We start from the raw sequence: 46,628 nt of genomic DNA, 5'->3' as shown, positions 1-46,628 counted from the left end.
GATCATCACCTACCCTTGCGTCGCCGGCATGGCGCAAGGAAGCCTCAATCAGATCACCAAGGCACAGCTCGCCTGCATCATCCGGCCGCGCATCGAGGAGATCCTCGATCTCATGCGCCGCCGTCTGGCGGCCAGCGGTTTTGCCGCCGAAGTCGCCCAGCACCTGGTGTTGACCGGCGGCGGCAGCCAGCTCACCGGCCTGCCGGAGCTTGCCTCGAACATGTTTGGACGCCCGGCGCGGCTTGGCCGCCCTCGCGCCATGAATGGTTTGCCGCCAGCGGCCGCCGCGCCGGATTTCTCCGCCGCGATCGGTCTTCTCCTGCACTGGGCGCGCGGCGACGAAAAACTCGGTGCCCGCACCGAGCAACGGTTCTTGCGTACGGGGACAGGCTACTTCGCCAAGGTCGGCGAGTGGTTCATGGACAATTTTTAGAAAGACGGATGGCTCGGCCGGCGCCTGTGCGGGGTAGCGCCGGAAAGAGCTTCAGCAAGGGACAATCGCAAGGATTGGAAGGCCGCCATGACTATCAACCTTAGAGTTCCAGATCTGACCGAACTCAAGCCGCGCATCACCGTGTTCGGTGTGGGCGGCGCCGGCGGCAACGCCGTCAACAACATGATCGAGTCCGGGCTCGACGGGGTGGACTTCGTCGTTGCCAATACCGACGCGCAGGCCCTGGCGCTCAGCAAGGCGCAGCGGATCATCCAACTCGGCGTGGGCGTTACCGAGGGTCTCGGTGCCGGCTCGCATCCGGAAGTCGGCCGTGCGGCGGCCGAGGAAAGCTGGGACGAGATCAATGATCACCTCAGCGGTTCGCACATGGTGTTCATCACCGCCGGCATGGGTGGTGGCACCGGTACCGGTGCGGCGCCCGTCGTGGCGCGCGCGGCCCGGGAGCAGGGTATCCTGACTGTCGGCGTCGTCACCAAGCCGTTCAATTTCGAAGGCAATCGCCGGGCTCGCCTGGCCGAGGACGGCATCGACGAACTGCATCGCCATGTCGATACGCTGATCGTCATTCCCAACCAGAACCTGTTCCGCGTCGCCAACGAGAAGACCACCTTCGCCGATGCCTTCGCCATGGCCGACCAGGTGCTGTTCTCGGGCGTTGCCTGCATCACCGACCTGATGGTCAAGGAAGGCCTGATCAACCTCGACTTCGCCGACGTGCGCGCCGTGATGCGTGGCATGGGCAAGGCGATGATGGGTACCGGCGAAGCCTCGGGCGAAGATCGCGCCCGTCACGCCGCCGAAGCCGCCATTGCCAATCCGCTGCTCGACGACGTCTCGATGCATGGCGCAAGGGGTCTGCTGATCTCCATCACCGGTGGTCCGGACCTGACGCTGTACGAAGTCGACGAAGCGGCCAGCCGCGTCCGTGAGGAAGTCGACGTGGACTGCAACATCATTCTTGGCGCGACCTTTGATCCGAGCCTGACCGGCACGATCCGCGTTGCCGTCGTGGCAACCGGCACCGACGCAACCATGGTGCAGGCGCTGGAGCCGGCCAAGCCGCATGCCTCGCGCACGCCGCTGGAAGTGCGCCGCCATGTGCCGGTTGAACCGACCCGCGCCCAGATCGAACGCGCCGCTGCCACGACGCCCGTCGCTCCGCCGCAGCAGGCCATCGAGCATCAGTTTGAGGCAGCTGTCGCCGAGGCCTTCAGCATGGCCGCGCCGACCCCGGCGCGCCACGATGTCGAAGACGACGGGGTGTTCGTCGAGCCCTATATCCCGGCCGCCGAAAGCATGCATGAAGCCGATGAGCCCTCCATGGCCGACGAACAGCCGGTTCCGAGCGCCTATGTGCCGTCCCATGCCGTTCGCCCGGAAGGCCAACGCCGCATGCCGCGCACCGAGGAGCTGCCGATTGTTGCGAGGCGGTCACAGGAGACGCAGGAACGTCATGAGGCAGAGCCGCGCAACGCGCGTGCGCTGTTCAAGAAACTGGCCTCCAATGTCGGCCTCAATCTGGGGCAGCCGCAGCCTGTTTCGCGGGATGAAACCGCCTATTCCGCAGCCGACGATGCGGCAGCGCGCAGCGCCATTGAAGCCGGTGGTGCAAGGACTTCGCGCGTCGCGCCGCCCGTCGAGGGTGCCCGCGGCAACCTGGATCCACATGGTCGCCAGCCGGCCCCGGCACCGCAGAAAGATAGCCTCGAAATCCCGGCTTTCCTGCGCAAGCACGGTTAACAAACTGCGGGTAGATTCACGAGAAGATTGCTCGGCGCGGCTTTCGCGCCGAGTTTTTTTTGGCTAACACAGTCTCGGACGTCCGGGGCCTGGGGTCGGAGTTATTTCGAGTATGCAAAAACTGTCCACGCGCCAGCGTACCCTCGCTGCCGCGATCAGCTTCGCCGGCTACGGCGTTCACAGCGCCCAGCCAGTCACCCTGACCATCGCTCCGGGTGCAGTCGATTCAGGCATCACCATCTGCCGCCAGAAAGGCGATGGTGTCACCACCGCGCCCGTTTCCGTGCATTTTTCCCGCGTCACCCGCACGACCCTGTGCACCACGCTCGATCTCGGCGACAGCATCAGCGTCGCCACCGTCGAGCATGTGATGTCCGCCCTGTCAGGCATGGGCGTGGACAATGCGGTCATCACCCTTGATGGTGGCGAATGTCCGATCCTGGACGGCAGCGCCCGGCCCTTTGCCGAAGCGATTCTCGCGGTCGGTCTCGAAATCCAGCCAGCGCAGCGCAAGTTCCTCAAGGTCATGCGCGCCGTCACTGTCCGCAATAATGACGCCTTTGCTGCCCTGGAGCCATATAATGGCCGGGCGCTCGACCTCGAGATCGATTTTGACAGCAAGGTCATCGGCCGCCAGCGCATGATCTTCGACTGGACGCCGCGCCGCTACTATGAGGATGTATCGCGGGCGCGCACATTCGGCTTCGTGCGCGACGCCAAGATCCTGCGCCAGGCCGGCTATGCGCTCGGTTCCAGCCTCGACAATTCCATTACTGTGCACGAGGATCGCATCCTCAATCCGGGCGGGCTGCGCTACGAGGACGAGTTCGTCCGCCACAAGCTACTCGATGCCATCGGCGACCTGTCGCTGGGCGGACTGCCCATCTGGGGCCGGTTCCGGTCCTACAAAGGCGGGCATGCGCTCAACGCGCATGTGCTGACCGGTCTCTTTTCCAGCGAAGCCAACTATGAGATAGTTGGCGCCGAAGACTTGCCGCTCGAATTCGAGGCGTTCGACGATCAGCCGACGGGTTTAGCGGTCAACCACTATCTGCGGTCCGTGCGCTGATACCAAAGGGCGCGCGGCGCCACAGTTTTGATCCATTTTCTGACTACGCCGCAGCCAGAGCGGTTTTCGTTATAAGGACGGGGCACTTCGTGACAGTTGACGCTATTGGTGGTCTCACCAGCCGGGCCGCCCGGTTTTTCACGCTTGCCCTGGTTGTTGCCGTGCTTGCCGGTTGCAGCATGTTCGGGCCCCAGAAGCTCAAGGAAGAGCCGATCATTCCGGCCGCCACGCTGTATCAGAAGGCACTGGACGACATGGATCGCCAGTATTACGCCACGGCGGTAAAGTCGCTGGAACAACTCGACCGGCAGCATCCGCGCGATCCGCTGCTGGAAAAATCCAAGCTGATGCAGGTCTATGCGAACTATCGCGGCGGCAAGCTGGATGAAGCCATCCTGGCTGCGGACCGCTATATGGCGCTTTACGCCAACAAGCCTGACGCTGCCTATGTGCTGTATCTCAAGGCGAATTCCTACTTCGCCCAGATCAAGGACATTACCCGCGACCAGCAGCTGTCGGCCGACGCGATCGAGACCTACAACCTCGTCATCTCGAACTTCCCGCAATCGGAATATGCCGAGGACGCCAAGGACAAACTGCTGGTGGCCTATGACCAGCTTGCCGGCAAGGAAATGTCGGTGGGCCGATATTATCTCGGCAATGGCCAGCATACCGCCGCCATCAACCGCTTCCGCGTCGTGGTCGAAACCTGGCAGACGTCCACCCATGTGGAAGAAGCCCTGTTCCGCCTGACCGAGGCCTACCTGCTGTTGGGCCTCACCAACGAGGCTTCGACCGCTGCGGCCGTGCTGGGTCACAATTACCCGTCGAGCACCTGGTACAAGCAGGCCTTCGACCTCCTCGCCAAGCAGGGTCTTGCGCCCGTCGTCAATGACGGCAGCTGGATGGCTGGCCTCAGGAACTGAAAGTTCCGGGGAACTAGCGGTTCCGAAGTAATCTGTTGCTAGTTTGTTCCGGGGCGCTAATATGCGCCCCGGTTCGTTTTGTTGTGGTGCACGGTAAACTGTCGAATCGGGAGGAGTGCGTGGTCGCTTGCCATGTCTTCCCGCCGACAGGTCAAAGTGGGGCCCGGCGGGCGAGGCTAGGAGCCGCTCTTCCTGTGCGTAAGGGGAATCGCGCTTTCGCGGGAATGGGCCGGTGATGGTAAGACAATGCTGGGTATGCGCCGCTTGTCGGCACGAAGTCTGGGAATAGTCCGCGCATGCTGAACGCGCTTTCGGTTCGCAACATCGTTCTCATCGACCAGCTCGACCTGGCGCTCGACGGCGGCATGACGGTGCTGACCGGCGAAACCGGGGCGGGCAAGTCCATTCTGCTCGATGCATTGACCTTGGCCCTGGGTGGGCGGGGCGATGCATCGCTGGTGCGCAGTGGCCAGGATAGCGGGCAGGTAGTGGCCGTGCTGCAGCTGGCAGCTGACCATCCGGCGCGTACTGTCCTGCGCGACAATGCCATTCCCGACGATGAAGATGTCATCCTGCGCCGCGTGCAGTTCGCCGATGGGCGCACCCGCGCCTTCATCAACGATCAGCCGGTTTCTGCCGCGCTGCTGCAGCGGGTCGGCAGCCAGATCGTGGAAATCCACGGCCAGCATGACGATCGCGCCCTGGTCGATGTCGCCACCCACCGCGCCGCACTCGATGCCTTTGGCGAACTCGATGCTGCGGCGATCAAGGTTCACGAAGCCTGGCAGGCGCTGAGCGACGCCCAGGACGCCGTGGCGGCGCAGAAGACGCTCGTGGAACAGGCACTGGCCGCCGAAGACTATGCCCGCCACACGGTGGACGAACTTTCCAAGCTCAAGCCGGTGGCCGGCGAGGAGGAGGAACTGGCCGAACGCCGCCAGCACCTCCAGCAGGTCGAGCGCTCGGCCTCCGACGTCATCGAGATCGATGAGATGCTCAATGGCCCATCGGCCCCTGCACCGGCGCTGGCGAGCCTGATGCGACGTCTGATGCGCAAGATCGACGGGGGCCAGACGCTGTTCCAGCCGCTGGTGGATACGCTCGACGCGTCGCTCGTGGCGCTCGATCGCACCGGCGATGCGCTTGAAGAGCTCAAGCGCGAGATGGCCTATGACCCGGCCGAACTGGAAAGCGTGGAGGAGCGGCTGTTTGCCCTGCGCGCCGCGGCCCGCAAGCACCAGACCACCTGCGACGAGCTGGCCGAAGTGCTGGCCAAATACAGCGCCGACCTCGATACTCTGCAAAGCGGCGAGGCGCGCCTGGGTGCCCTCAGGATCGCCGAGGCAAAGGCGATGGAAAGCTACCGCAAGGCCGCCGAGGCGCTGAGCAGTGGCCGGGCCAAGGCTGCCGCCGCGCTCGGCAAGGCGGTGGGCGCGGAACTGCCCGATCTCAAGCTCGGCTCGGCCAAGTTCATCGTGGATCATCAGGTCGACGCGTCCCGCGTGGCGGCTTCGGGGTTCGACCAGATCGCCTTTCACGTGCAGACCAATCCGGGGACGGCGGCCGGCCCGCTGCTCAAGGTCGCCTCGGGTGGTGAACTCAGCCGCTTCCTCTTGGCGCTCAAGGTGGTGCTGGCCGATCGTGGTTCGGCACCCGTGCTGATCTTTGACGAAATCGACACCGGGGTTGGCGGTGCCGTCGCCGATGCCATCGGCCGGCGCCTGGCGCGACTGGCCGGCAAGGTGCAGGTGCTGGCAGTGACGCATGCGCCGCAGGTTGCCGCGCGGGCGCAGCGGCATCTGCTGATCGAGAAGCAGGCGGTCAAGGAAGGCGCCTTCATGCGCACGCATGTCAAACCGCTCGGGGTGGAGGCGCGGCAGGAGGAAGTGGCCCGCATGCTGGCGGGCGCCACGGTGACCGACGAAGCCCGGGCGGCCGCGAGCAAGCTGCTGAGCGAGGTCGGGTGACCTGCCCGCATCTGGTTCACAGTGTCATTCCCGCGAAGGCGGGAATCTCTGTTATCGGATGCTGCAGCAAACGGAGATTCCCGCCTTCCCGCGAGTGACTCCGGACTACACTTCGACACGAGTATATGCCGAGTGATCCAATGACCGACCTGTCCAAAAAGCCCGTCGACGACCTTACCGAGCAGGAAGCCGATATCGAACTGGCGCGCCTCGCCAAGGCCATTGCCGCCGCCGATATCGCCTATCACCAGAAGGACGCGCCCGAGATCACCGATGCGGCCTATGACGAGATGCGCCGCCGCAACGACGCTATCGAGGAGGCCTTCCCCAATCTGGTGCGCGAGGACAGCCCCTCGCTCAATGTTGGCGCGCCGCCCGCCGAGGGCTTCGCCAAGGTCCGCCATGCCGTGCCGATGCTGAGCCTGGCCAAAGCCTATACGGACGAGGATGTGGTCGACTTCATCACCCGCGGCAAGCGCTTCTTCGAGCGCGACAAGGACCTCGACATCGCCTTTACCGCCGAGCCGAAGATCGATGGCCTTTCGGCCTCGCTGCTCTATGAGAATGGCGTCTTCGTGCGCGGCGCCACCCGTGGCGATGGTGCTGTTGGAGAGGACATCACGGCCAATCTCAGGACCATCAAGGACATCCCGGAAAAGCTCGCGGGCTCGGGCTGGCCAGACAGCATCGAAATCCGCGGCGAGGTCTACATGACCTATGCCGAATTCCAGGCCCTGAAGGCACGTTCGGCGGCATCCGGCGGGCAGGACTATGTCAATCCGCGCAATACTGCGGCGGGTTCGCTGCGCCAGAAGGATGCTTCGGTCACTGCCAGCCGCAACCTCAAATTCTTCGCCTATGCCTGGGGCGCCACGTCCGAGGATCCGGCGCCGACGCAGTATGAGGCGGTGCAGAAGTTCAAGGAATGGGGCTTCCAGGTTTCCCCGCTGATGGTGCGGGCGAAGTCGGTCGACGAGCTGATCGCGCAATACAAGCTCATCGAGGAGCAGCGCTCATCGCTGGGCTATGACATTGACGGCGTGGTCTACAAGGTCGACCAGCTCGAATTGCAGCGGCGCTGGGGTTTCGTGACCGGCGAGCCGCGCTGGGCCATTGCCCACAAGTTCCCGGCCGAGCAGGCGACGACCACGGTCAAGCGCATCGATATCCAGGTCGGACGCACCGGCACGCTGGCCCCGGTGGCCCGGCTGGAGCCGGTGACCGTGGGCGGCGTGGTGGTGGAGAATGTCACCCTCCACAACGAAGACTACATCAAGGGCTTCGACAGCAACGGACTGCCGATCCGCGAGGGCGTGGACATCCGCATCGGCGATACGGTGGTTATCCAGCGGGCCGGGGATGTCATCCCCCAGATCGTCCGCGTGGTGCTGGAAAAGCGCCCTGATAATGCGGTGCCCTATGAGTTCCCCCATACCTGCCCGGTCTGCGGCTCGCCGGCGACGCGCGAGATCAATGAAAAGACCGGCAAGGAGGATTCCCGCCGCCGCTGCACGGGCGAACTGATCTGCCCCGCCCAGGCGGTGGAAGGCCTGCGCCATTTCGTGTCGCGCGGGGCGATGGATATTGAGGGGCTCGGCGCGGAGAATATCGAGCTGTTCTTCAGCAAGGGGCTGGTCAAGACCGCTGCCGATCTTTTCACCCTCAGGGATCGCCGCCCGGCGGTGCAGCAGGCTTTGGCCGAGCGCCGCGAGGAGCAGGCCAGGATGCGCGAGGCCGCTTCGGGCAAGACGCGCAAGAATGTACGCGCCGTCGAGGACCGCAACTACGAGGGCCTCGACAAGCTCTTTGCCGCCATCGATGCGCGCCGCGAGCCGGAGCTGGATCGTTTCATCTTCGCCCTGGGCATCCGCCATATCGGGGAAACCACGGCTGCGGTGCTGGCCCGAACCTTCTCGACGATGGAAGAGCTGATCCGCGTCGGCAAGGAGACTGCGGCCGCAGCGGACCCGCATAGCGTCTTCCCGTCGGTCGATGGCATTGGCGGCACGGTGATCGAGGCCCTGGTCGATTTCTTCGGCAATGAGCGCAATGACGTGGTGCTGAACGCCCTGTTGTCCCAGGTTCATCCCAAGCCCTATATCGTCAATGTCTCGGCCGACAGTGTGGTTGCCGGCAAGACGGTGGTGTTCACCGGCTCGCTCGAAAAAATGTCACGATCGGAAGCCAAGGCTATGGCCGAACGGCTGGGGGCGAAGGTGGCAGGCTCGGTATCGGCGAAAACCGATATTCTGATTGCCGGACCCGGGGCGGGGTCCAAGCTCAAGTCCGCCGAAGCGCTTGGCGTCGAGGTCATCACCGAAGACGAATGGTTCGAGCGGGTCGGCAAATAAGCAGGTAAGTGTAAGCAGACGATCGCGAAGCGTCACGAGGGAGAGCGCGATGAGGGTATTGACGGCGGTGGCCATGGCCACCCTGATGCTGCCGGGTGCCGCAATGGCAAGCGATGTGGGCGAGCAACTCGCCCAGCGGCTTTATGATGGCACGTTGGCCGAGGCCCGTGACGCCAGCATCGAGCGCTGCGCCCAACTCAATGCCGATGCCTGCTTTGCCGCCGGGCTGACCGATCTTATCGGGGGCGTCGAGGGCCTGTCACAGGCGCTCTACCGACACGGCGCGACCACGCCGGGCACCCCGGCGGCCGCCATGCTGCTGGGCCTCGATGGTGGCGCCACTGCGGCACCCGCCAATCCAAATCCGGAGCCGCTGAGCTACGAACAGCTCCGCAGCATTCTCAGTGACTATGTGACCGCGATGGACAGCGCCCGCGACTATTTCAAGCTGGCCGATGCGGGCAGCTTTGTGGTGACCATCGACCCGCTTCGGGTGCGGGTCGACCTCGATGGCGATGGCACGGCCCGCGAGGGCGAGACGCTTGGCGCCATGGTCGGGGGCGAGTTCGCCGATGTCCCGTCGCCCGATGGTCCGCCACCTGGCGGCAAGAGCAAGACCAAGGGCGCCGAGCCCGTCGTGGACACGAGCATCGGCTTCGACAATGCCGACGCGATCTGGTTCGCCGGCTATAGCCAGGTTGCCGCCGCGCCGGTCGACCTGCTGCTCGCGCATGACTTTTCCGAGTTCTTCAATGCCTATCTGCACCGGGTCTTCCCGGCGGCGGGCCTGCCGATGCAGGATTATTCGACTGGCAGCACGCTGTTCATGGATCCGGACAGCGATGCATTCATCGCCGACATTATCGCGGCCATTCACACGGCTGATTTTCCGGTGACCGATAGCGAACGGCTTGCCGGCGTCCTCGCGCGCCTCCAGTCCATCGTGGCGTTCTCCCGCAGGAACTGGGAACTGATCCTTGCCGAGACCGACGACAACCGCGAACTGGTGCCCGGCCCGCACCAGACGTCGCTGGCGCCGGAAATGCCAGTGACCTCGGAGGCGCCGGAAGCCTGGATGGCCACCCTCGACACGGTCGACCAGATCCTTGCCGGGGAACTGCTGGTGCCGCATTGGCGCTTCAAGCAGGGCTTCGACCTCAAGGCCTACTTCGAAACGGCCACCGAGACCGACATCGTCATGCTCATTGCCGGCCAGGGGGCGCTGCCCTTTATCAAGGCTGGCCCGATCGCCGATGCGCAGAGCTTTGCCGAAGCCAACCGGGTGTTTGGCACCGACTGGCTCAACTACGCCTTCTGGTTCAATTGATGCGCAGATACCTCCCGGCCTTTGGGCTTGCACTGTTGGCGGCGCCGGCTCTTGCCGCGCCGATTCCCAGCTTCGACGATCCGCGCGCCTTGCTCGTGGCAGTCTATGAGCAGATCGAGGCATCCGAGAACTGGGAGACCTTCGACTCGGACGCGGCTTTCGACGAGGTGGACACGTTTTCGAGCGAGCTATACGCCAGCTTCGCCGCAGCGGATGCGGCACTGAAGGCTGAGGGCAACGAGATCGGCGTGCTGGATTTCTCGCCCTTCATCAATGGCCAGGATTCGGGCGGCATGGATTTCGCGGTCGGCCAGCCCAAGATCAAGGGCGACCGGGCCGTGATAGTCGTCGACATCACGGGCTATCAGCACCAGCAGATCACCTTCGAGCTCGTCGATGAGGGCGCCAGGGGCTGGAAAGTCGACGACATCATCCTGCCCGGCTATGACGGTTCCTCGCCCGAGCGGATATCGAGCTTCTTCGCCAACCCGTTCTGACCTATTCCGGAGACTTCAATGCGTCTTGTTACCCTCGCTGCCGGCCTTGTCCTGGCACTGACGAGCCTTGCTGCCGCCCAGTCCTATGATACGCCCGAGGCGCTGATCGAGGCCTTCTACCAGCCCTATTTCGATGGCAGTTTTCCGGAAGACGAGAGCCAGTTCCGCTCGGCGGCGCTGCAGGCGCTCTACGACAACGATGCCCAGATCACGCCCGAAGGCGAAATGGGTGCCATCAGCTTCGATCCCTATATCGATGGTCAGGACTACGACATCACCGATCTCGAGATCGGGGCGGCTGGCATTGCCGGCGACTATGCCTCGGTCGATGTCACCTTCAGCAATTTCGGCGAACCGCGGTCCCTGACATATGAACTGGTGCTGGAGGATGGCGGCTGGAAAGTCGATGACGTGGTCTCCACCAATCCGGACAATCCCTATCGCCTGAGCGAAATTTTCGCCGAAGCGGCCGCGCTGTATCAGTAGGGGACCCATCGAGGGTTCCCTTCCTTTCCAAACTTTCACGTTCCGCCCCAAATCCGCCATCAGGCGATCACAGTGGCGCCGTGCCCTCCCGTTAGCCAATCGGCAGTATGTGAGGGCAGACGATGCGAATGATTGCGGTGGTGGCGGCGGCGCTGATGGTGACGCCGGCGGTGGATGCGGCCGAGATATTCAGCAGCCCCAAGGAACTGGTCGCTGCCATATATGACGATTACAATCTCGGGCGGACGGTCGCCGATCCGTCCGTTTATTATTCAGCGCGTCTCAAGGCCGTTCTCGACCAGGCCATAGAGAATGACGTGTTCGCCAGTGATGCGGCGATGAGCGGATCGGAGTTCACCCTTAACGCGGTGTTCAATCCGTTCCTGCCTGACGTCAACGCGCTGCTGTTCGATGTCGCCATCGGCGAGGCCTCCGTCATCGACGACCGGGCGGTGGTCAATGTGAGCTACCACAATTTCGACCAGCCGCGGCTGCTCAGTATTTCCATGATCCGCGAAGATGGCGGCTGGCGCGTCGATGACGTCGCCTCCATGGGCAATGAGGACCATTGGCTGCTGAGCTGGGCGCTGACCTACGATCCGCTGGGGTTTTAGCGGGCGCAGGGTCGCTCACCTCTCCCCCCAAAGGGAGAGGTGAAGCAGCTCACAGCTCCGCCGTGGCGTCCTTGAGCCAGTCCTTGACCTTGCCCTTGACCAGCGGGCCGATCTCCTTCCACACGCGGTGGTGATAGGCGTCCAGCCAGGCTCGTTCGGCCTCCGTCAGCAGCGACTTGCGGATCAGCCGTTTGTCGATGGGCGCCAGCGTCAGGGTCTCGAACTCCATATAGCCCGGGAATTCGGCGCTCTCGACCACGGTGATCAGGTTCTCGATGCGGATGCCATAGGCGCCGGTCTTGTAGTAGCCCGGCTCGTTGGAGATGATATTGCCCACCTCGAATGGCGTCGAATAGCGCGACGAGATTCCCACCGGGCCTTCGTGGACGCCGAGATAGGCGCCGACGCCGTGGCCGGTGCCGTGATTGTAAGTGACCCCAGCCTGCCAGAGGAACTGCCGCGCCAGGATGTCGATCTGTGCACCGGTCGTGCCCTTGGGAAAGCGCGCCATCGAGATGGCGATCATGCCCTTGAGCACCCGCGTATAGCGATCGCGCTCCTCGTCGTTGGGCTTGGTAGTGGACAGTGTCCGCGTGATGTCGGTCGTGCCGGAGAGGTATTGCGCACCGCTATCGACGAGCATGATCTCGCCGGGATTGAGGGTTCGATCGGTCTTGTCGGTTACCCGGTAGTGGACGATGGCGCCATTGGGTCCGGCGCCGGAAATGGTGTCGAAGCTGGCATCGACGCAGGTCTCCTCCTCGCGGCGGAAGGCTTCAAGCGCGGTGACGATGCCGATCTCGGTCAGGCCGCCTTTGGGTGCAGTATCGTCGAACCAGGCGAGAAACTTGGCCATGGCCACACCGTCGAGCACATGCGCCTCACGCATGCCCGAGAGCTCGGCTGCATTCTTGCGCGATTTGGGCAGCAGCACCGGATCGCGCCTTTCCACCAGGCTGGCGCCGCCTTCCTTGAGCGCAGCAACCACGGCTTCAGGCGCGCTCGCCGGATCGACCAGTACCGTCCTGCCGGACTTGCCCAGGCGCGAGAGCGCTATCGCGAAGGCCTTGCGCGTTGCGACCTTCGCCACGCCAGCCAGCGCCGCTTTCAGCTCGTCGGTGATCTTGGCGGGATCGAGATAAAGCGTCGGCAGGCCCTTTCTGGGCACGATGGCGAAGCCGAGGACGAACGGCGTATTGGGCACGTCGCGCCCGCGCATATTGAGCAGCCAGCAGATCGACTCGGGCAGGGTCAGCACGGTGGCGTCGGCATGGTCGGCGGCGATGGACTTCTGGATTTCGCCGATCTTGTCGGCCGCTGTCCGCCCGGCGCGGTTATGGCCGAGGAATTCGATGGTGGAAACCGGCGGAGCAGGGCGGTCGGACCAGATGGCGTCGACGAGGTTGGGTCCAGGAACCAGCGTCGCGTGATCGGCCAGTAGCGTCGTCATCTCGCGCACTTCGCCGGGCGTGTGCAGCCAGGGGTCATAGGCGAGCTTGCCGCCTTTGGGGATGACGGACGTGACCGCTTCGTTCATGCCGCCGCGGTCGGTCTGCACCACGGCGACTTTTCGCGTGTCGGTCTGGGCGGGCGCCTGCAGCGTGTAGCGGCTGTCGACGAACAGGGCGGCTTTCCTGGGGCCGACCACGGCCAGCCCGGCCGAGCCAGTGAAGCCGGTGATATAGGCCAGCCGAGCGTCACTTGCCGGCACCGACTCGCCGCGATGGGCGTCGGCACGTGGCACGAGAAAGCCATCAACCCCGGCCTTGGCCATGGCGCCACGCAAGGCGGCAAGGCGGGGCGCCACCGTCTTCTTGTCAGACTTTTCCTCAAAGCTCTGGAACACGGCTGGGGGGAAGTTCTGGGCGGTCATGGCTTGCGGTCCTCGGTGCCGGCTTGCGTCCCGGTCATGGCTGGGGTGTCGGATCGGCCCATAGCAAATCGCCGGGCAGGGCTTACCTTAGTGACACAAGCAAGGAGAGCGAAGATGGGACAGGACAAGAATTTCCTCGCGCGGGCCTTTGACGCGCTGGTCGCCGGCCGTGAACGCCAGGCACGGGCCTATGTCGAGCGCTATGAGCGCGACTACGGCAAGCTGAACGGCAAATTAACGAAGCGGTAACGGGGCTTGCGGCTGTTGCAGGGCTGGTGTGACCGCAAAGGCCTAACCAAACCCTGCGCCGAAGCCTAAATAGATCGTGACGATGGCAACAGACCTTCGTCACACGTGCATGGAGAGTTAAATGACTGAGAGCAAGAACGATTTCCGCAAGGCCCTGGGATCCGTCATCGACGCCCGTGGTCGTGAATCGAGCCGCCAGGTCAGCTATCGCATGCAGCACCAGCTGATCGGCGCATTCACCAAGCGTCCGTAAGGCGCTGCAGTTTACTGCTGACGATCTGTCGATCCCCGGAGCATGCTTCGGGGATTTTGCTTTGCATATGCCGCAAGCATGCTGGGAGATTTCTTGCGGATAGCCTCAGGGCATCTCGAGAATCAGCGTGGTCCAGTCCTTGCGCTGCAATTTCTGGCTGAGCACCATGCCCTGGCGGGCATAGGCGTTGATGACGCCACGCGCCTGATGCTGCAGAATTCCCGACAGGATCACGGTCGCGCCCTTGCCGGCAATGCGGCCGATGGAGGGCGCCAGCGCCATCAGCGGGCCGGCCAGTATGTTGGCGACAACAAGGTCGTAGGGTGAGTTCTGCATGATGGTGGGGTGGTTCACCCCCGTTGCCTCAAGCGCGATGATGTGCTTGCCGACGCCGTTCTGGGCGGCGTTCTCGATCGTGGTCGCTACCGAGATGGGGTCGATGTCGCTGGCGATGACGGTGGTACGGGTGCGCTTGGCAAGGGCGATGGCGAGGACGCCGGTACCGGTGCCGACATCGATCATGTAGCGCGGCTTCTTGCGCTTGAGCACCTTGTCGATGGCTTCGAGGCACCCGGTGGTTGTTTCGTGGTGTCCGGTGCCAAAGGCCTGGGCGGCATCGATCTTCATCGGGGTCAGGCCGCCGGGGACGGGCCCGGTTTCGTGGCTGCCATAGACATAGAAGCCGCCGGCGATGACGGGGGCGAGGCCTTCCAGCGACCTGGCGACCCAATTGATCTCAGGATCGATCGGGGCGACAGAGAATTCCACTGTGCCGCCAAGGGTTTGCCGCGCCAGTTCAACAAACGAATCAACATCGGGCGGGCTGTCGCAGGTGGCCTCGAAGAACCACTCGCCGGTTTCCTCGTTTTCATGGGCCGAGGCGGTCAGTGCCAGATCATCCCGTTCCATCACGGCATCGACCAGCGCATAGGCCTGTTCCTTGGTGAGCGGGGCAGAGAGCTGATCGACGGCCATGGCAGAAATCCTTGTTCCGCGCCTAGTTGCGACAAGTGCGGGCGCAGGTCAATCGGACTTATCCGCGCCCCCACCTAACCTCCCCCTGAAGGGGGAGGAATCCGCACCGTGGTTGGGACACGATCGCGCCAGTTAGGTGGGGTATCCGCCCAAGACTCTAGAGCTTCACCGCTGTACCGGAGATTGAGACCATCAGCATGGATCCGCCCTGGCCGACGACTTCATAATCGAGGTCGACGCCGACGACCGCGTCGGCGCCCATGCGCTCGGCTTCGTAGCGCAGTTCTTCGTGAGCCTGGCGGCGGGCATCGCGCAGGGCGCCTTCATAGGCGCCGGCACGGCCACCGACGATGTCGCGGATGCCGGCGAACAGGTCCTTGAAGATGTTGGCGCCGACGATCACCTCGCCGGTGACGATGCCGAGATATTCGCGAACCGGGCGACCCTCAAGGGTGGGCGTGGTGGAAATGATCATGCCGGCGTCTCCTCTGCACTGGCCAAGAGATAGGCCGGGCAGGGGTCGCGCGAAAGGGCGGCGAAAAATCTTTGGCCAAATTGTCGAAGCCTGCGCAATCTCGGCGACATGGAAGAGCGCCGGATGGTCCGGCCGCAGATCAGGATGCTCGCCATGCTCGCAGTGACCAGTTACCCCGAAGTCTATGTTCAGCTCACCGCCTCAAGGATCGACGAACAGCTCGCCAGCTATGCCGCGCTCGCTGCCGCCGTGAGGGGCAATGCCAAGGCCGAGGCTGCCCTTGCCGCCTTCGCGCCGGGCTATTTCAATTCCATGCTGCTGGCCCTCGACCACCACTTCATGCACCGCATGCGCGGCGCCGAGGGCAAGGACGGCAATCCGCTCAACGAGGTGCGGATGCTCACCGATGCCATCATGGAGCATGATGGCGTGCTGCGGGAGAACAAGACGATCAAGTACAAGGCGGAAAAGGCCGTGGCGGGGATCGCGGTGGGGGAGACGATTGCGCTGGATGCGGAGACGTTCGGGCGGCTGGCGCGGGCGTATGTCGAGCAGATCGGGAAGCGGTTTCCGTGACTTGCTTCCCTCTCCCCTCAGGGGAGAGGGAACGATACAGCGGTTGACGCGAGCATATGTGGCGGAGATCGGGAGGCGTTTCGTTAGTTGAACGCCTGGGCATTTGCGCTCTTGACTTAGAGCGCACTCAAAGTTGTAGCGAGTGCAGGTCGAGAACAAGGGTAACTCATGAGAATCGGCGAACTCGCTGCTGTTTCCGGTCTGTCGGTCCATACTATCCGCTACTACGAACGCATCGGGCTGATGCCCGTCGCGTCGCGCAATGGCTCCGGGCACCGATCATATGCGCCCCAGACATTGGCGTGGATCGAGTTCCTTGGTCGGTTGAAAACCACCGGCATGCCGATCAGCGAAATGCTGCGCTACGCGGAGCTGCGTGAGCGTGGAGTGGACAGCGAAGCAGAGCGACAGGCTCTGCTGATGATGCATCGCAAGGCGGTGCGGGCCCGTGTCGCCGAACTCATGGAATGCCTTGACGTGCTTGATGCCAAAATCGCCGGCTATGGCGAACATCCGACCATAAAGGCACAGCAATGACCCAGCACACCGAAAGCCGCTACGATCGCGGCGCCAAGGCTCTGGCGCAAATCGACGGCGAGGCCGGACAGAAAGTGATCGACTCGCTGGCCGATATCGCGCCCGACTTTGCGCGCTATGTGATCGAATTTCCGTTCGGCGACATCTATTCACGGCCCGGACTTGACCTGCGGTCGCGCGAGGTCGCCACCATTGCCGCCCTCACGGCGATGGGGAACGCTCGTCCCCAACTGAAGGTCCACATCCATGCCGGGCTGAATGTGGGGTTGAGCGGGGACGAGATCGTCGAGACGATCATGCAGATGGCAGTCTATGCCGGCTTTCCGGCAGCGCTGAACGGCCTGCTGGCGGCCAAAGAGGTGTTCGCGGAGCGGGAGGACATGGCGGAGGACATCAGCCCTTCTTGATGAAGCTCTCCAGCACCTTCTTGCGGCCGGCTTTTTCGAAATCGATGGTCAGTTTATTGCCTTCGATATCGGCAATGGCGCCGTAGCCGAATTTTAGGTGGAAGACGCGCTCGCCCAGGCCGAAGGCGGAGCGGTCGTTGCCAAGGTCGACGGAGCGGGCGACGAGGTCGCCGTCGATGGTCAGGGGGCCCGCGCTTTTGCGGCTCGATTGCTGGGCGCGGGCGCGTTGCCAGCCGGGGGTTTCGTAGACGCTTTCGAACGGGTCGGCCATGTTGAAGCGGGACGTGGCGCCGCCGCCATAGCCGTAGCCGCCATAGGACGAGCCGGTATCCTTGACCTCGACGGCATCGGCGGGCAGTTCGTCGAGGAAGCGGGACGGGATGGCCGATTGCCAGAGGCCGTTGATGCGGCGGTTCTGCGCCACCGAGAGGCGGGCGCGCTTGCGGGCACGGGTGATGCCGACATAGGCGAGGCGGCGCTCTTCCTCGAGGCCGGCGCGGCCAGACTCGTCCATGGTGCGCTGGCTGGGGAACAGGCCTTCTTCCCAGCCGGGCAGGAAGACGGTGTCGAATTCGAGGCCCTTGGCCGAATGCAGCGTCATGATGGAGACGGCGTCTTCGGCTTCGGCCGTGTCGCGGTCCATGACGAGGGAAATGTGTTCGAGGAAGCCGCCCAGGGTCTCGAACTCTTCCATGGAGCGGACGAGTTCCTTGAGGTTTTCGAGGCGTCCGGGGGAGTCGGGCGATTTGTCGGCCTGCCACATGGCGGTGTAGCCGCTCTCGTCGAGGATCTGTTCGGCCAACTGATAATGCGGCATCGACTGCAGGAGCGATGACCAATGATCGAACTGACCAACCAGTTCGCGCAAGGTGGTGCGTTGCTTGGGTTTGAGGTCTTCGGTTTCGAGCAGCATGCGGGTGGCCGCGAGCAGCGAGACGCTGGCCGATCGGGACGTGTTGTGAAGGATCTGGATGGTGCTGTCGCCCAGGCCGCGCTTGGGCGTGTTGACAATGCGCTCGAAGCTCAGGCCGTCGGACGGGTTGGAGACGACGCGCAGATAGGCGATGGCGTCGCGGATTTCCTTGCGTTCGTAAAAGCGCGGGCCGCCGATGACGCGGTAGTTCAGGCCCAGCGTGATGAAGCGTTCTTCGAAGGAGCGCATCTGATGCGAGGCGCGGACAAGGATGGCCATCGAATTGAGGGCTTCGCCCTGGCGCTGATACTGCTCGATCTCGTCGCCGACGGTGCGGGCTTCCTCCTCGCTGTCCCACAGCGAGGTGACCGAAAGCAGTTCGCCGGGTGCGACTGAATCGTTGTGCAGCGTCTTGCCCAGGCGATCCTCATTGAAGGCGATGACGGCGGAGGCCGCCTTGAGGATGTTGCCCGTGGAGCGATAGTTGCGCTCAAGCTTGATGACCTTGGCGCCGGGAAAGTCCTTCTCGAAGCGCAGGATGTTGTCGACCTCGGCGCCGCGCCAGCCATAGATGGATTGGTCGTCGTCGCCGACGACGCAGATATTGGCTTCGCTCGCCGGCTTGCCCTGTGCGAGCAGGCGGAGCCACAGATACTGGGCGACGTTGCTGTCCTGGTATTCGTCGACCAGCATGTATTTGAACTTCCGGTGGTACTCGGTCAGCACTTCCGGATATTCGCGGAACAGGCGGATGTTCTCGAGCAGGAGGTCGCCGAAATCGGCGGCGTTGAGCACCTTCAGGCGGGCCTGGTAATCGGCGTAGAGCTTGGCGCCGCGACCGTTGGCGTAGGAACCGCTATCGGCCGGGGAAACATCCTTGGGCAAGAGGCCCCGGTTTTTCCAGGTGTCCATCATCCCGGCGAATTGACGGGCCGGCCAGCGCTTCTCGTCGATGTTTTCGGCATCAAGCAATTGCTTGATCAGGCGGATTTGATCGTCGGTATCGAGAATGGTGAAATCGGATTTCAGGTCCACCAGTTCGGCATGGCGGCGCAGGATGCGCGCGCCGATGGAGTGGAAGGTGCCCATCCATGGCATGGCTTCGAGGCGCGGAACGGATCGTTCGATACGCTCCTTCATTTCGCGAGCGGCCTTGTTGGTGAAGGTCACCGCAAGAATCTCGGACGGCCAGGCCAGTTTCGAATTGATGATGTGAGCAATACGCGTCGTCAGCACCCGCGTCTTGCCAGTGCCGGCACCGGCCAGGACCAGCAGCGGGCCCTCCGTGGTGAGCACGGCTTCGCGCTGTTCCTCGTTGAGGCCCTTGAGATAGTCAGGCGCCTGCTGGCTGCGGCCAAACTGGCTGGTGATCGCTCCGGCGGAGGGGCGGTCGATATTGGTGGCTTTGCCAGGCATTCATGGGCCTTTCCATCGCTGCGTGCCGGGAGCGGCAGACGCTGCGCGGGGATTGACGAATCTTATTTTGTTCTCGTCGGCAATATAGGGATTGGCAGGGCCGGTGTATAGAACGGCGGGCTGTCACGGGGGTGTCATATCGGCGTCATCGGACTGTATTGTGGCCGCCCTAAGCGGAGCGGGCTACAACAGGGGCTCCCTCATGCTTTCATCGAAATCCTTGCTCGCGCTGACCGCGACGCTGCTGGCGGGTACCGCATCCGTCGCCGCGGCCGAACACTTCAATCGTATTGCCAGCTTCCCGGTCGAATTGAACAATCCCGAGGCGGAAGCCTCCTCGTCCGAGATCATTACCGCGACCGATGACGGCATGACGCTGATCTATTCGGACAGCCCGGCCGGCGGCATCGGCTTTGTCGATATCACCGACGCCAAGGCACCCAAGCAGGGCGGCTTCATGGATATGGGCGGCGAGCCCACTTCGGTGACTGTCATCGGGGGCAAGGCCTTTGTGGCCGTCAATACCTCCGAGAGCTTTGTCGCGCCATCCGGCAAGCTGGTGGTTGTCGATATCGCGACCAAGGCCGTCGATGGCGAATTCGAACTCGGCGGCCAGCCGGATTCGATCGCCCACAACAAGGACAACACCATCCTCGCCATCGCGATCGAGAACGAGCGCGACGAGGACGTCAATGACGGCGCCATCCCGCAGGCGCCGTCCGGCTGGCTGACGCTGGTGACGCTGACCGATGGCGCGGTGACCGAGGCCGGCATCAAGCGGGTCGAACTGACCGGGCTTTCGGAGGTTGCTCCTGACGATGCCGAGGTCGAATTCGTATCGTTCAACGATGCGGACGAAGTCGCGGTGACGCTGCAGGAAAACAACTGGGTCGCCATCGTCGATGCCAAGGCCGGCACGGTGACGGGCGGCTTCTCGGCGGGCACCACCGGGGTCGAGGGTGTCGACACCAAGAAGGACGGCATCATCGACTTCTCGGGCGCGCTTACGGACGTGCCGCGCGAGCCCGATGCGGTGAAGTGGCTGGACAATGACCGCCTCGTCGTCGCCAACGAGGGTGATCTCGATGGCGGGTCGCGCGGCTTCACCATTTTCGGGCGTGACGGCACGGTGCTGTTCGATTCGGGCAATGCGCTCGACGTGCAGGCGGCACTGTTCGGGCACTATCCCGATTTCCGCAACAAGAAGGGCGTCGAGCCGGAAGGGCTCGAAGTCGCCGCGTTTGGCGACAGCCGGTATATCTTCGTTGCTGAAGAGCGTTCGTCGCTGATCGCCATCTACAAGGATACCGGGGCCGAGCCCGAATACGTGCAGTCGGTTCCCTCGGGCATTTCGCCGGAGGGCCTGATTGCCATTCCGGAACGCAACCTGCTGGCGACAGCCAACGAGGTCGACCTGCGTGAGGACGGCGGCGTCGGCTCGCATGTCATGCTCTATGAACTGGGCGAAGGCGCAGCGGCCTATCCGCAGCTGGTTTCGGAGATGGGCGCGGACGGGCATCCGATCGGCTGGGCCGCCATTTCGGGCGCCGTCGCCGATGCCGAAAAGCCGGGCATTCTCTACGCCGTCAGCGACAGCGCCTTGTCGGGTGCTCCGGCGATCTACGAGATCGACGCCACGGCCATGCCAGCTCGCATCGTCAAGAAGACCATCATCACCCGCGGTGGCGTGGCGGCGCAGAAGCTCGACCTCGAGGGCATCACGCTCGATGGCGCGGGCGGCTTCTGGCTCGGTTCGGAAGGCGACACTTCCGAGCTGACGCCGCATGCGCTGTTCCACGTCAATGCGGATGGCGAGATCGAGGAAGAGGTCGCGTTCCCGGCAGCCCTGCTGGCCGCCGAGACGCGCTCTGGCACCGAAGGCATCACGGCCATCGGCGCCGGCGACGAGATGACGTTGTGGATCGCCATCCAGCGCGAGTGGAAGGACGACGAAAAGGGCTTCGTGAAGCTGGTTTCCTACAAGCCGGCTTCAGGGGAATGGGGCGCGGTACGCTACCAGCTCGAGGCGGCGCCGGAAGGCGGCTGGGTGGGCCTCAGCGAAATCACCGCCCATGGCGACCATGTCTATCTGATCGAGCGCGACAACCAGATCGCCGGCAAGGCCGCGCTCAAGGCAATCTATCGCGTGCCGGTCAGCGACCTCGTGCCGGCCGAACTGGGGGGCGAATTGCCTGATGTCAGCAAGGAACTGGTGCGGGACCTGGTTCCCGATCTCCAGGCCGGCAATGGATATGCGGTCGACAAGGTCGAGAGCCTGGCGATCGACGCCGCGGGCATCGGCTTTGTCATCACCGACAATGACGGCGTGGACGATTCCTCGGGCGAGACGCTTTTCTGGTCCGTTGGCGCGCTTTAGCACCTCCTGAACCTGCCATTCGCAGCCGGGCCCCAGGGTCCGGCTGTTTGTTTTTGAGGGTGATGACCGACACGTGATGGGGCCGCGCCGGTCGGCGGTCGAATCTATACGGCGATTCAAGGCAATGGCGGGGTTGCGCGGGCCGCGCGCATGCCTACACTCAGCCGCGAAAACCGGGTGGCCACTCGCAGTGCTGAACCGCATCTATATCATCGTCGGCATGCTGGCGATCATCGTGCTCGCCGGTGCGTTCATTGCGCCGAACTTCGTCCGCTGGAGCGACTATCGCGGCCGGATGGAGGAACTGGCGACCGATGTGCTGGGAACGCCGGTGACGGTGCGCGGCGACATCGACTTCACGCTGCTGCCGCAACCCCGACTGCGCTTCTCCGATGTGCTGGTGGGGTCGGCGGAAGAGCCGGCCGCGACCGTGGACAGTGTCGAGGCCGAATTCTCGCTGATGGATTTTCTGCGCGACAACTACAATGTCACGCGCCTCGTGCTGCGCCAGCCGGTGGTCGATTTCAGCATCGATGAGAGCGGCTTTCTGGGCAGCGGCGTCACCCTGGCGGCCGGTGCCGGCGGGGTAGGGCTGGGCGACACGACCATTGTCGGCGCGACCGTCCGGCTGATGGATCGCCGCTCGGGCGAAACCTTCGTGGCCGACGATGTCAGCGGCGAACTGCGGCTTGCCGATTTCAGCGGCCCGTTCTCCTTCCAGGGCAGCGCCAGCCACCACAGCGAGCCCTATTCGATCCGGTTCAATTCCAGCGCGCTGGATGCGGCGGACAAGTCGCGCGTATCGCTGTTCCTGCAGCCCCAGTCCGGCGGGTTCTCGTTTTCGCTGGAGGGCCTGCTGGCGCCCGGCATGGCGCCCAAGTTCGAGGGCGACATGGTCTACCGGCAGACGCCGCCGGCAACCGATGTGGCAACCGACATTCGCGGCGACCTGGTGCTCGAAAGCAAGGTCACGGCTTCGACCGATCGCGTGGTGCTTTCCGGCTATACGCTGCGCCCGGACGAGAATCGGGCCGCCACGCGGCTGACCGGTGCGGCAAGCATCCAGCTGGGCGATGTCAGAAGTTTCGATGCGGTGATTTCGGGGGGAGTGTTCTCGCTGCCGCCGCGCGACGCCAAGGAGGACGCCACCACGCTGCCCTATGAGGCTGTGCGGCTGCTGGCCGAGCTGCCGGCGCCGATCATGCCGCCCATGGCGGGGCGGGTGGGTATCGACCTGGCTGAGGTCGGGCTGCGTGGCTTTGCCCTGCGCAATGTGCGCATGGATGCCAGCACCGATGGGTCCACCTGGCAGATCGAGCAGTTTACCGGGCACCTGCCCGGCGACACCGAAGTGCGGTTGAGCGGGCAACTGAGCAGCGAGAATGACCGTCCCGCGTTTCGCGGCGAGGTCTCGCTGGCGAGTGCGCGCCTGGATGGGCTGGCGGCACTGTGGCGGAAGCCGGACGAGAACAACCTGCTGTTCAACGAACCCGGTGCGCTGACCGGGCACGTCATGCTGGGGAGCGACGCTCTGGGGCTCGTGGACGGCGTGCTGACGCTGAACGAGCGCACGCATGCCCTCGAATTGCGGATGGGCTTCGGCGAGGAGAAACGGCTGGATCTGGTGGCCCATTTCGACGAGCTAGGAGAAAGAGGCAGTGCACTGGTGGGGGCTTTGCTGCCCAATGCGGCAGAGCGTGCCTTTGGTTTGAGCTTTCCCTTCGGCAGTTTCTCGCTGACCGGCAAGGGCGCCCGGGTTTTCGGGCTGGATGGCACGGGTCTTGTCGCGGAGGGCCAGTGGCGCGAGGGTGGTGTCAGCTTCTCGCGATTGTCGGCGGAGGATTGGGGTGGGATTGGCCTGGATGCAACGCTGACAGCGGGCGGCACGGCTGCCGAGCCTGACGTTTCGGGCTCCGGCATGGTGCGGATCGACGCCGGCGATGCCCCGGCACTGCTGGGACTCTATGACGTGCTGGACGTGCCGCAGAGCTGGCGCGACTTCCTGGCGTTGTCGGCGCCGGCCGACCTGCTGGTCGATCTCGGCGGGCCACTCGATGGCGGCCAGACGCTCACCCTGGCGGGCTCGCTGGGCGCAGGCGCGCTCAACCTGCGGGCAGAGCTCGATGGTGGCATCGCGGCGCTGGGCAGCGCGCCGCTCCGCGTGACGGCCGGACTTGAATCGACCGACATTGCCGGGCTGACTCGGCAGATCGGCTTTGGCGACACGGCGCTGTTCGGCGCGGAGGGGTCGATGCTGGTGAGCCTTACCCTCCAGGGATCGCCGAGCAACAGCCTCGACGCCAATCTCACGGCAAGCCTGGGCGACGAGAGCATCAGCTATGCCGGCAACCTGCTGTCACTGGACAATGGCGAAATCCAGGGCACCGGCAGGCTCGACATAGCGCTAGCCAATGCCGGCGGGCTGGCAGGGTCGGTGGGAGCGGGCGGGTTGGCGCTGCCGATGGCCGATGGGAGTGCGCGGCTGCATTTCGAGGGCGGACGGCTGGCGCGGTTGACCGAAATAGCGGGCGTATCGGGGGATGTCGCGTTTACCGGCGCGCTGTCGCTGTCGCGCACCGGCAGCACGGCGGTGGTGGCCGGCGACATCGCCGTCGATCTGGTTTCGGTCGAGGGCCTTGCGGCCACGCTGTTTGGTCCGACGGCGCTGGTGGCCGGGAGCGGCTCCTGGCCGGAAGGGCCGATCAGCCTGGCCGAGGGGCCGCGGCAGACGCGAGGCACGGTCAGCGTCACTGCGGGGGCTCTGGCGGGTGGCGAAGTCGAGCGGCTGGGCAAGACCAGTTTCGAGCTGAGCTGGGACGAGACGCGGACGCGGCTGGCTCGGTTCGAGGCGGTCGCCGATCTCGGCACGATCAATCTCGATATTGCTGTCTGCTGCGCCGGTCCGCTGACCGACAAGACCGTGAGCGGGCGCCTGAGCATCGCGACGACGCCGATCGAGCTGATCGCGCCACCGGCAATCGCCGAGATGATCGAAGGGCTGGTCGATGGCGGCGTGCAGTTCGAAGGAACGGGCGCCAGTCTTGCCGAGGTCGTGGCTGCACTGGTCGGCGAGGGGCATTTCACGCTGACCGGGCTCTCGGTGGAGCAAATGTCGCCCGACGTCTATTCGACCATAGCGGGTCTGGACGATGTGCTCACCATGGAGCCCGATGCCATGGGCGCGATCATGGGGCTGGCGCTGGGGCAGGGACCCTTTACGGCGCCTAGCGCCACGGGGGCCTTTACCATTGCCGGGGGCGTCGTCCGACTCGCCAATTTCATTGTCGATGGCGCCGGCGCTCGCCTCGCCGGCGATATCAATCTCGCCATGGCCGAACTGGGCCTCAGCGGCGGCTTCGTCATGACGCCGCGCGATTTTGCCGATAGCAGCGGGCTGATCGGCACCGACACGTCGCGCATCATCACCCGGCTCGCCGGCACCTTGCTGGCGCCAGTGGTGACGCTCGACCTCGAGGAAATGATCGCCGCCGTGCTGGTGCGGGCCAATGAACTGGAAGTGGACCGGCTCGAAATCCTGCGCGCCGAGGATGCGGAGCGGCAACGCGCTGCCGCCGAAGAGCGCAATCGCCTGATCGAGGAGCAACGACGCCGGGCAGCAGAGGAAGCGGCCCGTCTTGCAGCCGAGGAAGAAGCCTGGCTGGCGGCGGAGGAAGAGGCGCGACGGCTGGAGCAGGAGACGCAGACCAGCCCGTCCATCCAGACCTTGCCCACCGAGCCGGTGCAGGCGCCGCTTGACCTGGGTCTGCCGCCGCCGTCGGTCAACCAACCGCAGTTCTAGCTGGGGCGGTCTTCAGTGCGTTCCTGATACCAGCGCAGCACGGCCAGCCGGGCCGCTGATGACAGGTTGGCGGTCTGCCGGTTTTCATCGATCTCGCGGATCAGCCCAGCCATCGTTCTGGATTTTTCAACGGCCATGGCCTCAAGCGCAGCCCAGAATTCGGGCTCCAGCGCGATGGAGGTGCGATGACCGGATATGGACAGGGAACGCTTGTCCACCGGGGCAGGATCAAGGTTTCTTGCGGAAGGAGTCGAGGCTGACGACTTTCTCGCCAGGCTTTTCGGCACTGTCCTCGTTGCCACCAGCGGTGGCGGTCGATTCAAGGCTGGCGTCGGCCTTGGCCTCGGCGACCGCGGCCCCGGGCGCCGTTGCCGGGTCGAACTGCATGCCGAACTGCACTGACGGGTCGAAGAAGCCCTTGACCGCCGAGAACGGGATGACCAGCGTTTCGGGGATGCCATCAAAGGACAGACCGACCTCGAAGCCGGTTTCGGAGACCTTGAGGTCCCAATACTGGTTCTGGATGACGATCGTCATTTCCTTGTCATACTGGCCGAGCAGTTTTTCGCTCAGGCGCACGCCGGGCGCGCGGGTGACGAAGGAAATGAAGAAATGGTGTTCACCCGGCAGGCCGGTCTTGGCCACCTCGGCAAGCACCTTGCGCACGACGCCGCGCAGGGCTTCCTGGGTCAGGATGTCGTAACGCATGTGATCTTCGGCCATCGTAACCTTCCAGTCTTGCGGGATAGAATCCCGAACGATCCATATCAGCCTCACGTTCCAAGAGATTTCAAGGAGAAAGGCGCGGACGCTATGGGAAGGTGCAGGCTTCTGTTGCCAGGTGCCTGCGAACCCCGCCTGTCACCCGGCTAGGGGTGGAGGACTTAATTTCCCAATGCTAGCACTGCTTACGCAGCGAGAGCGACTGGAGCCTTATGGTTGTCATTTGCAACTATAAGTTTTGGACCGATAACGGTGGTACCTCACCGAGCAAAAGCACACCCTTTACGCCCTCGTCGATCCTGTTTCGCCCCCATTGGCTGCCCCTTGAGGGGGAAGATGGTGGAGGCGCCGGGTACTGCCCCCGGGTCCGAAAGGTTTATTACGATGACCGTTTATCGCCATAGCTCTTGCGAGCAAATCCAATATAGGTGACCCCGCCTCAGGTTGCAAACGGTGTGAGCGATTTGCTGGCGCTGAACCTGCATTTGGGCTTAGCCTCGCCTCAGGACGTGGTGGAGAAATGGCGTGCCCCTTGCTGTTTTGGAGGACAGGAGTTGCGAAGGCTGCACCGCCTGCTGCGCCTTTCCGCCCATCCGCACGGACAAGCTGCAAAAGCCCGCCAACCTGCTCTGCCCGCATTGCGCCGAAGGGCAGGGCTGCACGGTCTACGATGTTCGCCCGGCGGTCTGTCGCGGATTTTACTGCGGCTGGTTCTTCCTGGCGGAACTGGGGCCGGACTGGCACCCGAACCATAGCGGCGTGGTCATCCGGGCAGAGCACTTTGACGAGGACACCATTACCCTGTTGATCCTGCGCCTCTCGCCATTCCTGGTGTCGGAGGAGTTCGCCGCAATGGTCGGCGGCTGGGTGGCAGGGGGCGTGGGGGTGGAGTTCGAGCGGGTCGGGCCGCCGGGCCATTTGCCGGCCAAGATGCGGATGAACGAGCTGCTGGAGGAGGCTGTGGCGGCGCGAGACTTGCGGGCCATGCACAAGGTCTTCGCCTGGTCACTGGCCCATATCGACCGAACCCATGTGTGGGAGCCCGATACGATCGTGCTGCGCAGCGAACTCGGTTGAGTTCAACCGTTCCACTTCATGCCCATATAGACATTGCCGGCTTCCAGTTCGTCGAGCATCTGGGCGAGGTGTTTCTGCCTGGTTTCGTCCCGCTTCACCTTGTTGATCCACAGCAGGTAATCGTTGCGCTGGTAGGGTGGACGGGCGTCATACTTGTCGCGCAGGCCGCGCTCCTCAAGCGCGTCGCGGACGAAGTCGGGCATGACCTCCCGCTTGCGCAGCGGGCGGAGGACGGGGCTCATGGCAGCACCGCCTGCGCGTCGATCTCGATGAGGAAATCCGGGTTGGACAGGCTGGGTACCCGGAAGGCCGAGACAGTGGGCGGGTTGGTCCGCTGGCCCCACACGGCCATCCAGGCGCCGAAAGCGGCAGTGAGATCGATGTCCTGCTGCATGATGATGGTGACCTTGACCAGGTCCTCCAGGCCTGCGCCGGCCGCTTCGAGCACCTTCTGCAGGTTGACCAGCGCCTGTTCGGTTTGCCTCACGACATCACCCCTGGCGACGACTTCGCCCAGGGCGTTGACGCCGTTCTGGCCGCCGATCAGCAGGATACGGGCATTGGCCGGCAGGATGATGCCCTGAGAAAATACCGGGCTGCGGTACATTCCCTCGGGGTTGAGACGTGTGACGGGCATGGCTGTTTCTCCGGGTGTGGTTCGAACAGGCTGGAACGTCGGTGCTGACGACAGATGTCAGGAGTGGTTGAGGTATTCTATTACCATAAAGCCGCAGGCGCCGGTTGCGTAACCCGAGATATCGACCGCGAGTTCCGTGGGTGCCAATCGGTGTAAGGTCGGGGCGACAAGCCGAGAGACTCAATCATGACCGACACTTCAAGCGATAAACTCATCCGGGCCGCCGAGAGATTTCTGGGCAAGGGTGAGACGGCGCTGACCGACGTCGAAAGACAGGTGCTGGAGCAGACCATTGGCAAGAAGGCCCTGGCGCTGGATACCAGTACGGTGTTCGATGAGAAGTCGACATTCGGCCAGCGGCTGGCGGATGGGGTCGCTTCGTTCGGCGGCTCCTGGACCTTCCTGATCAGCTTCGGCATCGTGCTGCTGGGCTGGGTCGGCATCAATCTGCTGCTGTCGCGATCGGCGCCGGACCCCTATCCGTTCATCTTTCTCAACCTGCTGCTCTCCATGGTCGCTGCGGTGCAGGCGCCAATCATCATGATGAGCCAGAACCGGCAGGCAGCCAAGGACCGGCTGGTGACCAGCCACGATTACGAATGCAACCTGAAAGCCGAGATCGAGATCATGGCTTTGCACGACAAGGTCGATCAATTGCGCAACGATGACCTCAAGCAACTCATCGGCAAGCAGCAGGAGCAGATCGAACTGCTGACCCGCCTCGTGGAAAGCCATATGGCGGCAGCGGCGGGCAAGGGCGAATCAACGTAGAGTGCAGGCATGCAGCCCTACCTGAAGCTCCTATCCGACATCCTTGAACATGGTGCCGATAAGTCCGACCGGACCGGCACCGGCACGCGCAGCCTGTTCGGCTACCAGATGCGGTTCGATCTCAGCCGCGGCTTTCCGCTGCTGACGACCAAGAAACTGCACCTCAAGTCGATCGTTTATGAGCTGCTGTGGTTCATCCGCGGCGAGACCAATGTGCGCTGGCTGCAGGAGCGCGGGGTCAAGATCTGGGACGAATGGGCGGATGAGAATGGCGATCTGGGGCCGGTCTATGGCTCGCAGTGGCGGAGCTGGCCGGCGCCGGACGGGCGCAAGATCGACCAGATTGCAAACGTGATCGAGAGCATCCGGAGCAAGCCGGATTCGCGTCGGCACATCGTTTCGGCCTGGAACCCGGCCGAGGTGGACGAGATGGCGCTGCCGCCATGCCACTGCCTGTTCCAGTTCTATGTCGCCAATGGCAAGCTGAGCTGCCAGCTCTACCAGCGCTCCGCCGACACGTTCCTGGGCGTGCCGTTCAATATCGCCTCCTATGCGCTGCTGACCCATATGGTGGCGCAGGTGACGGGGCTCGAAGTGGGTGATTTTGTTCACACTTTTGGTGACGTGCACCTTTATTCGAACCATTTTGAACAGGCGCAACTGCAGCTGACGCGTGAGCCGCGGCCGCTGCCGGTGCTCAAGATCAATCCCGCGGTGACGCGGCTCGAAGACTTCGTATTCGAGGATTTTGCCTTCGAGGGCTACGACCCGCATCCGCATATCAAGGCGGCGGTGGCGGTTTGAGCCGGAGCCTGCCCGAACTGGGTGCCCTGGTGGCACAGGTTTCGGACATCTATGCCGAGCGCAATGACATTGCCCGCGACAATGACTGGTACATGCTCAAGCTCCAGGAAGAGCTTGGCGAACTGACGGCAGAATATCTGCGGTCCAGCGGACGCGGTCGAATGAAGGGCGCCGATGCGGATGCCGTTCGCGTCGCGCTCGAGGATGAGACTGCCGATGTGCTGGCCATGCTGTTGCTGTTTGCGCGCAATAGCGGCATCGATCTCGAGGCGGCGCTGGAGCGGAAGTGGTTCAAGTACCTGCCGCGCTAGATTTGCGCGTGCTACATGATTGCCATGGTCTTTCGGGAGGATGGGATGAGGTTTCTGCTGGTATGTGGATTGCTGCTGGCGGTTGGTCCGAGTGTGGCCAATGACACGTCGGCCGTGCTGACGACGGGCGGGCTGGAATTCATAACCAACCAGGACATCGTGATGGAGAGCGAGGAACTCTTCATCTCCAAGGAAGAAATTCGCGTCGTCTATCAGTTCCGCAATACGGGCGAGGTTGACCAGAACATTCTGGTCGCCTTCCCGATGCCCGACATCGTGCCGAACTTCTGGTCGCCGGTGGCCTTTCCGATGGGGCCCGATGACAATCTCTTCGAGTTCGAGACGACGCTCAACGGCGAGCCGGTCGAGGCGACGCTGCATGAATATGCCTATGCCTTCGGGGTGGATCGCACCAAGCTAGTCAAGCAACTCGGCCTGCCGCTGGTGCCCATCACCAGTGCCGCGAGCGAGGCGACCGATGCGCTGGACGATGAAACGACGCAGCGCCTGCTGCATATGGGCATGGTGACGCCGGACGAGTTCGATGCCGGCGAGGGCTGGGAAAAGCACTATTGGCCGGCCTGGACCTACAAGGCCACCTATACCTGGGAGGGGGATTTCCCTGCTGGCGAGACGGTCGAGGTGGTCCACACCTACAAGCCCAGCGTGGGCGGCACGGTGGCCGTGAGCTTTCTGAGCGAACCCTTCGAAGATTACGATCCGGCCAAGGAATATGCCGCCAAGTATTGCACCGACGAGGCCTTCCTCAATGCCGTCAAGGCGACACTCGCCAGTCCGGACGATACCTATTCGGCGCCGTTCACCGAGAGCTGGATTTCCTACATCCTGACCACTGGCGGCAATTGGGGCGGCGGTGCCATTTCCAGGTTCCGGCTCGTCGTGGACAAGGGCAGCACCGACAACCTGGTGTCATTCTGCGGCGAGGGCATCAAGAAGATCGGGCCGACCACGTTCGAAATGGTCAAGACCGATTTCTGGCCAGACCGGGAACTGGACATCCTGATCCTCGAGCGGCGTGAAGGCGAGTAGGGCGTACCTTCAGTGCACCCGACCTTGTGGTTCGACGGGCTCACCATGAGGTCTCCCTGAGCGATGAGTCCCGAACAGACCTCATGGTGAGCCCGTCGAACCATGAGGTCGTGCCACCGCAGGTTCCATGACTGACCAACTCAAGATACGCGCTGCCACTGCTGGCGATGCCGCACTCATTATCCAGTTCATCGCCGCGCTGGCTGAATATGAGAAGCTGAGCCACGAAGCCAAGGCGACCGAGGCGGATATCGTGCGCGATCTGTTCGGCGCCGATCCCAAGGTGTTCTGCGAGATCGCCGAATGGCAGGGCGAGCCGGTGGGCTTCACGCTGTGGTTCTACACCTATTCTACCTTCCAGGGGCGGCACGGGATCTGGCTGGAAGACCTGTTCGTCGACCCGAGCATGCGCGGCAAGGGCATCGGCAAGGCGCTGCTGGTCAACTTGGCGCAGCGCTGCGTGGCCGAGGGGCTGGGGCGGTTTGAGTGGTGGGTGCTCGACTGGAACGAGCCGAGCATCGAATTCTACAAGAGCCAGGGTGGCGTGATGCAGGACGAATGGACAAAGGTGCGCGTCGACGGCGAAGCCTTGCGCAAGCTGGGGGCCCCATGACCGTGCGCATCGCCATGATTGCCGGCGTCGCGGAAAATGGCGTGATCGGCAGCGACCAGACCATCCCGTGGCGCGTGCCCTCGGACATGGCGTTCTTCAAACGCACCACCATGGGCAAGCCCATCGTCATGGGTCGCAAGCAGTTCGAGACGGTGGGCAAGCCGCTTCCGGGACGAACCAATATAGTCATCACCCGGCAGCGGGACTATCAGCCGGAGGGCGTGCTGGTGTTCCATGACGTCGAGACGGCGCTGGCCGAGGCCGGCAAAATTGCCGAAGCCGACGGCGTTGACGAAATCATGATCATCGGTGGTGGCGAGCTCTATGCCCAGATCATGGCGCGGGCGGACCGGCTCTACATCACCCATATCGACCTCAGCCCGTCGGGAGACGTGCGGTTTCCCGCCATTGCGCCCGAGCAATGGACGGTGATCGACCTGCCCGAGGTGGCCCCTTCGCCCCGAGACGAAGCAACCTACCGCGTCAAAGTGTACGAGCGGCGGCGGGACGCGGCGCATTGATCGGGTGGAGGCCTTACCTATATAAGTCCTCAACGAAACGAAATTATCCGAAAGGGACGCGATGCCGTGGGAGAGTAACGGAGGTGGGGGTGGCCGCAATAATAATGGCGGACCCTGGGGCCAGGCACCTGGTGGCGGTAATAATCCGCGGCGTCCCGGTGGTGGCAATACGCCCAGCCTCGAGGATATTCTTAACCGCGGCCGCGATCAGTTTCGCGGCGGCGTCCCCGGCGGTCGCTGGGCGCTGATCGGTGGCGCGCTGGCCATCGTGGCGTTCTGGGCGCTGAACTCGATCTACACGGTCGACCCGCAGGAAGTCGGCGTGGAACTGCGCTTTGGCGCGCCCAAGCCCGAATTGTCCATGCCCGGGCTGCATTTCCATCTCTGGCCGATCGAAACCGTCGAGCGCGTCACCGTAACGGTGAACCAGACCACGATCGGATCGGCAGCGGCCGGTTCGCGCAGCAGCGGCGACGATGGCCTGATGCTTTCGGGCGACCAGAACATCGTGGATGTTCGCTTCTCGGTGTTCTGGGCTGTGGCCAATCCGGTCGAATACCTGTTCAACGTGCGGGATCCGGAAGACATGGTCCGCAACGCGGCCGAGAGCGCCATGCGTGAAGTTGTTGGACGTCGTCCGGCCAATGACGTGTTCCGCGACGACCAGGCCGGCATCGAAGCGCAGGTCCAGGACATCACCCAGACCATTCTCGACAGCTATGGCCTTGGCGTTGCCGTGAGCCAGATTTCAATCGAAGGTGCGGCGCCGCCGGCCGAAGTGGCTGATGCATTCAACGAAGTGCAGCGCGCCGAGCAGGACGAGGACCGCGTGCAGGAAGAAGCGCGCTCCTATGCCAATACGCTGCTGGGCGATGCGCGTGGTCGTGCCGCGGCCCTGCGCGAAGATGCGGCGGCCTACACCAACCGCGTGGTGCAGGAAGCAACCGGTGAGGCCGAGCGCTTCAACGCCATCTATGCCGAATATGTCAACGCCCCCGAAGTGACCCGCAAGCGGCTGTTCCTCGAAACGATGGAAGAAGTGCTTGGTGGTTCCGAGAAAGTGCTGATCGAGAACGGCGCCAATGGCCAGGGGGTCATCCCCTATCTGCCGCTGCCCGAACTGCGCCCCGGCGCCACGACCACCACGACGACGGGGAACTGAGCCATGAACAATCGTCTCATAATCATTGGCGTCGTCCTGCTCGCCGCGCTCTACGTGTTCTTCTCGTCGATCTATGTGGTCAACGAGCGCGACCAGGCCATCGTCACCCGCTTCGGCCAGATCACCGATATCCGCACCGAGCCCGGTATCTATTTCAAGATCCCGACCGACTTCGTGGACAGCGTGCAGATCATTGAAGATCGGCTGCTGCGCCAGGATATCAGTGACCTGCGCGTGCAGGTTTCAGGTGGCGCGTTCTACGAGGTCGATGCGTTTCTGACCTATCGCATCACCGATCCGCGCCTGTTCCGCGAGCGGGCCCAGGGCCAACTGGCTGTGGTGGAAGACCGTATCGCAACCCGGTTTGCTGCCGTGCTGCGTCAGGTCTACGGTCTGCGTGAATTCAACGCGGCCCTGTCCGAGCAGCGCCCGCAGATGATGCTCGAAGCCCGTGACCTGATCCGGCCGGACGTCGAGCAATTGGGCATCGAAGTGCTCGACGTGCGCATCCTGCGTACCGATCTGGCTGCCGACGTGTTCGAGCGGACCTATGAGCGTATGCGTGCCGAACGCCTTGCCGAAGCCGCGTTGCTGCGTGCTCGTGGCCAGGAACAGGCACAGAGCCTGCGCGCCATCGCCGACCGCCAGGCCGTCGAGATCGTGGCCGCGGCCACCCGCGACTCGGAGATCATCCGTGGTACGGGCGACGCCGAGCGCAACCGGCTGTTTGCTGCGGCCTATGGGCAGGACGAGGAGTTCTTCGAGTTCTTCCGCTCGATGGAAGCCTATCGCAACGCGCTGGCCAATACCGGCACGACGATGGTGCTGTCGCCCGACAGCGAATTCTTCCGCTACTTCGGCTCCAATGGCGAGATCCCGGCCGGCAATCCAAATCCGGCAGCGCCGATCCAGCCGACCGCGGCCCCGATCACGGCTCCGGCGACTGACGAGCCGGCACTGGACGGGCTCGGCATCGAGGAAACCACCCTTCCGAGCATTACGCTCGAGGATGGTTCAGAGCTGACCCCGACTGTCGGGACCGAGGTGCCTGCTCCGACCGAGGAGCCAGCGGCAGCGCCGGCTCAGTAGAAGCCGGCCACCAGGTCGCAATGAAACTCGAGGCCGGCGCGTGCTGCATGCATGCGCCGGCTTCGTCGTTTACCGGGGTCAGGTTGCGGGATTGGCGATGCGATAGAGCACGTGTGGGCGAAGCCGATTGCCGACCGGCACCTTCGGATGCTCGAAATCGGCAGCAGGGTCGCGGGCCATGTCGATCTTGGTCATTACCGCCTGGCTTGGTTGATTGATGCGGGCGGTGAAGGCGACAACTTCGGGTGCACCCAGTGTTTCGAAGGCGTGGGCCAGAGACGCGCGGGCGGCTTCGGGGGCATAACCCTGGCCCCAATATTGCTGGCCGAGCAGCCAGCCGATTTCGAGCTTTGGTGCGGTGGGTATGTCGAAGTGGATCGTGCCCGTGCCGGTGAGGCCCAGCATCGCCCCATCGCTGCGGCGTTCCACCGCGAGAAACGCGCTGGTGCCGTCGGCCAGGCCGGCGATCATCGTGTCGAGCCAGGCATCGGCTTCGGCAGGCGTCTTCGTCGCCGGATAATAGCGCATGACATGCGGATCGCCGACGATAGCAGCGAAGACCGGGCGATCTGCATCCCGCCACTCGCGCAGGACCAGTCGCTCGGTCTCAAGCCTCACCGCACGATCTCTTCGTCGCTGTAGCCCTGGAGATAGAGCAGGGCCGTCAGGTCGCCATGGTCGATGCGGATGCCGGCCTCGGCCGCCACGGCCGGCTTGGCGTGCAGAGCCACGCCGAAACCGGCGATGCGGAGCATGTCCAGGTCATTGGCGCCGTCGCCCACAGCGATGGTCTGGCTGAGCGGGATGCTGCGCTCGGCGGCGAGGCCCGCGAGGCGTTCGCGCTTGGTGTTCTTGTCGACGATGGGCTTGGTCACGGTGCCGGTGAGCCGGTCGTCATCGAATTCGAGCACATTGGCGATGGCCTCGTGGAAGCCGATACGTTTAGCGAAGTAGTCGGCGAAGAAGGTGAAGCCACCCGAGACCAATGAGGTATAGGCGCCATATTCCTTCATGGTCTGCACCAAGGCGCGACCGCCAGGGGCAAGCGTTATCTGCTCGCGGCGCACTTCCTCGATCACCTTGCGCTCGAGCCCCTTGAGCAGGGCGACACGGGTATCCAGCGCCTGGCCGAAATCGAGTTCGCCGCGCATGGCGCGGTCGGTGATATCGGCCACCTGCGCCTTGATGCCGAGGGCCGCGGCCAGTTCGTCGATGCATTCCTCATTGATCATGGTCGAATCCATGTCGGCGACGAGGATCTGCTTGCGGCGGTGTTCCGACGGCACCAGAGCGGCATCGACGCGCCTGGCGCCGATGACGTCGCGGGCTGCGGCGAGGGCATCGGTTGACTTCGGCTCGATGATCTCGCAGGCAATGGAATGATTGAGCCAGTTAAGCTCGCCGCCCGTCTCCTTGATCACGGCGGCAGCCAGCGCCGGATCGAGTTCGGAATCAGCGGGATCGGCGATGAGGCAGAGAACCGGCATGAGGTCTACTTTTCGGAGGTGTGGGTGAGAGGCCGCAGGCGCGCCGTCCTGATAGCGGGTCCGACTGCCAGCGGCAAGTCGGCGCTGGCGCTTGCCATGGCCCGGGAGCAGGACGGCATCGTGGTCAATGCCGATGCGATGCAGGTCTATGATACGCTGCAGGTGGTTACGGCACGGCCCAGCGATGCCGAGATGGGGCTGGCGGAGCACCGGCTTTATGGAACGGTGCCGGCCGCAACGCGATTTTCCACGGGACAGTGGCTGAGCGCGGTCCGGGCGGTGATGGAGAGTGCCGATCCGGGGCGGCCGCTGATTTTCGTTGGCGGTACAGGGCTTTACTTCGACGCGTTGCTAAACGGATTCGCCGACATTCCGGAGATTCCGGCCGAAATAGTGCTTCAAGTTCAACAAGAGATTCAGGCGCTGGACGGGGCGCAGCGGCTGGCGCTGTTGCAGCGTGAAGACCCGGAAACGGCCGAGCGGCTCAAGGTGGCGGACCCGCAGCGGGTGATACGAGCCCTGGCCGTGAAGCGGGCAACGGGCCGCAGGCTTTCGGGTTTTCAGAACCAGCATGCCGCAGGAATGCTGGGTGATTTCCTGGTGGAGCGCATGGTGCTGGACCCGGAGCGGGATGTGTTGCGGCAGCGCATCGCATTGCGGTTCGAGCAGATGTTCGGCGGTGGGGCGGTGGAGGAGGTTGTGGCGCTGCGATCACTGCAGCTCGATCCGTCGCTGCCGGTGATGAAGGCTATCGGGGTGCGCGAGATCGGCGAGTGGCTGGATGGTACTCTGGAGCGCGAGGAGGCAATTGCGCTGGCGACCATTGCGACCCAGCAATATGCCAAGCGCCAGCGCACCTGGTTCCGCAACCGGTTTGGCGACTGGCCGCGTCGAGGGCTGGCCGGCGCCGCGCCTTAGCGTGGGCGCAGCAGCCCCAGGCGTTCGCGCAAGGCGAAACGCGTCACGAGGACGACTGCGACAAAGGCGAGGCCGGCTGCCAGCCCGATCCAGATGCCGACGCCACCCCAGCCAAGAACGAGACCGAGGAGGTAAGAGGTCGGCAGGCCGACGCCCCAATAGCCCAGGATGGCCAGCAGCATGGGTATCTTGGTGTCGCTCAGCCCGCGCAGGGCATGCGCCGCCACCACCTGGGCGCCGTCGACCAGCTGGAACACCCCGGCGACGACGAGGAAGGTCGCGGCCAGCGTCAGGGCGTTGGTGTTTTCGGGCACGCGCGGATCGAGAAACCAGGTGACGATGACCGGCCCCATGGTGAGGAACAGGATGCTGGCGAGGGACATGAAGCCGACGCCAAGCGCGAAGGCGGTCCAGGCGGCCTTGCGGATGCCCTCCGGGTCGGTGCGGCCATAGGCGTTGCCGACCCGGACCGTGGCGGCGATGCCCAGGCCCAGTGGGACCATGAAGGCCATGGATGCGCATTGCAGGGCGATGGCATGGGCCGCGATCTCATCGGTGCCGATGCGCCCCATCAGCAGCGCCGCGGCGGTGAAGAGGCCCACTTCGGCAAGCACCGTCAGCCCGATGGGCGTGCCGATGCGGAAAATCTCGCGGAAGCGCTGCCAGTCGGGTTTCCAGAACCGCAGCAGCACATGGAAGCGCTTGAAGCGGCGATGCCGCAGCACATAGGTCAGCATGAGGGCGAACATGACGATGTTGGTCAGCACCGTTGAGATGGCTGCGCCGCGCAGTTCCAGCCGCGGCAGACCCAGCACGCCGAACATCAGGAGGTAATTGCCGACGGCATTGACCAGGACCCCGCCGAGCGTGATGGCGAGGATGATCCGCGTGGCCTCGAACGCCGACAGCAGGGAGCGCAGGACGATGATTGCGAGCCCGGGAAACAGCATCCAGACGCCGATCTGGATGTACTCTTCGGCCCGGCCGGTTACCACGGGGTTTTGCCCCAGCCACAGCAATACCGGGCGGATTTGCAGGATCACCGGAATCAACAGGATGGCGAGCAGGATGGCGGCCCAGAAGCCCTGGCGGGCAATGCGGCGGACGGCCTTGATGTCCCGCGCGCCGCGCGCCTGGGCTATCAACGGCGCTACGGCGCCGACGATGCCGATGCCGAGCAGCAGGAAGGGCATGAGAAAGGTGGTGGCAAGCGTACCGGCGGCGAGAGCCTGCGGCCCAAGCCAGCCCATCATGATGACGTCGGTGGTGGTGAGTGCGGTCTGCGCCAGCTGGGCGATGACCAGCGGCCATGCCAGGGCAAAGGTCGCGCGCAGCTCGGCGCCCCAGCCGCTGGCGGCAGAAAGGCTTGTATCGGCTGCGCCGGGCGCAGCCGTGACTGGCTCGTTCATCTGAAATGTCCTACTCGCGGGGCATTGATCTAGAGGAAACCGCCAAGTAGCGGAAGAGGGCAGGGTAGTGGCATGACCGACAGAGGCGAGATTGGGCGACGGGCAATGCTGGCGGTGGCAGGGCTGTTGGGCGCCATCGGGGTAATGTCGGCCGCGGCGGCATCGCATGGTGGCGACGCGCGCAACCTTGGCGCCATAGCCGCCATAGCATTGGCGCATGGACCGGCACTGTTGGCTCTTACGCTGGCCGGGCGCGGCAGGATGCTCGGCATCGCCGCGGTGCTGCTCGCGGTTGGCACGGGTGTCTTCATCGGCGACCTGGGCATGCGCGAATGGCTGGGGCGGGGGCTATTCCCCGGCGCGGCGCCGCTGGGCGGAGTTACGATGATCGGCGGCTGGCTGGCGATCGTGGGTGCTGCGCTGGTCTGGCGACCGGCGCCCCGGGAATCCTAAAAATTTGTTAAAGTGCCCGCGGAACCAAAGGTGGGGGTGTCGCATTCTTGCCCTCGATAGTTCCTTGGAGGGTATCTCATGCACAAATTCCTGATCATCGCCGTAACTGCACTTTCGTTGGCCGCCTGCACCACCACCCAGCAGGGTGCTGCCGTGGGCGCAGTTGGAGGCGGTGTCATTGGTGCCGCGGCAGGCGGGACGGTGTTGAGCACGGCCGTTGGTGCCGGCGTTGGCGCAGTGGTCGGTGCGGCAGCAGGTAGTGTCATCGGCAAGGTTTCCGGCAGCGGCGACATCTGCATCTACCAGCGTGCCGACGGCAGCCGTTATCGCGATACCTGCCCGAAGGGCTAACAGCATTGCAGCATCGCCCCATGCTGCACGCGCCCTTTGGGCGCCATGCCCTCGATCCGGAGTCCCTCCTGGATCGGGGGCTTCTCATTGACCAGCGAAATCGCCTTGAATTTCGAGCAGACAGCCGACATATTTTTGGCTGACGACACTGTCTTGCGCTATCTGATCGACCGGCAGAAGGCCGGAAACTTGGCTACGTCCTGATCTGTGAATCGTTTAGGCCGGGCCTGTCATTGGCCCGATTTCAACCCTTAGCCGCTCCGGCGGCGTCCACGAAGAGGACTAAACTCCCATGGCTGTCATTACTGGCACCGTCAAATTCTTCAACACCACCAAGGGCTTTGGTTTCATCTCGCCGGAAGGCGGCGGCAAGGATGCGTTCGTTCACATTTCGGCCGTTCAGCGTTCGGGGCTTCAGGGCCTCTACGAGAACGACAAGGTGACGTACGAGCTCGAAACCGGCCGTGATGGCAAGGAATCTGCGACCAACATCACCCTGCTGGACTAAGTAGGAACCGCAGGCGTCTGAAGGGCCCATGGGGCCCTTTTTTGTTTGTTTAGTTGGTGCGCCGGCAATGCGGCCCCGGGTCGACTCCCGCCAGGTCGACGTGCCAGAGTCGAGACCGCGAAAACCGGCGGAGGGCGCCATGCTGCGCGAATTCCTGCACAACTGGAACCCCATCGTCGAGCCTGTTGCCGGGCCGCGCCAATCGGGGGCCTTGCCCTATGCGATAGTCGAGGGGCGCGTGGTGTTCCTGCTGGTGACGTCGCGCCGCACCGGACGCTGGATATTCCCCAAGGGCTCGATCAGCGCAGGGATGACGGCCTGGGACAGCGCGGCCAAGGAAGCGCTCGAGGAGGCGGGGGTGATTGGCGAAATCGGGACCGAGCCGGTTGGCACCTACCGGAATACCGACAAGGGGCTGCTGGTCGACATCGATCTCTATCCGCTCAGGGTGGGCGAGCAGTTCGATAGCTGGGACGAGATGGACCAGCGGCTGCGCCACTGGGTACTGTTGGCGGAGGCCCGGCGCCTGTTGGCCGACCGGTCGCTGGTGCGCATCGCCGAACTGTTGCACAGACAGCTGACGAGCCGGCGCATCACGTCGTAAGCGCGAACAGCACCCTGCAGAATAGCGCGGCCAGCAGGGCCGAAGCGGGCAGCGTGACCACCCAGGCGGCACCGATCTGGGCCAGCTTGAGGCGGCGCACGAGATAGCGCCGCTCGTTGCGCCGCTCCCGTGCCAGCGCTTGTTCGGGCCGATCGTTGAGCATGGATGCGTCGACAAGGCTGGCCCGCACGGGCACGGCGGCGCCCGTCATGTTGCGGATGGCGAGAAATTCCCGCACGAAGCCGACGCCGAACACGGCGCCGACAGCGACATGGGTCGATGATACCGGCAGCCCGAATGCGGAAGCCGCCAGAACGGTCAGGGCTGCAGACGAAGCAACGCAGAAGGCACGGATTTCATTGAGCTTGGTGATCTGCTCGCCCACCGTGTGAATGACGCGCGGACCGAAGAGTACGATGCCCAGGGCGATGCCCGCCGCCGCGATGGCCGGCGCCCACAGGGGAAGCGACAGGCCCGGACCGGGGAGGAACTGCGTCTCGCGGATGATGACCGCAAGGGGCCCCAGGGCATTGGCAACATCATTGGCGCCATGGGCGAATGACAGCAATGCCGCGGCCACGATGAGCGGCGGACGGAACAGGGTGGCGACGTGCTTCTTGCGATTGCTCATGCCGAGCGACTGCATGCGGACCCAAGGCATGGCCACCAGCCAGCCGACGGCGGCGGCGACCAGCCCCACCAGCAGCATGCCGGCCAGGCCAGGCTGCCAGAACCGCGATAGCGCCTTGGTTGCCAGATACATGGCGAATACCCCCGCCATGAGGGCAACCAGGACAGGGACCCAGATGCGTGCCGCCGCTACCTTGTCTGCCCGGCGGGTAATGACGCGGCGGATCGCGGAATGAAAGCCGGCGGCGAATGCGGCTCCAAGCAAGGGTGACAGGGTCCAACTGATGGCGATGACGCCAATGACGGGCCAGGATACCGCGCCAATGCCGGCGGCGGCAATCGTGGCCCCGACAATGCCGCCGATAATGGCGTGGGTTGTCGAGACCGGGGCGCCGACAAGGGTGGAGGCATTGATCCACACCGCCGCGGCGAAAAGCGACGCGATCATCACCAGGACAAGCGACACGGATGTGAGCCCGGCGCCCGGCAACAGGAGCTCGTTGGCGACGGTGTCAACGACGTCGCTGCCGGCCATGAGCGCGCCGGCGGCGTCGAAGCTGGCGGCGAGCGCCAGGGCCGCTGCCATTGTCAGGGCCTTGGCGCCGACAGCCGGGCCCATATTGTTGGCCACGTCGTTGGCGCCGACATTGAGCGCCATGTAGGCAGCGGCAACGACTGCGAAGACGACCAGATGGGGCGTCGGGCCGCCCGACGCCGTCAGGGCGACCCAGGTCGCCGCAGCGAGCAGGAAGATCAGCGCAACGCCAAAAGGCAGTATATTCCGTGGCATTCGTCGCGTGGCGGTCCGAGCGGAAGGTAAACACCCTTTGGACTATGGTTCGGCGCCGTTGTCGACAGAAATACCAGCGTGTCCGCCGCTAGTTTGCCGCCTGCCTGGCAAGTTCGTCGCCCAGCGCCATGAGCAAGTGCTCCGTGCCGCGTTTGCGCTGGTCCATATTGTCGAGCCCGTCGAGGAAACAGCCATGTTCGGTAACGGTCATGCGCGTGCCGTCGCCAGCAGGAAAGAGCTCGATAGCGGCAACCGACACCGAGATGCGCTGCCCGCCCATGGTCATGTAATAGGTGTAGATAATGCGGTTGTTTTCGACGATGTCCTGATAGTGGACGTCAAAGCCGAACTGGCCGGCGCCTTCACCGCTTTCCACCAGCTCCCGACCACCTTCGCGGAATTCGAAGATCTTGGGCTCGACGCCGCCGCCAAACCAGCGCCGCTTGACGGCCGGATCGGCCCAGGCCTGGAAAATGCGGGCGGCGCTGACGGGGTAGGTCCGCTCCAGCACAAAGGTACCGTGGGCAATGGAACGTTCAGTCATGCTGCTCTCCTGCTGATGGTTAAGCCAACAGTTAAGTTATTGGCGATGCCCCGTCAATGCTTAAGAGAAAAGTTTAGTGAGCATAGGTGCCCTTGACACCCTGACGGCAATGCACCTATCAATGCGGCCACAATTTCATGGAGAGGTCCCGTGCGGGCACTCATTCTCGTAGTAGGCAGGCGCATCGGCAACGTGGGATAAAATCCCGCGCGATAGCTGGTGCGCCGAAAACAGGTCCCGAACGGGGCCTTTTTTATTGCCCGGTTTTCGCCGCTACGAGACTGGGTGTCCAAAGTGACTGAGGAAGGACTAGACGATGGCCGAAAGAATGACCGGCGCGGAAATGGTGATCCAGGCCCTGACGGACCAGGGTGTCGAGCATATCTTCGGCTATCCCGGTGGCGCGGCGCTGCCGATCTATGATGCGATGTTCCAGCAGGACGTGGTGCAGCACATCCTGGTGCGGCACGAGCAGGGCGCGACGCACATGGCCGAGGGCTATGCGCGTTCTACCGGCAGGCCCGGCGTGGTGCTCGTCACCTCCGGTCCCGGGGCGACCAATGCGGTGACCGGCCTCACCGATGCGCTGATGGACTCGATCCCGATGATCTGCATAACGGCACAGGTGCCGACCACGCTGATCGGCTCGGACGCGTTCCAGGAATGCGACACGGTCGGCATCACCCGTTCATGCACCAAATACAACTATCTGGTGAAGCGGGTGGAAGACCTGCCGCGCATCATGCATGAGGCCTTTCTCATCGCGACGACCGGCCGCCCCGGCCCTGTCGTCATCGATATTCCCAAGGATGTGCAGTTCGCGCTGGGCGACTATTACAAGCCTGACCTCGAGACGTTGCGCCACCAGAGCTATCGCCCGCAGATGGATGGCGATGCCGCTGCCATCGAGGCGGCGGTCGACCTGATGCTCAAGGCCGAGCGCCCGATCTTCTATACCGGTGGCGGCGTGATCAATGCAGGCCCGGAAGCTTCGGAGCGCCTGCGCGAGCTGGCCGAGCTCACCGGCTTCCCGGTGACCTCGACGCTGATGGGGCTGGGCGCGTTTCCGGCGTCCAACCCGCAGTGGATGGGCATGCTGGGCATGCATGGCACTTACGAAGCGAACCTGGCGATGCATGACTGCGACGTCATGATCAATATCGGCGCGCGCTTCGACGACCGTATTACCGGCCGCATCGATGCGTTCTCACCCAACAGCCGCAAGATCCATGTCGATATCGATCCGTCGTCGATCAACAAGGTCGTCCGCGTCGATGTGCCAATCATCGGCGATTGCGAACGCGTGCTGTCGGAGATGGTGCGCGTCTGGCGCAGCAAGACCAACCAGCCGCGCACCGAGGCCATCGCGCCATGGTGGAAGCAGATCGAGAAGTGGCGGGCGGTGGATTCGCTCGGCTTCAAGAATTCGGACACGGTGATCAAGCCGCAATATGCCATTCAGCGCCTTTATGAGGCGACCAAGAAGCAGGGCAAGGAGGTGTTCATCACCACCGAGGTGGGCCAGCACCAGATGTGGGCCGCCCAGCATTTCCATTTCGACAAGCCCAACCACTGGATGACCTCGGGTGGCCTGGGCACGATGGGTTACGGCCTGCCGGCCGCTGTCGGCGTGCAGGTGGCGCATCCGGATGCGCTGGTGATCGACATTGCCGGCGAAGCCAGCGTGCAGATGACGATGCAGGAAATGTCGACGGCGGTGCAGTATCGCCTGCCGATCAAGATCTTCATCCTCAACAATGAGCGCATGGGCATGGTTCGGCAGTGGCAGGACCTGCTGCATGGCTCGCGCTATGCGCATTCCTATTCGGAGTCGCTGCCCGATTTCGTCAAGCTGGCCGAGGCTTATGGTGGCAAGGGAATTCGCTGCGAGAACCCGGCCGAGCTGGATGCAGCGATTGCCGAGATGCTGGATTATGACGGTCCGGTGCTGTTCGACGTGATCGTCGAGAAGGACGAGAACTGCCTGCCGATGATCCCGTCGGGCAAGCCGCATAACGAGATCATCCTGCCCGATACGGCGAACATTGGCAGCATCATCGACGAGAAGGGACGGCAGCTCGTCTAGGGCGCTGGGAGGGTACAACCATGAACGCACATCTGCAGCCCACGGGCTCTGCCTATTTCCTGACGCAGGAAACCCAGCAAATCGAGCGGCATACGCTATCGGTGCTGGTGGACAACGAGCCGGGTATCCTGGCCCGCGTCGTCGGCCTGTTCTCGGCGCGCGGCTACAATATCGAAAGCCTGACCGTCAGCGAGACCGAACATGGCCGCCGACTTAGTCGCATCACGGTGGTGGTGACGGCGACGCCCAAGACGCTGACGCAGATCAAGCTGCAACTGGAACGGCTGGTGCCTGTGCATAAGGTGCATGACCTGACCGCCGAGGGCGCTTCGCTGGAGCGCGAGCTGGCGCTGATCAAGGTGGCCGGTTCGGGCGATCACCGGGCCGAGACGCTGCGGCTGGCCGATGCCTTCCGCGCCCAGATCGTCGACGCGTCGGTCGAGAGCTTCGTGTTCGAGGTGACCGGCAAGCCAGCCAAGATCGACAGTTTCATCGTGCTGATGCAGCCGCTGGGGCTGGTCGAGGTGGTGCGGACGGGGCTGGCGGCGATTTCGCGTGGTCCGCAGGGCATGTGATCTGCGAAAGCTGATCGCTGCCATCACAAGGTTCGATTGGGCGGCTCGCCCAGTCTGGTATAGAGCAGGGATCGCCAGTTGCGAGTCCCTGCCATGACCCATCTCTCCGTCAATCTCAACGCCGTCGCCCAGCTTCGCAACCGGCGCAATTTGCCCTGGCCCAGCGTGGTCGGTATTGCGCGCGTGGTGCTCGATGCCGGCGCCAGCGGCGTCACGGTGCATCCGCGGCCCGATGAGCGGCATATCAGGCGGACGGATGTGTTCGACCTGGCCGAGATGCTGGCGGCGGAATATCCGGCGGCCGAGTTCAATATCGAAGGCTATCCGAGCGAGGACTTCTTTGAGCTCATCGACCAGGTCAAGCCGCAGCAGGTGACGCTGGTGCCTGACGATCCGGCCCAGGCGACGTCCGACCATGGCTGGGATTTTCGTGGCAAGGGCAATTTCCTGACCTCGGTGGTGCAACGGCTCAAGGCGCCCAATCGGCGCATTTCGCTGTTCTGCGACCCCGATGCGGGGGTCGAGGGCGTGGCTGCCGCCAAGGCGACGGGCGCCGACCGCGTCGAGCTTTATACCGGCCCCTATGGCGGCTGCTACGATGACCCGGGCCGGGCGGTGCGCGAGCTGGCGACGCTGGCGCATACGGCGCAGGCCGCCCATGCGGCGGGGCTGGGGGTGAATGCCGGGCATGACCTGACGCTCGCCAACCTGCCGGCCTTCCACTCTGCCGTGCCCTATGTGGACGAAGCCTCGATTGGCCACGGCATTACGGCGGACGCCCTGCTGCTGGGCTTTGCCGAGGCGGTGCGGCAGTATCTGATAGTGCTGGGAAACTAGGTCTGTCGCGCCCCGAAGGCGCGCAGGAAGGTGGCGACGCCCGTGGTTGCCGCCTTGCGGAGGGCGTCCTCGGTGGGCCTGGCGCAGGTGCCGTCGTCCGGCAGGTCCGAATTGATCAGCGCGAAGAAGTGGCGTGCCGCGATGCTGGCGTCGGGCAGGTCGAGATAGCCATCCTGCGCCAGTTTGGCGAAGCGGCCCGCGATCAGCGGCCAGTCCCGGCCCGGTCCGTATTCCGCCCAGGCAGCAAAGAGGGCAGGGTAGTTGTGGGCTTCGCGCTTGAGCAGCGCGGTCAGCGCCCGGCCATCGACGTCGCACATGCAGCGCCCCATGACGCGGATGGCGAAATCGACCAGGGCGGATTGAATATCGTCGGGCTTGTCGGGGAAAGTCGCCAGCACCGCCATGAGCGACGCGCTGGACCGGGCTGTCACATCCTCGATGACCGCGATCAGCAGCTGGTCGCGGTCGCCGAGTTGGTTGTAGACCGTCTGCCGGGACACGCCGGCCTCGACGGCAATGCTGTCAATGCTGAGCGCAGCGAAGCCGTCGCGCACGATGGCGCGCTTGGCCGCGTCGAGAATCGCCATGCGCTTGGTTTGCGCCTTGGGAAAAGCGGGTCGCTCAGGTGCGAGATCAGTGACACTCATCGTGCAGCAATATGCACATATCGGAGAATTTTACAACTCTGTCCATTTTTGTGGACGATCACGCTTGACTGATTTTACAACACTGTCCAATATCCGGTCGTCGGCTGCCTGATCCTCCCGTTTCACGCCGATTCAAATTTCATCCGGATTCGACTCAGCGCCTTGGCGCGAGTCCAAGAGGTATTGCCAAATGAACTCCCAGATCCTGCGCGCCGCGCTGGTGCTCGGCCTGTTGTCGGCCATCGGCCCGTTCGCCATCGACATGTATCTGCCCGCCTTGCCGGCCATCGGCATCGACCTCGGCGCCGATACGGCTGGCGTCCAGGCCAGCCTGATGGCCTTCATGGCCGCCATTGCCGTCTGCCAGCTCTTCTACGGGCCGATCAGCGACATGGTGGGCCGCAAGCCGCCGCTCTATTTCGGCATGGCGCTGTTCGTGGCGGGCGCCGTCGGTTCGGCGCTGGCGCCCAGCATCGAATGGCTGATTGCCGCCCGCTTCCTCCAGGGGATCGGGGCCTGCGCCGCCATGGCCCTGCCGCGCGCCATCGTGCGGGACGGCTATACCGGCGCGGACGCGGCGCAGCTGCAGAGCCTGCTGATGCTGGTCTTCTCGGTCTCGCCGATCCTGGCTCCGCTTGGCGGCAGCCTGATCGTGCAGTTTGGCAATTGGCGCGCCATCTTCTGGGTTGTCGCCGGTATTGGCGTGCTCGGCGCACTGCTGGTGCTGTTTTTCCTCAAGGAGACCCGCCC

48 protein-coding genes, 1 other RNA gene and 1 pseudogene are annotated in these 46,628 nt (G+C 63.8%); 35 read left to right on the top strand and 15 right to left on the bottom strand.

Annotated elements, in window-relative coordinates; genetic code table 11:
* The 10 genes and pseudogenes from IH615_RS07885 to IH615_RS07840 form a co-directional block, all read left to right on the top strand.
* Positions 1-433 (top strand): annotated as a pseudogene (locus IH615_RS07885) (cell division protein FtsA); the annotation flags it as partial.
* A gap of 87 nt (positions 434-520) precedes the next feature.
* Positions 521-2,194, top strand: coding sequence for a cell division protein FtsZ (gene ftsZ, locus IH615_RS07880; RefSeq protein ID WP_291361198.1), 1,674 nt, complete (start codon positions 521-523; stop codon positions 2,192-2,194).
* Between the two features lie 112 nt (positions 2,195-2,306).
* Positions 2,307-3,263, top strand: coding sequence for a UDP-3-O-acyl-N-acetylglucosamine deacetylase (gene lpxC, locus IH615_RS07875; protein WP_291361197.1), 957 nt, complete (start codon positions 2,307-2,309; stop codon positions 3,261-3,263).
* A gap of 89 nt (positions 3,264-3,352) precedes the next feature.
* A complete protein-coding gene (locus IH615_RS07870; protein ID WP_291361196.1) occupies positions 3,353-4,189 on the top strand; it encodes an outer membrane protein assembly factor BamD in 837 nt (278 codons plus the stop codon).
* Positions 4,190-4,485: 296 nt separating this feature from the next.
* Positions 4,486-6,156, top strand: coding sequence for a DNA repair protein RecN (gene recN / locus IH615_RS07865; RefSeq protein WP_291361195.1), 1,671 nt, complete (start codon positions 4,486-4,488; stop codon positions 6,154-6,156).
* Positions 6,157-6,305: 149 nt separating this feature from the next.
* A complete protein-coding gene (gene ligA, locus IH615_RS07860) occupies positions 6,306-8,507 on the top strand; it encodes an NAD-dependent DNA ligase LigA (protein WP_291361199.1) in 2,202 nt (733 codons plus the stop codon).
* Between the two features lie 49 nt (positions 8,508-8,556).
* Positions 8,557-9,834, top strand: a complete 1,278-nt coding sequence (locus tag IH615_RS07855; protein WP_291361194.1) for a hypothetical protein — start codon at positions 8,557-8,559, stop codon at positions 9,832-9,834.
* Positions 9,834-10,331: a hypothetical protein gene (locus IH615_RS07850; RefSeq protein WP_291361193.1), complete on the top strand. Its 498-nt coding sequence runs from the start codon at positions 9,834-9,836 to the stop codon at positions 10,329-10,331. Before IH615_RS07855 ends, IH615_RS07850 begins: the two co-directional genes overlap by 1 nt.
* Positions 10,332-10,349: 18 nt before the next feature.
* Positions 10,350-10,817: a DUF3828 domain-containing protein gene (locus IH615_RS07845; protein WP_291361192.1), complete on the top strand. Its 468-nt coding sequence runs from the start codon at positions 10,350-10,352 to the stop codon at positions 10,815-10,817.
* A gap of 122 nt (positions 10,818-10,939) precedes the next feature.
* Positions 10,940-11,431, top strand: coding sequence for a hypothetical protein (locus IH615_RS07840; protein ID WP_291361191.1), 492 nt, complete (start codon positions 10,940-10,942; stop codon positions 11,429-11,431).
* A gap of 49 nt (positions 11,432-11,480) precedes the next feature.
* On the opposite strand, the gene IH615_RS07835 is transcribed toward IH615_RS07840, so the two are convergent.
* A complete protein-coding gene (locus IH615_RS07835; protein ID WP_291361190.1) occupies positions 11,481-13,304 on the bottom strand; it encodes an aminopeptidase P family protein in 1,824 nt (607 codons plus the stop codon).
* A 114-nt stretch (positions 13,305-13,418) separates the two neighbouring features.
* On the opposite strand from IH615_RS07835, the gene IH615_RS07830 reads away from it, so the two are divergent.
* Together IH615_RS07830 and IH615_RS07825 are read left to right on the top strand one after the other, a co-directional pair.
* Entirely contained in the window at positions 13,419-13,553 is a 135-nt protein-coding gene (locus IH615_RS07830) for a hypothetical protein (protein ID WP_291361188.1), read from the top strand.
* Positions 13,554-13,674: 121 nt separating this feature from the next.
* The gene (locus tag IH615_RS07825) at positions 13,675-13,806 is read left to right on the top strand and encodes a hypothetical protein (RefSeq protein WP_263574796.1); all 132 of its coding nucleotides are present in this window, start codon (positions 13,675-13,677) and stop codon (positions 13,804-13,806) included.
* A gap of 105 nt (positions 13,807-13,911) precedes the next feature.
* On the opposite strand, the gene IH615_RS07820 is transcribed toward IH615_RS07825, so the two are convergent.
* Positions 13,912-14,781 carry a 50S ribosomal protein L11 methyltransferase gene (locus IH615_RS07820; protein WP_291361186.1) on the bottom strand — a complete coding sequence of 290 codons (870 nt, stop codon included), beginning with the start codon at positions 14,779-14,781 and terminating at the stop codon, positions 13,912-13,914.
* A gap of 157 nt (positions 14,782-14,938) precedes the next feature.
* Entirely contained in the window at positions 14,939-15,256 is a 318-nt protein-coding gene (locus IH615_RS07815; RefSeq protein WP_193335241.1) for a heavy metal-binding domain-containing protein, read from the bottom strand.
* A gap of 153 nt (positions 15,257-15,409) precedes the next feature.
* On the opposite strand from IH615_RS07815, the gene IH615_RS07810 reads away from it, so the two are divergent.
* From IH615_RS07810 to IH615_RS07800, 3 genes are all read left to right on the top strand, one after another.
* Complete coding sequence (locus tag IH615_RS07810) at positions 15,410-15,832, top strand: hypothetical protein (RefSeq protein WP_291361184.1); 423 nt, start codon at positions 15,410-15,412, stop codon at positions 15,830-15,832.
* Positions 15,833-16,000: 168 nt separating this feature from the next.
* Complete coding sequence (locus IH615_RS07805; protein WP_291361183.1) at positions 16,001-16,369, top strand: MerR family transcriptional regulator; 369 nt, start codon at positions 16,001-16,003, stop codon at positions 16,367-16,369.
* Entirely contained in the window at positions 16,366-16,776 is a 411-nt protein-coding gene (locus IH615_RS07800) for a carboxymuconolactone decarboxylase family protein (protein WP_291361180.1), read from the top strand. Before IH615_RS07805 ends, IH615_RS07800 begins: the two co-directional genes overlap by 4 nt.
* Here the strand turns inward: IH615_RS07800 and IH615_RS07795 are convergent.
* Complete coding sequence (locus IH615_RS07795) at positions 16,763-19,105, bottom strand: UvrD-helicase domain-containing protein (RefSeq protein ID WP_291361179.1); 2,343 nt, start codon at positions 19,103-19,105, stop codon at positions 16,763-16,765. The genes IH615_RS07800 and IH615_RS07795 overlap by 14 nt on opposite strands.
* 202 nt (positions 19,106-19,307) lie before the next feature.
* Here IH615_RS07795 and IH615_RS07790 point away from each other — a divergent pair, with 202 nt between their 5' ends.
* Positions 19,308-21,482 (top strand): esterase-like activity of phytase family protein, encoded by a 2,175-nt coding sequence (locus IH615_RS07790; protein ID WP_291361177.1) that lies wholly within the window; start codon positions 19,308-19,310, stop codon positions 21,480-21,482.
* Positions 21,483-21,672: 190 nt separating this feature from the next.
* Positions 21,673-25,281 carry an AsmA family protein gene (locus IH615_RS07785; RefSeq protein ID WP_291361175.1) on the top strand — a complete coding sequence of 1,203 codons (3,609 nt, stop codon included), beginning with the start codon at positions 21,673-21,675 and terminating at the stop codon, positions 25,279-25,281.
* Here the strand turns inward: IH615_RS07785 and IH615_RS07780 are convergent.
* The 3 genes from IH615_RS07780 to ssrA all read right to left on the bottom strand — a co-directional run bounded on the left by IH615_RS07780 (position 25,278) and on the right by ssrA (position 26,458).
* Positions 25,278-25,499, bottom strand: coding sequence for a ribbon-helix-helix domain-containing protein (locus tag IH615_RS07780; RefSeq protein ID WP_291361173.1), 222 nt, complete (start codon positions 25,497-25,499; stop codon positions 25,278-25,280). The two genes, IH615_RS07785 and IH615_RS07780, sit on opposite strands and share 4 nt — an antisense overlap.
* Positions 25,500-25,509: 10 nt before the next feature.
* Positions 25,510-26,004 (bottom strand): SspB family protein, encoded by a 495-nt coding sequence (locus IH615_RS07775; protein WP_291361171.1) that lies wholly within the window; start codon positions 26,002-26,004, stop codon positions 25,510-25,512.
* 97 nt (positions 26,005-26,101) lie between these two features.
* Positions 26,102-26,458: a transfer-messenger RNA gene (ssrA, locus tag IH615_RS07770) on the bottom strand.
* Positions 26,459-26,529: 71 nt separating this feature from the next.
* Here ssrA and IH615_RS07765 point away from each other — a divergent pair.
* Positions 26,530-27,081, top strand: coding sequence for a hypothetical protein (locus tag IH615_RS07765; RefSeq protein WP_291361169.1), 552 nt, complete (start codon positions 26,530-26,532; stop codon positions 27,079-27,081).
* Between the two features lie 2 nt (positions 27,082-27,083).
* On the opposite strand, the gene IH615_RS07760 is transcribed toward IH615_RS07765, so the two are convergent.
* Both IH615_RS07760 and IH615_RS07755 read right to left on the bottom strand, forming a co-directional pair.
* A complete protein-coding gene (locus IH615_RS07760; protein ID WP_291361168.1) occupies positions 27,084-27,323 on the bottom strand; it encodes a YdeI/OmpD-associated family protein in 240 nt (79 codons plus the stop codon).
* Complete coding sequence (locus IH615_RS07755; RefSeq protein WP_291361166.1) at positions 27,320-27,718, bottom strand: RidA family protein; 399 nt, start codon at positions 27,716-27,718, stop codon at positions 27,320-27,322. The genes IH615_RS07760 and IH615_RS07755 overlap by 4 nt, the downstream gene beginning before the upstream one ends.
* Before the next feature lie 186 nt (positions 27,719-27,904).
* Here IH615_RS07755 and IH615_RS07750 point away from each other — a divergent pair, with 186 nt between their 5' ends.
* The 8 genes from IH615_RS07750 to IH615_RS07715 all read left to right on the top strand — a co-directional run bounded on the left by IH615_RS07750 (position 27,905) and on the right by IH615_RS07715 (position 34,039).
* A complete protein-coding gene (locus IH615_RS07750) occupies positions 27,905-28,489 on the top strand; it encodes a DUF1003 domain-containing protein (protein ID WP_291361164.1) in 585 nt (194 codons plus the stop codon).
* 9 nt (positions 28,490-28,498) lie between these two features.
* Positions 28,499-29,293: a thymidylate synthase gene (locus IH615_RS07745; RefSeq protein ID WP_291361162.1), complete on the top strand. Its 795-nt coding sequence runs from the start codon at positions 28,499-28,501 to the stop codon at positions 29,291-29,293.
* Positions 29,290-29,604 carry a MazG nucleotide pyrophosphohydrolase domain-containing protein gene (locus tag IH615_RS07740; protein ID WP_291361160.1) on the top strand — a complete coding sequence of 105 codons (315 nt, stop codon included), beginning with the start codon at positions 29,290-29,292 and terminating at the stop codon, positions 29,602-29,604. The genes IH615_RS07745 and IH615_RS07740 overlap by 4 nt, the downstream gene beginning before the upstream one ends.
* 45 nt (positions 29,605-29,649) lie before the next feature.
* On the top strand, positions 29,650-30,654 hold the full coding sequence (locus IH615_RS07735; RefSeq protein ID WP_291361158.1) for a DUF4424 domain-containing protein: 1,005 nt from the start codon (positions 29,650-29,652) through the stop codon (positions 30,652-30,654).
* 127 nt (positions 30,655-30,781) lie between these two features.
* Positions 30,782-31,267, top strand: coding sequence for a GNAT family N-acetyltransferase (locus IH615_RS07730; protein ID WP_291361156.1), 486 nt, complete (start codon positions 30,782-30,784; stop codon positions 31,265-31,267).
* Entirely contained in the window at positions 31,264-31,788 is a 525-nt protein-coding gene (locus tag IH615_RS07725; RefSeq protein WP_291361155.1) for a dihydrofolate reductase, read from the top strand. The genes IH615_RS07730 and IH615_RS07725 overlap by 4 nt, the downstream gene beginning before the upstream one ends.
* Positions 31,789-31,849: 61 nt before the next feature.
* Positions 31,850-32,950, top strand: coding sequence for an FtsH protease activity modulator HflK (hflK, locus tag IH615_RS07720; protein WP_291361153.1), 1,101 nt, complete (start codon positions 31,850-31,852; stop codon positions 32,948-32,950).
* Between the two features lie 3 nt (positions 32,951-32,953).
* Positions 32,954-34,039 carry a protease modulator HflC gene (locus IH615_RS07715; RefSeq protein ID WP_291361152.1) on the top strand — a complete coding sequence of 362 codons (1,086 nt, stop codon included), beginning with the start codon at positions 32,954-32,956 and terminating at the stop codon, positions 34,037-34,039.
* Positions 34,040-34,117: 78 nt separating this feature from the next.
* Here IH615_RS07715 and IH615_RS07710 read toward each other — a convergent pair whose 3' ends face one another.
* Entirely contained in the window at positions 34,118-34,657 is a 540-nt protein-coding gene (locus tag IH615_RS07710) for a GNAT family N-acetyltransferase (RefSeq protein ID WP_291361151.1), read from the bottom strand.
* Entirely contained in the window at positions 34,654-35,526 is an 873-nt protein-coding gene (gene serB / locus IH615_RS07705) for a phosphoserine phosphatase SerB (RefSeq protein WP_291361149.1), read from the bottom strand. The genes IH615_RS07710 and serB overlap by 4 nt, the downstream gene beginning before the upstream one ends.
* A gap of 18 nt (positions 35,527-35,544) precedes the next feature.
* On the opposite strand from serB, the gene miaA reads away from it, so the two are divergent.
* Positions 35,545-36,444 carry a tRNA (adenosine(37)-N6)-dimethylallyltransferase MiaA gene (miaA, locus tag IH615_RS07700; protein ID WP_291361147.1) on the top strand — a complete coding sequence of 300 codons (900 nt, stop codon included), beginning with the start codon at positions 35,545-35,547 and terminating at the stop codon, positions 36,442-36,444.
* Here the strand turns inward: miaA and IH615_RS07695 are convergent.
* A complete protein-coding gene (locus IH615_RS07695) occupies positions 36,441-37,853 on the bottom strand; it encodes an MATE family efflux transporter (RefSeq protein WP_291361145.1) in 1,413 nt (470 codons plus the stop codon). The genes miaA and IH615_RS07695 overlap by 4 nt on opposite strands.
* A 72-nt stretch (positions 37,854-37,925) precedes the next feature.
* Between IH615_RS07695 and IH615_RS07690 the strand changes: the two genes are divergently transcribed.
* The 4 genes from IH615_RS07690 to IH615_RS07675 all read left to right on the top strand — a co-directional run bounded on the left by IH615_RS07690 (position 37,926) and on the right by IH615_RS07675 (position 39,769).
* Positions 37,926-38,306: a DUF423 domain-containing protein gene (locus IH615_RS07690; RefSeq protein ID WP_291361143.1), complete on the top strand. Its 381-nt coding sequence runs from the start codon at positions 37,926-37,928 to the stop codon at positions 38,304-38,306.
* Positions 38,307-38,384: 78 nt separating this feature from the next.
* Positions 38,385-38,657 carry a hypothetical protein gene (locus IH615_RS07685; protein ID WP_291361142.1) on the top strand — a complete coding sequence of 91 codons (273 nt, stop codon included), beginning with the start codon at positions 38,385-38,387 and terminating at the stop codon, positions 38,655-38,657.
* Between the two features lie 292 nt (positions 38,658-38,949).
* Positions 38,950-39,165 (top strand): cold-shock protein, encoded by a 216-nt coding sequence (locus IH615_RS07680; RefSeq protein ID WP_291361141.1) that lies wholly within the window; start codon positions 38,950-38,952, stop codon positions 39,163-39,165.
* 139 nt (positions 39,166-39,304) lie between these two features.
* The gene (locus tag IH615_RS07675; RefSeq protein ID WP_291361139.1) at positions 39,305-39,769 is read left to right on the top strand and encodes an NUDIX hydrolase; all 465 of its coding nucleotides are present in this window, start codon (positions 39,305-39,307) and stop codon (positions 39,767-39,769) included.
* Here the strand turns inward: IH615_RS07675 and IH615_RS07670 are convergent.
* Both IH615_RS07670 and IH615_RS07665 read right to left on the bottom strand, forming a co-directional pair.
* The gene (locus IH615_RS07670; RefSeq protein ID WP_291361137.1) at positions 39,759-41,189 is read right to left on the bottom strand and encodes an inorganic phosphate transporter; all 1,431 of its coding nucleotides are present in this window, start codon (positions 41,187-41,189) and stop codon (positions 39,759-39,761) included. The two genes, IH615_RS07675 and IH615_RS07670, sit on opposite strands and share 11 nt — an antisense overlap.
* Positions 41,190-41,277: 88 nt before the next feature.
* On the bottom strand, positions 41,278-41,733 hold the full coding sequence (locus tag IH615_RS07665) for an SRPBCC family protein (RefSeq protein ID WP_291361135.1): 456 nt from the start codon (positions 41,731-41,733) through the stop codon (positions 41,278-41,280).
* A gap of 316 nt (positions 41,734-42,049) precedes the next feature.
* Here IH615_RS07665 and IH615_RS07660 point away from each other — a divergent pair, with 316 nt between their 5' ends.
* The 3 genes from IH615_RS07660 (at position 42,050) to IH615_RS07650 (ending at position 45,231) form a co-directional block, all read left to right on the top strand.
* On the top strand, positions 42,050-43,819 hold the full coding sequence (locus IH615_RS07660; RefSeq protein ID WP_291361133.1) for an acetolactate synthase 3 large subunit: 1,770 nt from the start codon (positions 42,050-42,052) through the stop codon (positions 43,817-43,819).
* A gap of 20 nt (positions 43,820-43,839) precedes the next feature.
* Positions 43,840-44,394 carry an acetolactate synthase small subunit gene (gene ilvN / locus IH615_RS07655; protein WP_291361131.1) on the top strand — a complete coding sequence of 185 codons (555 nt, stop codon included), beginning with the start codon at positions 43,840-43,842 and terminating at the stop codon, positions 44,392-44,394.
* 93 nt (positions 44,395-44,487) lie between these two features.
* Positions 44,488-45,231 (top strand): pyridoxine 5'-phosphate synthase, encoded by a 744-nt coding sequence (locus IH615_RS07650; protein WP_291361129.1) that lies wholly within the window; start codon positions 44,488-44,490, stop codon positions 45,229-45,231.
* On the opposite strand, the gene IH615_RS07645 is transcribed toward IH615_RS07650, so the two are convergent.
* Positions 45,228-45,818 (bottom strand): TetR/AcrR family transcriptional regulator, encoded by a 591-nt coding sequence (locus tag IH615_RS07645; RefSeq protein ID WP_291361127.1) that lies wholly within the window; start codon positions 45,816-45,818, stop codon positions 45,228-45,230. The two genes, IH615_RS07650 and IH615_RS07645, sit on opposite strands and share 4 nt — an antisense overlap.
* Positions 45,819-46,068: 250 nt before the next feature.
* On the opposite strand from IH615_RS07645, the gene IH615_RS07640 reads away from it, so the two are divergent.
* Positions 46,069-46,628, top strand: a 560-nt coding sequence (locus tag IH615_RS07640) for an MFS transporter (RefSeq protein ID WP_291361125.1), incomplete at its 3' end; no start/stop codon positions are given.

The organism is Devosia sp. (assembly GCF_014860165.1).
Classification (GTDB): domain Bacteria; phylum Pseudomonadota; class Alphaproteobacteria; order Rhizobiales; family Devosiaceae; genus Devosia.
Note: the sequence above shows the minus strand (reverse complement) of the source record. Positions and strands in the feature narration are given on the sequence as shown.

Excerpts from the sequence above, each read along its gene's own strand:
- ftsZ (WP_291361198.1), top strand. The coding sequence starts at position 521 with ATGACTATCAACCTTAGAGTTCCAGATCTGACCGAACTCAAGCCGCGC.
- lpxC (WP_291361197.1), top strand. The coding sequence starts at position 2,307 with ATGCAAAAACTGTCCACGCGCCAGCGTACCCTCGCTGCCGCGATCAGC.
- recN (WP_291361195.1), top strand. The coding sequence starts at position 4,486 with ATGCTGAACGCGCTTTCGGTTCGCAACATCGTTCTCATCGACCAGCTC.
- IH615_RS07855 (WP_291361194.1), top strand. The coding sequence starts at position 8,557 with ATGAGGGTATTGACGGCGGTGGCCATGGCCACCCTGATGCTGCCGGGT.
- IH615_RS07850 (WP_291361193.1), top strand. The coding sequence starts at position 9,834 with ATGCGCAGATACCTCCCGGCCTTTGGGCTTGCACTGTTGGCGGCGCCG.
- IH615_RS07845 (WP_291361192.1), top strand. The coding sequence starts at position 10,350 with ATGCGTCTTGTTACCCTCGCTGCCGGCCTTGTCCTGGCACTGACGAGC.
- IH615_RS07840 (WP_291361191.1), top strand. The coding sequence starts at position 10,940 with ATGCGAATGATTGCGGTGGTGGCGGCGGCGCTGATGGTGACGCCGGCG.
- IH615_RS07835 (WP_291361190.1), bottom strand. The coding sequence starts at position 13,304 with ATGACCGCCCAGAACTTCCCCCCAGCCGTGTTCCAGAGCTTTGAGGAA.
- IH615_RS07830 (WP_291361188.1), top strand. The coding sequence starts at position 13,419 with ATGGGACAGGACAAGAATTTCCTCGCGCGGGCCTTTGACGCGCTGGTC.
- IH615_RS07825 (WP_263574796.1), top strand. The coding sequence starts at position 13,675 with ATGACTGAGAGCAAGAACGATTTCCGCAAGGCCCTGGGATCCGTCATC.
- IH615_RS07820 (WP_291361186.1), bottom strand. The coding sequence starts at position 14,781 with ATGGCCGTCGATCAGCTCTCTGCCCCGCTCACCAAGGAACAGGCCTAT.
- IH615_RS07815 (WP_193335241.1), bottom strand. The coding sequence starts at position 15,256 with ATGATCATTTCCACCACGCCCACCCTTGAGGGTCGCCCGGTTCGCGAA.
- IH615_RS07810 (WP_291361184.1), top strand. The coding sequence starts at position 15,410 with ATGCTCGCAGTGACCAGTTACCCCGAAGTCTATGTTCAGCTCACCGCC.
- IH615_RS07805 (WP_291361183.1), top strand. The coding sequence starts at position 16,001 with ATGAGAATCGGCGAACTCGCTGCTGTTTCCGGTCTGTCGGTCCATACT.
- IH615_RS07800 (WP_291361180.1), top strand. The coding sequence starts at position 16,366 with ATGACCCAGCACACCGAAAGCCGCTACGATCGCGGCGCCAAGGCTCTG.
- IH615_RS07795 (WP_291361179.1), bottom strand. The coding sequence starts at position 19,105 with ATGCCTGGCAAAGCCACCAATATCGACCGCCCCTCCGCCGGAGCGATC.
- IH615_RS07790 (WP_291361177.1), top strand. The coding sequence starts at position 19,308 with ATGCTTTCATCGAAATCCTTGCTCGCGCTGACCGCGACGCTGCTGGCG.
- IH615_RS07775 (WP_291361171.1), bottom strand. The coding sequence starts at position 26,004 with ATGGCCGAAGATCACATGCGTTACGACATCCTGACCCAGGAAGCCCTG.
- IH615_RS07760 (WP_291361168.1), bottom strand. The coding sequence starts at position 27,323 with ATGAGCCCCGTCCTCCGCCCGCTGCGCAAGCGGGAGGTCATGCCCGAC.
- IH615_RS07755 (WP_291361166.1), bottom strand. The coding sequence starts at position 27,718 with ATGCCCGTCACACGTCTCAACCCCGAGGGAATGTACCGCAGCCCGGTA.
- IH615_RS07750 (WP_291361164.1), top strand. The coding sequence starts at position 27,905 with ATGACCGACACTTCAAGCGATAAACTCATCCGGGCCGCCGAGAGATTT.
- IH615_RS07745 (WP_291361162.1), top strand. The coding sequence starts at position 28,499 with ATGCAGCCCTACCTGAAGCTCCTATCCGACATCCTTGAACATGGTGCC.
- IH615_RS07735 (WP_291361158.1), top strand. The coding sequence starts at position 29,650 with ATGAGGTTTCTGCTGGTATGTGGATTGCTGCTGGCGGTTGGTCCGAGT.
- IH615_RS07730 (WP_291361156.1), top strand. The coding sequence starts at position 30,782 with ATGACTGACCAACTCAAGATACGCGCTGCCACTGCTGGCGATGCCGCA.
- IH615_RS07725 (WP_291361155.1), top strand. The coding sequence starts at position 31,264 with ATGACCGTGCGCATCGCCATGATTGCCGGCGTCGCGGAAAATGGCGTG.
- hflK (WP_291361153.1), top strand. The coding sequence starts at position 31,850 with ATGCCGTGGGAGAGTAACGGAGGTGGGGGTGGCCGCAATAATAATGGC.
- IH615_RS07715 (WP_291361152.1), top strand. The coding sequence starts at position 32,954 with ATGAACAATCGTCTCATAATCATTGGCGTCGTCCTGCTCGCCGCGCTC.
- serB (WP_291361149.1), bottom strand. The coding sequence starts at position 35,526 with ATGCCGGTTCTCTGCCTCATCGCCGATCCCGCTGATTCCGAACTCGAT.
- IH615_RS07695 (WP_291361145.1), bottom strand. The coding sequence starts at position 37,853 with ATGAACGAGCCAGTCACGGCTGCGCCCGGCGCAGCCGATACAAGCCTT.
- IH615_RS07690 (WP_291361143.1), top strand. The coding sequence starts at position 37,926 with ATGACCGACAGAGGCGAGATTGGGCGACGGGCAATGCTGGCGGTGGCA.
- IH615_RS07685 (WP_291361142.1), top strand. The coding sequence starts at position 38,385 with ATGCACAAATTCCTGATCATCGCCGTAACTGCACTTTCGTTGGCCGCC.
- IH615_RS07680 (WP_291361141.1), top strand. The coding sequence starts at position 38,950 with ATGGCTGTCATTACTGGCACCGTCAAATTCTTCAACACCACCAAGGGC.
- IH615_RS07675 (WP_291361139.1), top strand. The coding sequence starts at position 39,305 with ATGCTGCGCGAATTCCTGCACAACTGGAACCCCATCGTCGAGCCTGTT.
- IH615_RS07670 (WP_291361137.1), bottom strand. The coding sequence starts at position 41,189 with ATGCCACGGAATATACTGCCTTTTGGCGTTGCGCTGATCTTCCTGCTC.
- IH615_RS07665 (WP_291361135.1), bottom strand. The coding sequence starts at position 41,733 with ATGACTGAACGTTCCATTGCCCACGGTACCTTTGTGCTGGAGCGGACC.
- IH615_RS07660 (WP_291361133.1), top strand. The coding sequence starts at position 42,050 with ATGGCCGAAAGAATGACCGGCGCGGAAATGGTGATCCAGGCCCTGACG.
- ilvN (WP_291361131.1), top strand. The coding sequence starts at position 43,840 with ATGAACGCACATCTGCAGCCCACGGGCTCTGCCTATTTCCTGACGCAG.
- IH615_RS07650 (WP_291361129.1), top strand. The coding sequence starts at position 44,488 with ATGACCCATCTCTCCGTCAATCTCAACGCCGTCGCCCAGCTTCGCAAC.
- IH615_RS07645 (WP_291361127.1), bottom strand. The coding sequence starts at position 45,818 with ATGGCGATTCTCGACGCGGCCAAGCGCGCCATCGTGCGCGACGGCTTC.